The sequence below is a fragment of the Halomonas cerina genome (assembly GCF_014192215.1).
In the GTDB taxonomy this organism is placed as follows: Bacteria; Pseudomonadota; Gammaproteobacteria; order Pseudomonadales; family Halomonadaceae; genus Halomonas; species Halomonas cerina.
Genome location: NZ_JACHXP010000014.1, coordinates 1 through 55948, shown reverse-complemented (window position 1 = coordinate 55948; position 55948 = coordinate 1). Strand labels below are relative to the sequence as shown.

Sequence of the window (55948 nt, the reverse complement as noted above, 5' to 3'; positions counted from 1 at the left end):
ATCCTGCTCTCCTGCGGCCTGTACGGCAACACCATCCGCTTCTTGATGCCGGTCACCATCGAGGACGAGGTGCTCGAGGAAGGCCTCGCCATCGTCGAGGAGTCCCTCAAGGAACTGGTGGGCAGCAAGAGCGCCGCCACCGCCTGAGCCGCGGTGCCACGCTAGCGTGACCCTCACCGCCCGGCTGGCGACAGCCGGGCGGTCTGCGCTCAGAGCAAGCCCTCGCCACGCCTCGTCCGTCAGGCCTCACGCGCCTCGTCGGCCAGATGGCTGACCAGTTCCTCGGCCGTGAGGCGCTGGGCGGCGATGTAGAACACCTCGTCGTCGGCATCCAGCAGGATAGTGTCATCGGGATTGAGGCGCGGATGCAGGTCCCCCGCCTGTTTGATGGCAATCAGCGAGGCCCGACAACGCCGTCGCAAACGGTCGGCCACCCGATCGACCGACAGCGGGGAGGACAGCCTCGCCAGGCGGGTCATGTACTGTGTCTGCTCCTGGTCGGCATCGACAAGCTTGCGCATGACCTCCTCGCTGCCGGGGTCGAGGGCCGCCTTGACCAGCATCTTCTGATGCAGGGAGGGAATCACGTTCACCTTGGGGCAGTGCACCTCGAGCAGGCGGCCGACCATCTGATTCTTGACGTAGGCGGTGATGATGCAGCGCTCAGCCACGATGGTGGCCAGGTGCATGCAGACCAGGTTGGTCTCGCTGTCGTCCTCGACGTCGACCACCACCAGCGCGGCATCCTTCACCGCGGCCCGCGCGTAGAGGGTCTCATCGGTCAGGGAGGCGGCCCGGCAGTACTCCACCCCCAGTTCCAGGAAGGGATTGCGGTCCGGCGCCGTGGCATCCACACACAGCGCCACCAGCTGTCCCGCCCGGGCCTCTTCCCGGACCTGTCTGACGAGCGACTCGGTGTAGGCATTGAAGCCGACGATGACGATATGGTCCTGCTGCATGATCGATTGCTCCCCGTGAAGGCGCCTGGTGAACTGCGAGATGACCAGGGCCGAGGCCTTGCCCAGCAGGGTGGCGAACAGCCCGATCCCTACCGGAATGATGAAGAAGACGACCATCAGCTGCCCGCCCGTCGATACCGGCGAGGCGTCGCCGTAGCCCACGGTGGAGACGGTGACGATCATGTAATAGAGGAAGGTCGCCAGGGAGGCGACCAGCGCCTGCTCGCCGGTCAGGGCCAGCCCGAGCCAGGCGAGGAGCAGGTAGGCGAGGAGCAGCAGTCCGAGCAGCCGCCAGCCCATGTCGGCGATGCCGCGTACCAGCGCCGCGCTGAGTCGTTGCAATAGGTACATGGCATTCCCTTGTTGATGCCCTTTCTAGCGGCCCAGGGCCGGCAGAAGCACGCCCCGCCCCGCCGTATCGGCGGCGGGACGGGGCGTAACTGGCCTCCTTGCCGGTCGTCGTCAGGCCTTCTTGACCTTGGCGATCACCCACAGCAGCACCACGGCGCCGACGATGGCGGTCACCAGGGAGCCGATGAAGCCCCCGGCCTGCAGGCCCAGCAGGCTGAACAGGCCACCGCCAAGCACCGCGCCGACGATCCCCACCCCGATGTTGCCGAGCAGGCCGAAGCCGCCGCCGCGCATGATGTGACCGGCGATCCAGCCGGCCAGTCCCCCGATGATCAGCCAGGCGATGATGCCCATGATGTCCTCCTTAGTGGTCGTGGGTGGGTGTGCTCGATGGTGTCTGGCAGGCTGATGGTGGCGTAGCCGCGGATCAGAAGGAAGCCCCCGGGCCGGCAAGAAAGGCATGCTCCTCCGGCGTCGAAGGACGCCCGAGCGCCGCATTACGGTGCGGATAGCGGCCGAAACGGGCGATCACCTGACGATGGCGCTGTTCGTGGCGCAGGTTCTCCTCCAGCCCCGGCTGGTCGAACAGGCGCAGGGCCTCGTCGTGGATCACCAGCGACTCGCTGTGCATGTAGGGCATGAACAGGAAGGCGCGCCAGGGCACATCCAGGTAGCGATCCGCTCCCTGCGCCACCGCCTCCTGGGCCAGCACCAGGGCCTGGGCATCGCAGGCATAGGCCTGTGACGAGCCACGGTGCAGGTGGCGGGAAAACTGGTCGAGCACGATCACTTCCGCCAGTCGCCCCCGGGCCGAGTCGCGCCAGTGCCACAGCTCACCCCGCGCGGCCGCCGCGTGACAGGCCCCGAAACGCCGGCGGATCTCGTCATCCAGCGTCGGTGCCTTGTGGAACCACTGAGCCGGGGCCAGCTCCCCGAACCAGAAGTCGATCACCGCACCGGGATGCCTGCGGGCCATGGACGCTTCCTCCCTCGCCTCAGCTGATATCCTGTCAGGCTAGCCGTCACTCGCTTCGATCACCATGCCACGGGAGTCCCATGACCGCCTACCAACTCCTTCAGATGCTCGGTTACGCCTTCAACCTGGTCGGCTTGCTGGTCTGCATCGGCGGACTGACGCTCGCCCGTCGGCAACGTCATCGCCTGCTCGGGTACGGCCTGGCCGTGCTCGGCTTCTTGATTGCCACCGCCCCCTTGCTGGCCCAGCTGTTCGGCCTGGTGGAGCCCGTCCCGGTCGGCGCCGTACCGCCCCCGTAGACAGCGACAGCGCCGGTGCTGACCCGCCGATGCCCTTCGCCATCGTGCTCACCGGCGTGGCGCTGCCCCTATCCGCCCGCTCCGGCGACACCGCCTTTGCCACCGGGTCTCGTGTTTGCGCCTTCCGCGACGCGGTGGGAAGATCGGCATGACGTCATCTCCGGGGGCCAGTAGCGCTTGGCCGCCCCTGTCATGGAGGCACCATGCCCCTCGCCGTGTCCCTGCTGTCGCTGTGCCAGGCCCTGTTGATCAGCGGCAACATCCTGCTGATCGCCGTCTCGCCGCTGATCGGCGCCGTCTTGGCGCCTGCCCCGGCCTGGTCTACCGCGCCGGTGGCCACCCAATGGCTGGGCCTGATGTGCGCCACCATCCCGGCCTCGCTGCTCATGGCCCGCCTGGGATGGCGTCGCGGCTTCATGCTCGGCAACCTGCTGGGCCTGGCCGGGGCGGCCCTGGCGGTGCAGGCGCTGGCCGGCGAGCACTTCGGGCTGTTTCTGGTGGCTACCTGGCTGATCGGCATCGGCATCGGCTTCGGCCAGCTGTACCGCTTCGCGGCCGTGGAGGCCGCCCCGGCCCCCCTGCGTGACCGCGCCATCGGCCTGGTGATGGGCGGCGGGGTGCTGGCCGCCTTCTTCGGTCCCTGGCTGGCCCGGCATAGCCGGGCGCTGGCCGAGACCCCCTTCCTGGGCAGCTTTCTGGGGCTCGGCGCCCTCTACCTGCTGGCCCTGGTCGTGCTGGCGCTGATCCGGTTGCCGCCACCGCAACGCACCCACGGCGAGGGAGAGGCCCGCCCCCTCGGCGAGATCCTCCGCCAGCCGACCTTCATCGTTGCCGTGACGGCGGCACTGATCGGCTACGGGGTAATGAACCTGGCGATGACGGCCACGCCTCTGGCCATGACCGCAGAGGGCCTGCCCTTCGACCAGGTGGCCACCACCATCCAGTGGCACGTGGTGGCCATGTTCCTGCCTTCCTTCGTGACCGGCCGGCTCACCGCCCGCTTCGGTGCGCCCCGCCTGATCCTGGCCGGCTGCACCCTGCTCCTCGCCAGCAGCCTGGTGGCCCACCTCGAGGCCGGGCTTGCCGGTTTCCATGCCGGCCTGATCCTGCTCGGCCTAGGCTGGAACTTCACCTTCCTGCCGGCCACCGGGCTGCTCACCGAGGCCTACCGACCCGCCGAGAAGGCCCGCACCCAGGCCGCCAACGAATTCCTGGTCTTCACGACCGTGGCCCTGACCGCCCTGCTCGCCGGTCCGCTGGTCACGGCGCTGGGCTGGAGCCGCCTCAATGCCGTGCTGTTGCCGCTGTGCCTGCTGCCGGTCCTGGCCCTGGGCTGGCGACATCTTGTGATACGACACCAGGGCCCCCAAGTCACGCCTCCGTCAACTACCCCGCCGTGAACGGCGGAGCTTGTGAAAGCAGGCTCGGTTGACCAGGGAAAGCGGACACCCACCGGCTACGTTCGTGACAGGTCGTCAAGACCCACCCCACCGTGCTTCCACAGCGGTGGGCGCTGGAAGATCAGGATCATGCTGGCGAAAGGTAAAGCGCCGAAGGTTCTGATCGCTGCTGACGGCAACGGTGTCGGCAGGAGCCGGTCATGGACATTCCCGAGGGGAGATGGGCCGACAGGCCCACGGCACAAGGCCCGTAAGGGCAACGACAAGGAGGAAATCGCCATGGCGGTTTTCGTATTGGATAGACAGAAGCGGCCCTTGATGCCGTGCTCGGAAAAGCGGGCTCGGCTGATGCTGGCGCGAGGCCGGGCCGTGGTGCACAAGCGCTATCCATTCACCATTCGCCTCAAGGATCGAGTGGACGGCGAGACGCAGCCGCTGAGGCTGGGCATCGACCCCGGCAGCCGTATCACCGGGCTGGCGCTGATGCGCGAAAACAGCGAAGAGAGAGAGGTCGGGAAGCATCATGTGCTGTGTCTGTTCGAGCTGGTGCATCGCGGCTTTCAGATCCGTGAGGCGCTGGATCAGCGCCGTGCCTTCCGCCGCCGCCGTCGCACCAAGAACCTGCGTCATCGTGCGCCACGTTTCGACAATCGCACCCGCCGAGACGGCTGGCTGGCGCCCAGCCTGCAGCACCGTGTCGATACCCTTTCTGCCTGGGTGGATCGGCTCTGCCGCCTGGCACCGATCACCTCTCTCAGCCAGGAGCTGGTGCGCTTCGACACCCAGAAGCTCGACAATCCCGAGATTTCCGGCGTCGAGTACCAGCAGGGCACCCTGCTGGGCTACGAGGTCCGCGAGTACCTGCTGGTGAAGTGGGGTCACGAGTGCGCCTACTGCGGCGCCACCAACACCCCACTGGAGATCGAGCATATCGAGTCACGAAGCCATGGCGGCTCCGACCGCATCGGCAATCTGACCCTGGCCTGCCACGACTGCAATCAGGAGAAGGGCGCCGACACGCTGGATGCCTTCTTTGCCACCGCCAGAGGACTGAAAAAGCGGCTGACACAGCATCGCCAGTCGGCAGACGCCCGCTACCGGCGGGTTATCCAGCAGCACGACAGGCCGCTGCGCGATGCCAGTGCCGTCAATGCCACCCGCTGGGCGCTGAACCGAAACCTCAAACGCAAGGGGCTGCCTGTCGCGGTAGGGACAGGCGGCCTGACCAAGTACAACCGTCAGCGCCTCGGCATCCCCAAGACGCACGCGCTGGATGCCGCCTGTGTCGGTCAGGTCGAGGCCCTGCACGGCTGGCAGGTGCCGACGCTGACTCTCAGGGCCATGGGCCGGGGCAGCTACCAGCGCACTCGCCTGGACAAGTTTGGCTTTCCACGCGGCATCCTGATGCGCCGGAAGCAGGTGCACGGCTTCCAGACCGGCGATATGGTCAAGGCGGTAGTGCCCAGCGGCAAAAAGGCCGGCACCCATGTGGGTCGTGTGGCGATCCGCCAGACCGGCAGCTTCAACATCCAGACCGAGCACGGCGTCGTGCAGGGCATTTCCTGGCGCCACTGCACGCTCCTGCAACGCGGTGATGGCTATTGCTACCACCTGACACCCACCCGCAACGACAAAGGAGAAGCGGGACGAGCGGTAGCGTAATCCAGGTCGCCCTTCGGGCGACACGCTATCCCTCCCGGCACTAGAAGTACCGGGTATCCCGCGAAAAATCTGATGATCGCCGACACGGACGCCATGCCATGCGCCATCCCCTGACCCGGGAACTGCACGACCTGCTGGAACGCGGCCGGGACCGCCAGCTACGGCTGGCGGTGACCGGCCTGTCGCGCTCGGGCAAGACCGCCTTTCTTACGTCGCTGGTCAACCAGCTCCGCCACGCCGGCCTCGAGGCCCGCCTGGACTTGCTGCCTGCCGCCCGGGAGGGGCGACTGCTTGGCGCGCGCCGGGTCGCCCAGCAGGATCTCGGCGTGCCGCGCTTTCCCTACGACCAGGCGATGAGCGCCTTGGACGCGACCCCGCCCCGCTGGCCCGAGCCTACCCGCGGTATCAGCGAACTGCGCCTGGTGATCCGCTACCGGCCGAGCCGACGCCGCCTGCTGGGCGGTGAGACCCGTGAGCTGACGCTGGATCTGTTCGACTACCCCGGAGAATGGCTGCTCGACCTGCCGCTGCTGGGCCACGACTACCTGAGCTGGAGTCAGGCCCAACAGCCGACCATCGGCTGCGAGCGTGCCGGCCTCTTCGCCGTCTGGCACGACGCCGTCTCGACCCTGGACCCGGCCAGCGAGGTCGACGAGGCACGGCTCGCGGAGATCGCCGAGCACTATGCCGCGGGTCTGCGAGCGGCCCGGGAAGCCGGCTTTTCGGACCTGCAGCCCGGCCGCTTCCTGCTCCCCGGCGAGCTCGCCGGTGCCCCGGTCCTGCAATTCTTTCCCTTGCCCGGCATCGCCGAGGCCGACCGTGACACCCTGGCAGCGCTGCCGGCACAGAGCCTCTACGCCACCCTGGCCCGGCGCTTCGACCATTACCTGCAGCACATCGTGAAGCCTTTCTACCGTGAGCACTTCCGGCGCTTCGATCGCCAGATCGTGCTGGTGGACGTGCTGGGGGCACTGAACGCGGGTCCCGAGCGCTTCGAGGACCTGTCCCGGGCCCTGGCCAACCTGATGCAGAGCTTCGACTACGGCCGGCGCAGCCTGCTCTCGCGCCTCTTCGCGCCGCGTATCGACCGCCTGGCCATCGCCGCCACCAAGGCCGACCATGTGACACCGGAACAGCACGCTCGGCTGGTCGGCCTGCTCGAAGCCCTGCTGGCCGAGCCGCTCAAGGACCTGCGTTTCGCCGACGTGCCGGTGCGCGCCCTGTCGCTGGCCTCGATCCGCGCCACCGAGGCACGGGAAGTCGAGCAGCGCGGCGAGACCTTGCCGGCCCTGCGCGGCACCACCCTGGCGGGCGAGGAGGTGCTGATGTTCCCCGGCGAGGTGCCCAACCGCCTGCCCGATGCCGCCTTCTGGGCACGCCAAGGCTTCACCTTCACCGCCTTTCGTCCCCTGCCAAGGGAGGGCGGAGCGCTGCCGCATATCCGCCTGGACAGCGCCCTGGACTGGCTGATCGGAGACAAGCTGACATGACCCCGACCCGCGATCCCCGACCGAGCCGGCGCTTCGACCTGGACGAGCCGCCCCCGTCGCCGGCTGACCCCGATCCGCGACGCCATTTCGCGCCCGACCTGCCGAGCCGCGCCCTCGCCCCTTCGCCCGCGCCGGAGACACCGGCCGACCAGGCGCTCTCCGCCGGCCTCGCCCCGCCACGGCGCCGCCACCGTGGCCTGCTGGCCCTGCTGCTTGGCGCCCTGGGCCTGGGCGCGGCCGAGCTGGTCCTCACCCTGCCCTCGGCCCTGGCCGGCAACGACTGGCTGGCCCTGGGCTGGCAACTGCTGGGGCTCGGCGCCATCGGCGCCGGCATCACGGCTCTGCTGCGGGAGCTATGGCGCTTGCGTCGTCTTCGACGTCACGAGCACCTGCGCCAGGCGCTGTCCCGACTGCCCGAGCGCCGACCCAAGCAGGCCCTAAGCCTCGCCGAGCGCCTCAAGCGCCAGCTCGACCTGGACGATGACCATCCTCACTGGGTCGCCTTCCAGGCGGCCCGCCAGCCCCATCACGACGGCCACGACCTGCAGACACTGCTCGCCCATCATCTGCTGGCCCCGCGTGACCGGGAGGCCCGCCGGCTGATCTCCCGCATGTGCGGCGAGACGGCGGTGATGGTCGCGGTGAGCCCCTTGACGCTGGTCGACATGGGCCTGGTCGCCTGGCGCCACCTGGCGCTGATCGACCGACTGTGCCGCCTCTATGGTCTGGAGCTCGGCTATGCAGCACGCCTGCGGCTACTGCGCCAGGTGCTGCGCGACATGGCCTTCGCCGGGGCCAGCGAGATGGCCGCCCAGGCCGGCATGGAGCTGCTTTCGCTCAACCTGGCCGGCAAGCTATCCGCCCGGGCCGGCCAGGGGCTCGGCATCGGGCTGCTGGGCGCCCGGCTGGGCCTGCGTGCCCAGCGCCTGACGCGCCCGCTGGCCTTCGCGGCCGATGAACAGCCCCGGGTGGCCGACATCCGCCGCGAGCTCTGGCAGCAGCTGCGCCGGCTCGAGCGCGACGAGTCGCCGGAGGCTTGATCCATGTCATGACATGGGCCGAGCCAGCGACTAGGCTGGAAATACTCTCACCTTGGCCCGGCAAGGAGATCCCCCATGTTCCAGTCCATTCTCGTACCCATCGACGGTTCGGAACACTCGCGCCTGGCGCTCAGTGTGGCCTGCAGGCTGGCCCGCCAGGAAGACAGCCGACTCGTCTTGCTGCACATTCCCGAGGCCCTGGAACACGAGCCCCTGCTGGTGTGGGGACTCGGCGCGGTGCCCATGGAGGCCACCCTCGAGAAGCGCGAAAAGATCGGCCGGGAGCTGCTCGACAAGGCCGCGGAAGAAGCCCGGACCCTCGGCATCGAGAATGTCGAGACGGTGATCGGTCAGGGCAGTCCCGCCCAGCGTATTCTCGAGGAGGCCAAGCAGCGCGGGGTCGATGCCATCGTCATGGGCAGTCGCGGGCTCGGCGACCTCAAGGGGCTGGTGGTGGGCAGCGTCTCCCACAAGATCAGCCACGCCGCCCCCTGCAGCGTGATCACCGTCCACTAGGGGCGATCCCTCGATCGGGTGTTCCGGCCCTCCGTGACGGCCTATCGCGACACGGCTGGGGTCACTTTCCACCTAGCGCTATCCGGAGACGGCTTGCCGGCATTGCCACGATTGGCGCGGGCGGACGGAATCCGTATAGTGGCTCCCTTACCCCCGCCAACCGATCGTGACCATGCTGCAGAACAACTCGGTGCTTGCCCAGCTCAAGCAACAGATCCGCGAGACCACACCCCGCGTCGAGGGGGTGATCAAGGCCACCGACCGCGGCTTCGGCTTCCTCGAGACCGACGACGGCGAGTCGTACTTTGTGCCGCCTCCCGCCATGAAGCAGGTGCTGCATGGCGACCGTGTCGAGGCCATCCTCCACGAGGAGGGCGAGAAGACGTCCGTAGAGCCCGATACCCTTCTCGAGACCGGCATGGCACGCTTCATCGCCCGGGTGCAGAAGCGCGATGGGCGCCTGGCGGTAATCCCTGACCACCCGTCGGTGAACAACGTGCTCAAGGCGCGCATCAAGCGCAGCCTCGACGAAGCGAGCATCGGTGACACCGACTGGGTGGTGGCCCGCCTGGTGCGCCATCCCCTCAAGCCCGACGACCGCGGCTTCTTCACCCAGATCGACGAGCTGGTGGCCAAGGCCGACGATCCCGCCGTGCCCTGGCGCGTCACCCTGGCCCGCCACGCCCTGGAGCAGGAGTGCCCGGAGGCCGGCAATGACTGGCCGCTGCGCGACGAGGGGCTCACGCGTGAGGACCTCACCGCCGAGCCCTTCTTCACCATCGACAGCGAGAAGACCCGCGACATGGACGATGCCCTGCGCATCGTGCCCCGCGACGACGGCGGCTGGTCGCTGACCGTGGCCATCGCCGATCCCACCGCCTACGTGGAAGAAGGCCACGCCGCCGACCTGGAGGCTCGCACCCGTGCCTTCACCGTCTACCTGCCGGGTCAGAACGTCACCATGCTCCCCGAGCAGCTGGCCGATGATCTCTGCTCATTGTGGGAGGGCCGGGACCGACCGGTGCTGGCCTGCACCCTGGAGATCGAAGCCGACGGCCGCCTCGGCGATTACCGCTTCTTCGCCGCCACCGCCCGCTCCCACGCCAAGCTGGCCTATGATCGCGTCTCCGACTGGCTCGAGGGCCAGGGCGACTGGGCACCGGACGAGGCGATCGGCGAGCAGCTCAAGGCCCTGCGCGACCTGACCGAGGCACGCAGCGCCTGGCGCGCCGAGCATGCCCTGGTGTTCAAAGACCGCCCGGATTATATCTTCGACCTCGACGAGGCCGGCAATGTGCTGGATATCCGCACGGAGGCACGGCGCATCGCCAACCGCATGATCGAGGAGTCGATGATCGCGGCCAACGCCTGCTGCGCCCATCTGCTCGCCGAGCATGTCGGCCACGGGATCTTCAACGTGCACCGCGCCTTCGAGCCGGAGAAGGCCGAGGCCGCCCAGGCGTTCCTTGCCGACCAGCAGATCGAGGTGGAGCGCGAACAGCTCACCGAGCTGCCTCGCTACCGGGAACTCAAGCGCCACCTGGAGGGCCGCGACGACGCCTGGCTCGACGCCCGCCTGCGCCGCTTCCAGGGCTTTACCAGCATGTCGGCCCAGCCCGGCCCCCACTTCGGCCTGGGCCTGACCGCCTACGCCACCTGGACCTCGCCGATCCGCAAGTACGGGGACATGGTCAACCACCGGCTGATCAAGCGGGTGCTCAGGGGCGAGCAGGCACCGGCCGAGGCGAGCCAGGCGCTTACCGAACAGCTCACCGAACGCCGCCGCCTGAACCGCATGGCCGAGCGCGACGTCAAGGATTGGCTCTACGTGCGTTATCTGGGCCCGGCCGCCGAGGCCCAGGAGACCTTCGAGGCCGAGATCATCGCCATCAATCGGGGGGGCATGCGCGTACGTTTGACCGCCAACGGCGCTACCGCCTTCATCCCGGCACCGCTGATGCACAGTGACCGTGACAAGGTGGCCATCGACGACAAGGAAGGGCGCATCCAGATCGAGGGCGAGGAGCGCTTCAAGCTCGGGGATATCATCCGCGTGGCGCTGACCGAGGCCCGTGAGGAGACACGCTCGCTGGTCGGGCGCCCGGCGGACTGACCCCAGTCGTGACCCTGCGACAGGACGGCGCCCCGAGGGTCGCCGTCTTGCGTTGCGGTTGTCGCCCCACTGTCGCCTACAGGTCTTCAGGCTGGCGGTGAGCCCGTTGGCTGCCTCGACCGCGTGCTGGCCCCAGCACCGCCTGGCAAGGCTATCGCAGTTGGATCTGACGGGGGCGCCGAGGACAGGTCGTAGAGGGGTTCACAGCGCCCCCTCGCAGACCTGTCGACGGATCAGCCCCGAGCGATACCGCTATCTGCGATAGCCCTGCACCGCCTGGGCCGTGGATCGTAGTTTCCCGTCGGCTGTGGCATGGTAGTAATTATCTAGTACCGAAGGAGCTCGGCCATGACACGCCACGCGTGTCGACGCCGGACCCACGCAAGGGAACCTGCCCATGGCCAACCGCTGGGGACTGCGCGGCCAGTCGACCCTGACCCTGTTGATGGCCTGCCTGCTTGCCTTGATTCCGGCCTTGTTGATCGGCTGGCAGGCCATGGATGACGTGCGGCGCCACTTCGCCACCCGCTATGCCGGGCAGTACACCCTGCTGCACATGCAGCGGATCCTCGCGCCGGTGTCGCGGGAACTCGCCCTGTCGCGGCGCTTCGCCGGTTCGGTGGTGACCCGCGAGTGGCTGGCATCACCGGACGATCCCGACAAGCGCGACCGTTTCTTCCGGGAGGCCGAGGGCTTCCGCCACCAGTTCAGCGGCAATGCCTACTTCGCCATCGACCATACCAGCGGCGACTACTACTACAATGACGCTGATTCATCCCATAGCCGTCGCCCCCGCTACCGACTGTCGCCGGAGGACCCGGAGGACACCTGGTACTTCGCGACCATGGACAGCACTTCCTCTTACAACATCAACGTCAATGTCGATGCCAAGCTCGACCAGGCCAGGGTGTGGTTCAACGTCAAGGTCATGGAGGCCGGCCGACCGCTGGGTCTGGCCGGCGGTGGGCTCGACCTGAGTCGCTTCCTCGATGACTTCCTGCGCAACACCGCTCCCGGCCTGACACCGATGATCGTCGACGCCCGAGGCGCCATCCAGGCCCATCCCGATCGCCGACGTCTCGCCCTGAGCTCCGGTGCCCAGGCAGGCCTGGACGGCGACACCCGCCGCCTGCAGGCCTTGCTGGGCAACGCCGACCAGCAGACGCGACTGGAAGCCGCCATGCTCGAGGCCCGCCGGCATCCCGGCGAGTTGCATACCCTGGAAGTCAGCCTCGAGGGCGAACCGCGACTGCTCACCGTCGGCTACATCCCCGAGCTCCAGTGGCTGCTGGTCTCGGCCTTGGACCTGAAGAGCGCCCCCGTCCTCGAGAGTCGCTGGTTCTGGCCGCTGGTGGCCACCCTGGCCCTGATCCTGACCATCCTGATGGCCGGCTTCGCCTATGGCACCGATCGCCTGATCCTGGCCCCCCTGCGCCGGCTGCAGCACTCGGCCCGAGCCATCGCCGACGGCGACTACACCAGCCGCCTGCCCACCGAGCGGGGTGACGAGATCGGCGAGCTGTCCCGGGCCTTCGCGCACATGGCCCGGCGGGTCGAGCACCATACCCAGGAACTGGAGGAGAGGGTGCGCCAGCGCACCCGGGACCTGGAAGCGACCAACGCCGAGATGACCGCCGCCCGGCGACAGATCGACGCCTCCCTGGAGTATGCCAGCATCATCCAGCGTGCCATCCTGCCGAGCCGTCAACTGGCCACCCACCTGGCCGACCACCATGCCGTGCTATGGCGCCCCCGGGACCAGGTGGGCGGCGACTTCTATGTCTTCCGCGCCACCGAGCGGGGCTACCTGATGGGCGTCATCGACTGCGCCGGGCACGGAGTCCCAGGCTCACTGATGACCATGCTGGCCCGGGCGATCATCGACAATGCCATCCTCAAGGTCGGCGCCCACGACCCGGCCGCCATCCTCAACGAAACCGACCGCCAGAATCGAGCCACCTTGCACAAGGAGTCGCTGCCCGCCTCCATCGCCACGAACATGGATGTGGGGCTGGTATGGATCGAGCACGGTGCCGGCCGCCTGACCTTCGCCGGCGCCAAGATGCCCCTCTATGCCAGCGACGGCGAGCGGATGGAGGTACACCCCGGCGGTAAGCGTGCCCTGGGACAGAAGCGCGCCATGACCTACGAGAACCGGGTCATGCCCCTGCATCGGGACTGGACTTACACGCTGTGCTCCGACGGTTTCCTCGACCAGGCCGGTGGAGAGCACGGTTTCGGCTACGGCCATACCCGCTTCAAGGCCATGCTGCGCCGCCACGCGACGGCACCGCTGGCCACCCAGATCGCTGCCTACGCGGCCGAGCTGGATGCCTACCGCGGTGAGCATGCCCAGCGAGATGACATCACCCTGCTGTGCTTCCGCTTCGACGTGGCCCCCGAGGAGGGAGGCCAGCGCCTCGTCACCTTTCAACCCTCTGGCCCGGAGACGCCATGGACCTGTTGACCCTGCGCGACACCTACCTGCAACAGCGCATCATGCTGTGCTTCAACGGCCCGATCTCGCGCAGCCTGATCGAGGAGATCGGTCATGCCCTGCGCAACTACCTGAACCGCCAGTCGGCCGCCCTCTCGGCGTCGATGGACGTCTTCGCCGTCTACATCGAGATGACCCAGAACATCCGCCATTACGCCAACCAGCAAGGCTATGACGAGGAGCAGGCTACCGCCACCATTGCCGTGGCCCGGGACGAAGCCGGACACTACCTGGTCTCGGCGGGCAACCTGGTGGAGGACGCCGACGGCCGACACCTGGTCGAGGCCGTGGCGGGCCTGGCGGGACTCGACGCCATCGAACTCAAGAAAGCTTACAAACAGCAGCTGCGCCGGCCGCGGGACGAGGCCGCTCCCAGCGGCGCTGGCCTAGGCCTGATCGACATGGCCCGCAAGTCATCCCGACCGCTGCAGACCTCACTGCAGCCGTTGTCTTCTGGCCAAAGTTTTTTTAGCCTGACAGCCACCATCTGAACGGTCATCCTCCCATGCGCCAAGATCTGAACCTTCCCGGCAGCGCCTCGACTCCCGCCATTCAGAGCGATTGGCAGGCAGGCCGCCTCAGCCTGCAAGGCGATTCCTACCCGGAGAATTCCTATGAGCTGTTCAGCCGGGTCATCGACTGGGTCGAGGCCTTCCTGGAACGCGAGTCCCGGCCCCTGGAGCTCTCGCTGGAGCTCGTCTATCTCAATACCAGCTCGGTGAAGGCGATGATGGACATCTTCGACCTGCTCGAGGATGCCCATCGGGAAGACCGCAAGGTCGGCGTCGTCTGGCACTACGATCCCCGCAACGAGCGCATCGCGGAGCTGGCCGAGGAGTTCAGGGAGGATTGCACCTTCTCCTTCGTCATCCGCCCCCTCGAGGTCTCCGCGTGAACTCACGAGACCAGGCGCTGCTCGATGAGGTAGAAGCCTTGCTCGCCATGACGTCCCACCAAGGCCATCCCCTGCGCTCGGCCCTCGAGCGGCTCTACCACCACCACCTGGAGCAGCGGGAGCGACTCGAGCGGTTGGTCAGCATCGCCGATGGCTTCCAGCAGACCGCCCAGCAGGACCTCCACGCGACCCGCCACCAGCTCCAGCGGCAGCTGAAGCGACAGCGCAAGCTGTCACGCATCGCCGACCGCTACCAGGACCTGCTGCACGAGCGCAACCAGACCCTCGAGGACGTCTCGACCCGCGACCCGCTGACGGGACTGGCCAATCGCCGCCACCTGACCAAGCATCTGGACTGCATGGCGGCCGATAAGCGTCAGGCCGGCCCCCTGAGCCTGGCCATGGTCGACATCGACCACTTCAAGCGCATCAACGACCGCCATGGCCATGCCGCCGGTGACCGGGCACTGGTCGCCCTGGCTCAGACCCTGAAAAGCGCACTGCGCGCCAACGACCTGTGCGGCCGCTGGGGCGGTGAGGAGTTCCTGCTGGTACTGCCGGATACCGGCCTGGACCAGGCCGAGGCCCTGGTGAGGCGACTCGGCGAGCGCCTGCGGGGCCTGGACCTGAGGCTCGGGGCAGAGCGCCTGGTGCTCACCGCCAGTATCGGCATCGCCGAGCATCATCCGGGCGAGGACTATCGGGACACTATTTACCGCGCCGACCAGGCCCTGCTGGACGCCAAGCGTGAGGGTCGTGATCGCTGGTGCCTGGCCGAGTGAGCGGGACGCTTCGCCCCCTTGACACACGAAAGGGCACCCAAGGTGCCCTTTCGCTGCTGCGCCTAGCAGGACGCGATCGGCTTACCAGCCGGCGGCTTCCTTCAGGGCGTCGCCGATCTCTGCCAGGGAGCGCACGGTCTTAACGCCCGCCGCTTCCAGGGCACCAAACTTCTCGTCCGCGGTGCCCTTGCCACCGGCGATGATCGCACCGGCATGGCCCATGCGCTTGCCGGGAGGCGCGGTGACCCCGGCGATGTAGGACACCACCGGCTTGCTGACATGTTCCTTGATGTAGGCGGCGGCCTCTTCCTCGGCGGTGCCGCCGATCTCGCCGATCATCACGATCGCCTCGGTCGCCGGATCCTTCTCGAACTCTGCCAGGATATCGATGAAGGTGGAACCCGGGATGGGGTCACCGCCGATACCCACGCAGCTGGACTGGCCGAAGCCGTGATCGGTGGTCTGCTTGACGGCCTCATAGGTCAGGGTGCCGGAACGCGACACGATGCCGACCTTGCCGGGCTGGTGGATATGGCCCGGCATGATGCCGATCTTGCACTCACCGGGGGTGATCACGCCAGGGCAGTTCGGGCCGATCAGGCGCACGCCCAGTTCGTCACACTTCACCTTGACGTCGAGCATGTCCAGCGTCGGAATGCCCTCGGTGATGCACACGATCAGCTTGATGCCGGCGTTGGCGGCCTCGAGGATGGAGTCCTTGCAGAACGGGGCCGGCACGTAGATGACGCTGGCCTCGGCGCCGGTCTGCTCCACGGCTTCCTTGACGGTGTTGAATACCGGTAGGCCCAGGTGCTCCTGGCCGCCCTTGCCCGGGGTCACGCCGCCGACCATCTGGGTGCCATAGGCGATCGCCTGTTCGGAGTGGAAGGTCCCCTGGCCGCCGGTGAAGCCCTGGCAGATGACCTTGGTGCTCTTGTCGATCAGGATGCTCATTACTTGCCCTCCGCTGCCTTGACGACCTGCTGAGCCGCATCGGTGAGGCTCGTGGCAGCGATGATGTTCAGACCGCTGGAGGCCAGCTTCTCGGCCCCCAGCTCGGCGTTGTTCCCCTCGAGACGCACCACCACCGGCACGTTGACCCCGACCTGCTCGACGGCGCCGATGATGCCCTCGGCGATCATGTCGCAGCGCACGATGCCGCCGAAGATGTTGACCAGCACGGCCTTCACGGAATCATCGGAGAGGATGAGCTTGAAGGCCTCGGCCACGCGCTCCTTGGTGGCACCGCCGCCCACGTCGAGGAAGTTGGCCGGCTGACCGCCGTTGAGCTTGATGATGTCCATGGTGCCCATGGCCAGGCCGGCGCCGTTGACCATGCAGCCGATGTTGCCTTCCAGGGCCACGTAGTTGAGTTCCCAGGCCGCGGCCTCGGCCTCGCGCGGATCCTCCTGGGAGGGGTCACGCATCGCCTGCAGGTCCGGGTGGCGATAGAGGGCATTGCCGTCCAGGTTGATCTTGGCATCGAGGCAGTGGAGGTTGCCTTCCTCGGTGATCACCAGCGGGTTGATCTCCAGCAGCGCCAGGTCCTTGTCATGGAACAGCTTGGACAGGCCCAGGAAGATCTTGGTGAACTGCTTGACCTGGTTGCCGGAGAGGCCCAGGGCGAAGGCCAGCTCACGCGCCTGATAGGGCTGGGCACCCACCAGCGGGTCGATCTCGGCCTTGAGGATCTTCTCGGGGGTCTCTTCCGCGACCTTCTCGATCTCCACGCCCCCCTCGGTGGACGCCATGAACACCACGCGGCGCGTGCCCCGGTCGACTACCGCACCCAGATAGAGCTCATTGGCGATGTCGGTACAGGTCTCGACCAGGATCTTGGTGACCGGCTGCCCCTTCTCGTCGGTCTGGAAGGTCACCAGGTTCTTCCCCAGCCAGGACTCGGCGAAGGCCTTGGCCTCCTCCGGGCTCTTGACCAGCTTGACACCGCCGGCCTTGCCGCGGCCCCCGGCGTGCACCTGGGCCTTGACGACCCACTTGTCGCCGCCGATCTTCTTGCAGGATTCCGCGGCTTCCTCGGGCGTGTCCACGGCGAAGCCCTTGGACACCGGCAGACCATAGTCGGCAAACAGTTGTTTGCTCTGATACTCGTGAAGGTTCATCGATTCATGCCATTGGTTGCATGTGACTCGAACGATGACCGGAAGGGGCCGACAGCGCTTGCCGCTCCCGGGTCATCACCGTCCGCTCCCGGTACGTCGCCGGAAGCGACGCGCCACCCGGCGGGTGGCGCTTGTTGTCCTTACTTCTTCTTGCGGTTGGCCATGTGGATGGCATGGCCTTCCACGGCCAGCGCGGCTTCGTGCACGGCCTCCGACATGGTCGGGTGCGCATAGCAGGTCAGGGCCAGATCCTCGGCGCTGGAGCCGAATTCCAGCGCGATCACGCCCTGGGCGATCATCTCGCCGGCATGCTGGCCGACGATGTGCATGCCCAGGACCCGGTCGGTCTCGGCATCGGCGATGACCTTGGCCTGCCCCTCGGTGGCGTTGTTGGCCATGGCACGACCACTGGCCGCGAACGGGAAGGCGCCCGTCTTGACCTTGATGCCGGCGGCCTTGGCATCCTGCTCGTTCATGCCGACCCAGGCCACTTCCGGGAAGGTATAGATGACGCAGGGAATGGCGTCGTAGTTCATCTCTGCCTTGTGGCCGGCGATGATATCCGCCACCATGATGCCTTCCTCGGACGCCTTGTGGGCCAGCATCTGGCCGCGCACGCAGTCGCCGATGGCGTAGACACCCGGCAGGCTGGTGCGACACTGATCGTCGACCTGAATGAAGCCGCGTTCATCCAGGTTGACCTCCACACCATCGGCGATCACACCCTGGGTGTAGGGCCGGCGACCGACGCAGACGATCAGCTTGTCGAAGGTCATCTCCTGATCGCCCTTGCTGTCGGAGTACTTGACCACGACTTCGCTGCCCTTGACCTCGGAGCCGGTGACGCGGGCCCCCAGCTTGATGTCCAGGCCCTGCTTCTTGAGCAGCTTCTGGGTCTCCTTGGCGATGGCGGTGTCGACCATGGGCAGGAAATCGTCCATGGCCTCGAGCATGGTCACCTCCGAGCCCAGACGATTCCACACGCTACCCAGTTCCAGGCCGATGACGCCGGCGCCGATCACGCCCAGGCGCTTCGGGGTCTCCTGGAACTCCAGGGCACCGGTGGAATCGACGATCAGGTCGTCCTTGAGCGGAGTCGGCGGGATCTCCACCGGCACAGAGCCGGCGGCGACGACGATGTTGTCGGCCTCATAGGTGGTGGCCTTGCCGTCCTGGTCGGTGACCTCGACCTGGCTCTTGGACAGCACCTTGCCGGTGCCATCGATGGCGGTGACGCCGTTGGCCTTGAACAGACCGGAGATGCCGCCGGTCAGGTTCTTCACGATCTTGTCCTTGCGCGCCATCATCTTCTTGACGTCCATGCTGACGTCACCGGCCTGTATCCCTATGTCATCGAAGTCGTGCTTGGCCTCGACGAACTTGTGGGACGCCTCGAGCAGCGCCTTGGACGGAATGCATCCCACGTTCAGGCAAGTGCCACCATGCGCCACCTTGCCTTCCTTGCCGATCCACTTCTCGACACAGGCGGTCTTCAGGCCCAGCTGGGCGGCACGGATGGCGGCCACGTAGCCACCGGGGCCCGCGCCAATGACGATCACATCAAACTTGTCGGCCATGTTGGCTCCTGTTCGTTGCAGTTCGCAGGTTTTGTCTGCGGTCAGTCGCGAGATCAGATGTCCAGCAGCAGTCGGGCCGGATCCTCAAGCAGTTCCTTGATGGTCACCAGGAACTGCACCGCGTCCTTGCCGTCGATCATGCGGTGATCGTAGGAAACCGCCAGGTACATCATGGGGCGGATCTCGACCTTGCCATTCACCGCCATCGGCCGCTCCTGGATCTTGTGCATGCCCAGGATGGCGGTCTGGGGCGGGTTGAGGATCGGCGTCGACATCAGTGAGCCGAAGATACCGCCGTTGGTGATGGTAAAGGTGCCGCCCTGCATCTCGTCGATGCCGAGCTTGCCGTCACGGGCGCGCTTGCCGAAGTCGACGATGGACTTCTCGACATCGGCGATCTTCATGCTGTCGGTGTCACGCAATACCGGCACCACCAGGCCGCGGTCGGTGGACACGGCGACCCCGATGTCTTGGTAACCGTGGTAGACGATGTCGGTGCCGTCGATGGAAGCGTTGACGTCGGGGAAGCGCTTGAGCGCCTCGGAGGCCGCCTTGACGAAGAAGCCCATGAAGCCGAGCTTGGTATCGTGGGCCTTGAGGAAGGTGTCCTTGTACTGGGCCCGCAGATCCATCACCGCGCCCATGTCCACCTCATTGTAGGTGGTGAGCATGGCGGCGGTCTGCTGAGCCTGGACCAGGCGCTTGGCGATGGTCTGGCGCAGGCGGCTCATCGGCACCCGCTTCTCGGGGCGCTCACCTTCCACGGCCGGAGCCGGTGCCGCGGCCGCCTGAGCGCCCCCCGCGGGCTTGGCCGCCTTCTTGGCGGTCCCCTCCTTGAGGGCCTTCTGCACGTCCTCCTTGAGGATGCGCCCGCCCTTGCCGGTGCCCTCGATCCTGCTCACGTCGAGGTCATGCTCGGCCACCATCTTGCGGGCCGCCGGGGCCAGGATCTTGTCACCGACTCGCTGGTCGCTGGCGCCATCGTCGGCCGATCCCGGGGCCTTCTCCCCGCCGGCATCCCCCGTCGGTTCGGTTTCGCCACCGGCCCCCTCGGTGAAGGTTGCCAGCACCTGCTCGGAGGTGACCTGGCTGCCCTCCTCGGCCTTGATCTCGGCGAGCGCACCGTCGGCCGGCGCCACCACCTCGAGCACCACCTTGTCGGTCTCGATCTCGGCCAGCAACTCGTCACGCTTGACCGCCTCGCCGACCTGCTTGTTCCAGCTGGCCACGGTGCCTTCCTGGATGGACTCAGGAAAGCTCGGTGCCTTCACCTCGTGGGTCTTGCCACCGGCGGCCGGCTTGGCCTCGTCCTGTGTCTTTTCCTTGGCCTCATCCTTCGACTCCGCCTTGGCCTCGGCCGGCGCCTCGTCAGCCTGCTGGTCATCGGCCTTCTTGTCGCCGCCGCCCTTGGCAGCGGCTTCACCGAGGCGACCGAGCACCTGCTCGGACTCCACGGTATCACCCTCTTCCACCAGCACCTCGCTGAGGGTGCCGGCCTCGGGCGCCACCACCTCCAGCACTACCTTGTCGGTCTCGATCTCGACGATCAGCTCGTCACGCTCGACGCTGTCACCCGGCTGCTTGTGCCAGGCGGCGACGCTGCCCTCGGCGACGGATTCCGGAAAGGTAGGTGCCTTGATGTCGGTAGCCATGTCGTTTCCCTTGTGTGTTCTCTCTCGCGGTGAGACGCCTCAGAGGTTGAAGGCGTCTTCCACCAGCTGGCGCTGCTGTTCGGTATGCACGGACATGTAGCCCGCGGCGGGTGCGGCCGAGGCCGGGCGGCCGGCAAACTTGAGGTCACGTCCCAGACCGTCACGCAGCCGCTCGGCCACCGCCCGCATGTGGTGCTGGCTCGGGTACCAGGCGCCCTGGTTGAGGGGCTCCTCCTGACACCACACCACGCAGGAGGCGTTGGTATAGGCCTTGATGGCCTCGAAAAGCTCCTCCTCGGGGAAGGGATAGAGCTGCTCGAGACGCAGGATGGCCACGTCATCTCGGGCATTCTCCTCCCGCCAGTTGGCCAGATCGTAGTAGACCTTGCCGGCACACAGGATGATGCGCTCGACCTGCTCGGCCTCGCGCTCCCCCTGATCGGGCAGCACCATCTGGAAGCGGCCGTCGGCCAGTTCGTCGAGACTCGAGGTGGCGTCCTTGTGGCGCAGCAGGCTCTTCGGCGACATCACCACCAGTGGCTTGCGCAACTTGCGGATCACCTGGCGACGCAACAGATGGAAGATCTGCGCCGGCGTGGTGGGCACACAGACCTGCATGTTGTGCTCGGCACACAGCTGCAGGAAACGCTCCAGGCGGGCCGAGGAGTGCTCGGGGCCCTGGCCCTCGTAGCCATGGGGCAGCAGCATGGTCAGGCCGCACAGGCGTTCCCACTTGGTCTCACCGGAGGAGATGAACTGGTCGACCACCACCTGGGCGCCGTTGAAGAAATCGCCGAACTGCGCTTCCCAGATCACCAGGTCGTTGGGCGCCGTGGTGGCATAGCCGTATTCGAATGCCAGCACGGCCTCTTCCGACAGGAAGGAGTCGTGGATGGTGAAACGCGGCTGGCCATCGACCATGTGCTGCAGCGGCACGTAGGCACTGCCGTCCTTCTGGTTGTGAATCACCGCATGGCGATGGGAGAAGGTGCCACGCCCCACGTCCTGACCGGTCAGGCGTACCGGATGGCCATGGTCGAGCAGGGTGGCGTAGGCCAGGGTCTCGGCGAACCCCCAGTTCAGGGCCAGGCTGCCAGCCTGCATCTTGCGACGATCGTCATAGATCTTGGCCACCTGGCGCTGCACTTCGATCCCGTCGGGGATCTCGCACATCCGGGCTGCCAGGTGCTGCAGGCGCCTCATGTCGAAGCTGGTGTCGGTGTGGCCGGACCATTCGTGGCCGAGATAGGGCTTCCAATTGACGAACAGCGCCGTATTGGGCTTCTGCACTAGGGCATTGGCCACATGGTTGCCGGCCACCAGGTCGTCCCGGTACTTCTCCATCATGGCCTTGGCGTCGTCGTCGGTGAGCAGCCCCGCCTCGACCAGCCGATTCACGTAGCGGGTCCGCGACGACGGATGCTGCTTGATCTTGCTGTACATCATCGGCTGGGTCGTGGACGGCTCGTCGGCCTCGTTGTGGCCGCGACGGCGGTAACAGACCAGATCGATCACTACGTCCTTCTTGAACTGCTGGCGGTAGTCCAGTGCGACCTGGGTGGTATGCAACACGGCGTCCGGGTCGTCGCCGTTGACATGGAAGATCGGCGCCTGAACCATCTTGGCGATGTCGGTGCAGTACTCGGTGGAGCGCGAGTCCTCGGGGTGAGACGTGGTGAAGCCCACCTGGTTGTTGATGACGATATGCACCGTGCCGCCGGTCCGGTAGGCCCGGGTCTGAGACATCTGGAAGGTCTCCATGACCACCCCCTGGCCGGCGAAGGCGGCGTCGCCATGGACGTTGATCGGCAGTACCTTGCCACCGTCGGCATCGTTGCGACGATCCTGACGGGCGCGCACCGAGCCGACGACCACCGGGGCGACGATCTCCAGGTGGGAGGGGTTGAATGACAGCGCCAGATGGACCTCGCCGCCCGGTGTCATGACGTTGGAGCTGAAGCCCTGATGGTACTTGACGTCACCGGAGCCGCGCTCGATGACCTTCTTGCCGTCGAACTCGTCGATCAGCTCGGAGGGATTTTTGCCGAGAATGTTGACCAGCACGTTCAGGCGACCGCGGTGGGCCATGCCGATGACCACTTCCTTGGTGCCATAGCCGCCGGCGCGCTGGATCAACTCGTCCATCATCGGAATGAAGGACTCGCCCCCTTCCAGCCCGAAGCGCTTGGTGCCCGGGTACTTGGAGGCCAGGTAGCTCTCCAGGCCCTCGGCGGCGGTCAGGCGCTCGAGCACGTGCTTGCGCACCTCGTCACTGAACCGGGGCTGGGAACGCACCGACTCGAAGCGCTGCTGCAGCCAGCGCTTCTCCTCGGTGTCGACGATGTGCATGATCTCGCAGCCGATGCTGCGACAATAGGTCTGTTCCAGCGCGTTGACGATCTCCTTGAGCGGCGCCTTGTCCAGCCCCATGAAGAATGAGCCGGTCTGGAACTCGGTGTCCAGGTCGGCCTTGGAGAGCTGGTGGAAGGAGAGGTCGAGGTCGGGAACGGGGATCGGGCTACGCAGGCCAAGCGGGTCGATGTCGGCTTTCTGGTGCCCGCGGAAGCGGTAGGCGTTGATCAGCTGGAGGACCTTGACCTGCTTGCGGTTCTCCCCGCTGTCGACCGCCCGGGCGGCGCGGGCCTGGGGGTGGCGGCCCAGCTCGTAGAACTGATCACGGATGGGGGCAAGCGGAACGTCCTGGCCAGGGCTGCCGTCGGGGCGTAGCTGGTCGAAGTACTGGCGCCACTCGTCGGGAACGGCGGAGGGGTCCTCGAGGTACTGTTCAAAGAGCGCTTCCACATAGTGGGCATTGCCACCACTGACGTGGGAAGAGCGCCACATCAACTCCATTATGCCTTGTTGCATGTCTCGGTCACCCTGCACTGATGGGGTGGTATCGGCATCCCAGGCGGACACCGGGTATTCGATGGTCGAGAGCCGGTGCACAGGGCACCGGCTCTCTTTCACCTGTCGACCGGGTCAGGGCTGCGGCCATTGACCGCAGCCATGGGCCGGCAAACATGATAACAAGCTGGCCGTCCCGATTTAAGTGGCATTGGCCAGCAGCATCTCGCGAATCTTGCCGATTGCACGGGTCGGATTCAGCCCCTTGGGGCAGACCGCCACGCAGTTCATGATGCCGCGGCAACGGAACACGGAGAACGGGTCCTCGAGCTCGGACAGGCGCTCGCGGGTCGCGGTGTCCCGGGAGTCGGCCAGGAAGCGATAGGCCTGCAGCAGACCGGCCGGCCCGACGAACTTGTCCGGGTTCCACCAGAACGACGGACAGGCCGTGGAGCAGCAGGCGCACAGGATGCACTCGTAGAGGCCGTCGAGCTTGTCGCGCTCCTCCGGCGACTGCAGGCGCTCGATGGCCGGCGACGGCGTATCGTTCTGCAGGTACGGATGGATGCGCTCATACTGCTTGTAGAACAACCCCATATCCACGACCAGGTCGCGGATGACCGGCAGCCCCGGCAGCGGGCGCAGCGTGAGCTTGTTGTTCTTCACCACCGCGGAGAGCGGCGTGATGCAGGCCAGGCCGTTCTTGCCGTTCATGTTCATGCCGTCGGAGCCGCACACGCCCTCGCGGCAGCTGCGCCGGTAGGCGATGGTGCTGTCGTCCTCCTTGATCATCTCAAGCAGGTTGAGCACCATCAGGTCTCGGCCCTGGGTGTCGACCTGGAACTCCTGCATATAGGGAGCGGAGTCCGTTTCCGGGTGGTAGCGGTACAGGGATACCTGAAGCTTGGACATCGTGACTCCCCCTTAGTAAGTACGGACTTTCGGCTCGAACATGTCGACGGTCTTGGGCGCGAAGTTGACGTCGCGCTGACCGACCTTCTTCTCGGCCGGGAAGTACATCGAATGCTTGAGCCAGTTGACGTCGTCGCGGTCCGGATAGTCATAGCGCGAGTGGGCACCCCGACTCTCCTTGCGCTCCAGCGCCGCGATGGCAGTCGCCTCGGCCACCTCCATCAGGTTGTCGAGTTCCAGTGCCTCGACCCGGGCGGTGTTGAAGGCACCGGACTTGTCCGGCAGGTGGGCCTTGGCGATACGCTCACGCAGTTCGGCCAGTTGCTGGACCCCCTTCTGCATGTTGTCCTCCTGGCGGAAGACGCCGAAGGCGTTCTGCATGATGTTCTGTAACTCGCGCTTGAGCGCCGGCACACTTTCGCCACCCTCGGACTCGTTCCAGCGCGTGATGCGCTTCATCGCGGTCTCGATGTCGGCCTCGTTGGCATCCAAGTACTCGATACCCTCGTTGAGCGCACTCTCGATGAACATGCCGGCCGCCCGACCGAACACCACCAGGTCGAGCAGCGAGTTGCCGCCCAAACGGTTGGCGCCGTGGACCGACACGCAGGCCGCCTCGCCGCAGGCGTACAGGCCGTTGACGATATGATCGTTGCCCTCGGCGTCCTGGGCGATGGCCTGACCATGCACGTTGGTGGCGATGCCGCCCATCATGTAATGGCAGGTCGGCACCACCGGGATCGGCTCCTGGGCCGGGTCCACGTGGGCGAAGGTCTTGGCCAGTTCGACGATGCCCGGCAGGCGCTTGCTGAGCACTTCCTCGCCCAGGTGGTCGAGCTTGAGGAAGACGTGATCGCCGTGCTCGCCGCAGCCGCGACCCTCGAGGATCTCCATGACCATGGACCGGGCCACCACATCACGACCGGCCAGATCCTTGGCGTTGGGGGCGTAACGCTCCATGAAGCGCTCGCCGTCCTTGTTGACCAGGTAGCCGCCCTCGCCGCGGCAGCCCTCGGTCACCAGCACACCGGCCCCGTGGATGCCGGTGGGGTGGAACTGCCACATCTCCATGTCCTGCATCGGCACGCCGGCGCGCAGCGCCATGCCGATACCGTCGCCGGTGTTGATCAGGGCATTGGTGGTGGAGGCATAGATCCGGCCGGAGCCGCCGGTAGCCAGCACGGTGGCCTTGGATTTGACGTGAACCACCTCACCGGTCTCGATGTCCATGGCGATACAGCCCACCACATCGCCGTTGGCATTCTTGACCAGGTCGACGGCATACCACTCGTTAAGGAAGGTAGTATTGTTCTTCAGGTTGTTCTGGTAGAGGGTGTGCAGCAGGGCATGGCCGGTACGGTCGGCGGCGGCGCAGGTGCGGGCGGCCTGCCCCCCTTCACCGAAGTTCTTGGACTGGCCGCCGAACGGGCGCTGGTAGATACGGCCGTTGTCGAAGCGGGAGAACGGCAGGCCCATGTGCTCGAGTTCGAAGACCGCCTTGGGGCCCTCGGAGCACATGTACTCGGCCGCGTCCTGGTCGGCAATGTAGTCGCCGCCCTTGACGGTGTCGTACATGTGCCAGCGCCAGTCATCCTCGGGGTCGGCGGAGGCGATGGCGCAGGTGATGCCACCCTGGGCGGACACGGTGTGCGAACGGGTCGGGAAGACCTTGGACAGCACGGCGGTCTTCTTGCCGGACTTGGCCAGTTCCAAGGCGGCCCGCATACCGGCCCCCCCGCCACCGATGATGATGGCGTCGAACGTCAGGCTACGCATGTTGGACATGAATCAGGCTCCCCACAGAACTTGGATGCCCCAGACCAGGAACACGAAGATGGCCAGGATGATGACGGTCTGGGTGACGAGACGAATGCCAGTCGACTTCAGATAGTCGGTGGTCACGGTCCACAGGCCGACCCAGGCATGGGCGGCCAGCGAAATGAAGGCCAGCAGCGAGAAGATGCGCATCCAGGTCTGGTCGAACAGCCCACTCCAGGCCATGTAGTCGAGTCCCGGATTGAGCAGCAGGTAGCCGACGAGGAAGAGGGTGTAGAGGGCCAGGACGATGGCCGAGGCGCGCTGGAGCAGCCAGTCCGAGAGGCCGCTGCGCCCGAGATTCGTGATATTGGTTACCATACCCAGACTCCAGCCAGAATGATCAGGACCACGCTTGCCACGACGGTGATCTGCGCCTTCTTGATGCCGCCTTCGAGCGTGACGCCGATATTGATATCCATCAGCAGGTGCTTGATGCCTGCCACGAAGTGGAAGGCCAGCGCGGACAGCAGCCCCCAGGCGATCAGCTTGGCCAGGAAGTTGTGGGCCAGGGCATCACTCACGGCAGCGAAGCCGGCCGGGGAAGACAGTGACGCATCCAACGCCCAGAAGGCGAAGATCAGACCGATGAAGAGGATGACGCCGGTGATGCGGTGGGCGATCGACGTCAAGGCGGGAAGGGGGAAGTGTATCGTGGACAGATCCAGATTTACGGGTCGTTTGCTATTCACGGCTCTCTACACACTCTCTTGGCCCACTCTGCGGCTGTCGGGGAGACCCGAGCGGGCGGTGGTTTCGGGAAGGGACTCGCTCGTGGCGGCGGTGCCACAAGCGCCGTTTCCTGCCAGTCGCGCGACAAGATTATAGGGACATGCCCCACCCATGACAAATGGCCGACATGCGAACTCGACTTTGGTACCAGCTCAAAAATCCCCGACTTGACACGCTCCTGACCGGCCCGACCCAGGGCCTTGTGGCCATCACACCACCATGATGCGAAGCAGCATTTCCTGTACAACAGTGCTATGCTGTATCGCAGCATTCACAAGCAACCGCGGGCCATGGGCTAATTGACAATCGCTGGGACGCTTCTATAGTGGGCGAACCTTTTCGCCGGCGACTTCAGCGAAATCACGACTCATCGCCCCACCTTGAACTCGAGAGGAGGCCAGTTATGGCTGACAGGAAAGCGACACTGACGGTAGATGGTCTGGAGAAGCCGATCGAGCTGCCGATCTACTCGGGCACCCTGGGCCCCGACGTCATCGATGTACGCGGCCTGGGTGGCGAAGGCCTCTTCACCTACGACCCGGGCTTCATGGCCACCTCCTCCTGCCAGTCGGCCATCACCTACATCGACGGCGGCAAGGGGGTGCTGCTGCACCGTGGCTATCCGATCGACCAGCTGGCCAAGGAGTCCAACTTCGTCGAGCTGTGCTATCTGCTGCTGTTCGGCGAGCTGCCGGACGACGCGCAGTACGAGGATTTCTGCTCCCGTGTCACCAACCACACCATGGTCCACGACCAGATCAACAACTTCTTCAAGGGCTTCCGCCGCGACGCCCATCCGATGTCGATCCTCTGCGGCGTGGTCGGCGGCCTCGCTGCCTTCTATCACGACCACATGGACACCTCCAAGCAGGAGGACCGCGAAATCAGCGCGATCCGCCTGATCGCCAAGATGCCGACCATCGCGGCGATGTCCTACAAGTACAACATCGGTCAGCCATTCAACTACCCGCGCAACAACCTGAGCTATGCAGAGAACTTCCTCTACATGATGTTCAGCAACCCTTGCGAGGAGTATCGGGTCAACCCGGTCTACGCCAAGGCCATGGACCGCATCTTCATGCTCCATGCCGACCACGAGCAGAACGCCTCCACCTCCACGGTGCGCCTGGCCGGCTCCACCGGCGCCAATCCCTTCGCCTGTATCAGTGCCGGCATCGCCGCCCTGTGGGGCCCGGCCCACGGCGGAGCCAACGAGGCCGTGCTGAACATGCTCGACGAGATCGGTGACGAGTCCGAGGAGAACATCCAGCGCTTCATCGACAAGGCCAAGGACAAGGATGACCCCTTCAAGCTGATGGGCTTCGGCCACCGGGTCTATCGCAACTTCGACCCGCGCGCCAAGGTGATGAAGGAGACCTGCGACGAGGTGTTGGCCGAGCTGGGCATGGCCGACGACCCGCAGCTCAAGATCGCCAAGCGTCTGGAGGAGATTGCCCTGGAGGACGAGTACTTCATCGAGCGCAAGCTCTACCCGAACGTCGACTTCTACTCAGGTATCATTCTCAAGGCGATGGGTATCCCGAAGAACATGTTCACCGTGATCTTCGCGGTGTCTCGCACCATTGGCTGGATCTCCCACTGGCACGAGATGCTCAGCGATAGCTACAAAATCGGTCGTCCGCGCCAGCTCTATACGGGCCACACCCAGCGCGATTACCCGACTAAGTAAGTCGTCTCCCCGGCGGCACGGCCGCCGCACGATGCGAAGCCGCCTGCGGGCGGCTTCGCGCGTTTTGCCTACCACCTTGCCCTCTCGAGGCCAGCGACCGCGGTACGGCGAGGGCCTGCCCTGGTGGCGCGGCCACTTCTGACAAGATGAAATGTGTCATCGATAAAATTTAGTCATGCCTAGCACTTATTATTGACTTTCTGCTTAACATGAGGATGGAAGCACTCATCTTGCTACCTTTTTCCCAGACCCAGGCGTCGCACCGGCGGTGCCGCCCTGTTTTCCACACATTCTGTGGATAACCCTGTTCAAAACATCTCGAAAAGGCCGTCGAATCGCCATGAACAGCGGCCTCGCCTTAGATTGATCAATTTTTAATCACGCCCAATGCTTTGATTTAAAAGACTTTATTGACAAAGCCCCGTACTAGGGGCCTCGCTGGCGCCCCTGTGCACAGAACACCCCAAAAGAACGGAAAACGTGGACAAGTCAAGCCTGATATGCGTGCATTTGGCGGCATATCGTCTCGACATGACAACAACTGGAGGGAATCCCCGCCTGACGGCCGGGGACAAAAAAAGACGCTCGAAGCGTCTCGCAAGAATAACGGCATGGCGTCCCATAGGGGGTTCGAACCCCTGTTCCCGCCGTGAAAGGGCGGTGTCCTGGACCACTAGACGAATGGGACGCAACGACTTCGAATCGAGAAGGGTGGTGGAGCCTAGCGGGATCGAACCGCTGACCTCGACACTGCCAGTGTCGCGCTCTCCCAGCTGAGCTAAGGCCCCATATCTCGTGAAGACGGAGCGTATGGTACTGATTGCTTTCGGCTTCGTCAACACCTTCTCAGAAGGAGGAAGAAGCGGCGCAGCCGCGTCTTACAGCTCCCGGTATTCCTTCTCGAAGCGCTTGGCCTGCTTCTTGGACACGCCCCCTAGTACCTCGATGGCATGGCGCAGGCGGGCCCGGGTCATGTCGGAGCCGAGGATGGCCATGGCGTCCATCACCGAGGTGCTGGAGGTGGAGCCGGTGATGGCGATGAACACCGGCGCCAGGAAGGCCTTCATCTTCAGCTCGAAATGGCCGGCCAGGGCCTTCACCTCGGCCAACAGGGCCTCCTTGTGCCAGGCCGGGACCGCCTCGAAGCGCCAGACCAGGAACTGCAGCAGCTTGAGCAGGTCCTCGCGACCCAGCTTGACCACATCGAAGTCCCCTTCCTCGATCGCCGGCAGCCCGGAGAAGAAGTGGCCGGCCAGTGGCATGACGTCGGAGAGCGTCTCCACCCGCGGGCGCACCTGCGGCAGGATCCGGCGCACATAGTCCTCGTTGAAGGCCCAGTCGCGCAGCGCCTGCAGGAAGGCGTCGTCATCCAGGTCCTCGCGAATGTAGACACCGTTGAGCCAGGTCAGCTTCTGCAGGTCGAAGACCGGCCCGCCCAACGAGACACGCTGGATGTCGAAGTGGCTCATCATCTCGTCGAGGCTGAACTTCTCCCGCTCGTCGGGCATCGACCAGCCCATGCGCCCCAGGTAGTTGGTCACCGCCTGGGGCAAAAAGCCCATGCGCCGGTAGTAGTTGATGGAGGTCGGGTTCTTGCGCTTGGAGAGCTTGGACTTGTCGGGGTTACGCAGCAGCGGCATGTGGCAGAGCACTGGCATCGGCCAGCCGAAGTACTCGTAGAGCAGCTGGTGCTTGGGGGCGGAGTTGATCCACTCCTCGCCGCGCAGCACATGGGTGATGCCCATCAGGTGGTCGTCGACCACATTGGCCAGGTGGTAGGTGGGCATGCCATCGGACTTGAGCAGGATCTGGGCATCCACCTGGGCCCAGTCCACCTCGATGGCCCCGCGCAGCATGTCCTCGACCACGCAGGTGCCGCTGGCCGGCACCTTCATGCGCACCACATGGGGCCAGCCCTCGCGCTCCCGGCGGGCCTGCTCCTCGGCGGGCAGCGCCAGGTCGGCCGGCTTGAGCGCCAGGTGCATGCCGGCGGCCTTGCGCGCCTCGCGCAGGGCATCGAGTTCTTCGCTGGTGCGGTAGCAGCGAAAGGCATGGCCGGAGGCCATCAACTGGCGCGCATATTCCCCGTAGATGTCGCCACGCTCGCTCTGGCGATAGGGGCCATGGGGACCGCCCACGTCCGGGCCCTCGTCCCACTCCAGCCCCAGCCAGCGCAGCGAGTCGAGGATCATCTGTTCGGACTCGGCGGTGGAGCGGGCACGATCGGTATCCTCGATACGCAGGATGAACTGGCCGCCGTGCTGGCGCGCGAAGCACAGGTTGAACAGGGCGATATAGGCGGTGCCCACATGGGGGTCGCCGGTGGGAGACGGCGCGATACGGGTACGTACGGTCATGTCGTCCTAGGTTCGGTCGGTGGAGTGAGGCCCTGCGACCAGGGCGGATGGGCGCATTATACGCACCTGGCCGAGTCCCGGCAGCCGCGGGACGGAATCATTGCGCCTGCACATGGTCTCTTTCTTGCGCGCCCCTACTGGTCCCGATGGAGACAGCCTGCCCCATGTTGCCTCAGCTTCCTGATGGCTTCACCGCTCTGGTGACCGGTGCCTCTGGTGGCATCGGGAGTGCCCTTATCGATGCCCTGCTGGAAAGCGATCGCCCCGGCCGCGTGTTCGCGGTCAGCCGCCATGCCCGGCAACACGATGACGAGCGGCTGTCGCCACTGTCGGCGGACATCACCACCGACGCCGGGCTGGCTACCCTGGCGGCACATCTCGATGACGCTCCGCTGCATCTGGTGATCAACTCGATCGGCATGCTGCATGACGAGGCGCAGGGAATTGCCCCGGAGAAGAAGCTCGACGACCTGGACGCCACGGCCATGACCCGGCTCTTCCATGTCAACGCGGTCACCCCGGCGCTGCTGCTCAAGGCCCTGCAGGGCCACCTGAAGGGACACCACCCGGTGGTGGTGGCCAGCCTCTCGGCCCGGGTCGGCTCGATCGGCGACAACCGGCTGGGCGGCTGGTATGGCTATCGGGCCAGCAAGGCAGCCCATAACATGCTGATGAAGACCGCGGCCGTGGAGCTGCGCCGCCTCAATCCCCAGGCCATGGTGATCAGTCTGCACCCTGGCACCACCGACACCGACCTCTCACGCCCCTTCCAGGCTCGGGTCCCCGAGGACAAGCTGTTCTCCCCGGCCTTCGTGGCCGGACGGCTGCTGGACGCGCTAAGCAAGTGCACGCCGGAAGAGAGCGGCAACTTTCGCGACTGGAACGACATGCCGATCGCTTGGTGAGCCTGCCGTGAAGCGTTATTTTACCGTTAGCCGACAGGTTGCACGGTGGTAAGCGATCACCGATGATCCGGCGTTACTGCTCTATCCATATTCACATTCATTTTCGACAGGAAGATGCCAATGGACACTCTCGGCCCCCGGATCAAACAGCTCAGGCTGGAGGCCAAGCTCAACAAGGCGGCCCTGGCACGACGGGTCGGGGTATCGGACGTGACCATCTCCTACTGGGAGTCCGGCGCCATCAAGCAGATCGGTCACGAGCGCCTGGTGGCCCTGGCCAAGGCCCTGAACTGCCCGCTCTCGATGATCATCGAGGGCGAGAGCGGCAGCGCCTCCCCGCTCTACCTGCGCAGCCGTACGCCCCTGCCCTGGCAGGCGGGGGCGTCCCGGAACATCGACCTGCCCATCGACATGGTGCCGAATCAGCGCTGGGATGGTGAGTGCTACTTGGTAACGCCGGCGCCTGGCGAGTCCTTCGACTTCCTGGCGATAGGCGATCTGGTCGCCATCGCCCCGACCGAGATCTTCCGGCAGTCGGGGGTCTACCTGATCGAGCAGCAAGGCCAACTGCTCACCCGGCAGATCCAGCAGGGATCGACCGGCGAACTGCTGCTCCAGCGCCAGGACAGCCAGGAGGCGGAGCCCTGCACGCCAGAGTCTCGCCTGCAGGGCAAGCTGGTGGCACGCTGGCGCGCCGAGCCCCTGTAAGCCCTCGCTTCGATATCAATTCAGCTCCCTGACCTCCACCCGGTCGGTGGTATGCCGGGTCTCGCTGCCAACCAGGAAACGCTGTGACGCCCTGACCACCTGCCCCAGGCCATGCGGCGACGATCGCACCAACGGCCCGCTGAGATGCTGGCCCTTATCGCCGAGCCGCGCCCGTACCGCCGCCGGCTGGACGCTGGCCGGCGGCATGTTCACGGTGATGCGATAGCCGCCGTCCGGGAGGCCGCTGCCGGGACCGAAGGGCCCGGCTGCGAAGCGCCCTTCCGTCACCGCGGTGCGCTCCTGCCAGCGCACGCCGCTGACCTCTCGCTCCACCAGCACCTGCAGCCGCGTGGCATCGGGCAGATTGGTCGTGCCATCCACCATCAAACGACGATCGCTGCCCAGGCTCGCCGCGATCTCGATGGCCACCGGTTCCGTGAACGGCTCGACCTGAGGCGGTGCCGGTGCCTGCTCGGTCGGCTGCGGCTGCACCACGCCCCCGAGCCGCTCCTGCGGCGCACCCTCTTCCTCCTCACTGCCCCCACAGCCGACCAGCAGGAGCAGCAGCACCGACGCTGTCCCCCCTCGCCACCATGCCCACATGCCTGGCCTCGCGGTCGAGGAAGGGCCTCCGCCACCCCCCTGGTTTCCCTCGGGATGCGCCACGCTCGCTCGTCCTTCAGGCACTGGCACAGTCACGGCACAGCGTGGTATAGGGCAGGGCGGCGAGCCGTGCCGCATCGATGCGTTCCCCGCAGGCCTCGCAGGTCTCCCCTTCCCCTTCGCGGATCCTGGCCAGCGCATGCATCACCTGGGTAAGCTCCGCCTCGGCCTCGTTCTCCAGCGACTCAATCACCTCATCATTCTCCAACTCGATGGCCTGCTCCTCCATGTCCCGGTCCAGGGGGCCGCCCTTATGGGCCTTATAGCGGTCGATCCGTGCGATCAGCTCATCACGCAGTTTTTCCAGCTCCACCTTCCGATCCGCCATACCCCTACCTCCTGTCGTCGTGACCTGGCCGGCAATGTCGGGAGGATATTGCCCCGCGCCCTTCTTCCTATTTCATAGCATATCAGCCTCTACGCTGAGCCTGATGCGCGTCAAGCGTCGACCCGACCAGCCAACATCGCCTGCCGCCACCGTGCCCAGCAGGTGGCTCACGGCCCGGGATCGAGGAAATCGATCGCGTCATACGACAATTTGCGCTTATCGCCGCCGCTTGAGCAGGCGATCATGCCATCTTGACACCGGGCGGCCAGGACCGCCTAGCCCCAACCGCATGAGGCCCCTGATGATCGAACGACGCCCCTACGCCACCCTGGGCGGTGCCCACCACGGCTGGCTGGACAGCCGCCATCACTTCTCCTTCGCCGACTACTTCGACCCCCAGCGCCTGCACTGGGGGCAATTGCGGGTCTGGAACGACGACACCATCGCCCCGCACTCCGGCTTTCCCCGCCACCCACACCGCGACATGGAGATCATTACCTATGTGCGTGAAGGGGCCATCACCCATCAGGATACCCTGGGCCATCAGGGGCGCACCGAGGCCGGCGACGTCCAGGTGATGAGTGCCGGCACCGGCATCGCCCATAGCGAGATGAACCAGGAAGACACGGTGGCCCGGATCTTCCAGATCTGGATCATGCCCAACGAAACCGGTCTGCCCCCCGCCTGGGACACCCGTCCTTTCCCCCGCGGCGAGCGCAGCGGTCACTTCATCACTCTGGCCAGCGGCCTGGGCGATGGCGATGCCCTTCCGATCCGCGCCGAGGCGCGCCTGGTGGCCGCCACGCTCGAGGCCGGCCAGAGTGTCCGCTATCCCCTAGCCCCTGGGCACAAGGCGTATCTGGTGCCGGCCCGGGGATGCATCGAGGTCAATGGCGTGACGGCCGAAGCCGGCGACGGTCTGGCCATCGCCGACGAGTCACAGCTCCACGTCAGCGCCATCCAGGAAAGCGAGGTGGTCCTGGTCGAGGTCAGTGCCTAGTACTAGGCCATGCCCAAGGCATCATAGCCTGTCTCGGTCAGCTCGATGCGTTCCGGCTCATCGCTGCCCCGCACCCGGTCGACCGTGAGCAGGCCCATGGCCTCCAAGGCATCGATCTCCTCTAGCACCTCCTCCAGCAGGCTGTCCTCGCCGACATGGCCGAAGGGGGCGGCCAGCACGCCGCCATGCTGCAGCACGCGGGCCAGCAGCTCCTGTTGTTGCTCGTTGAGTGGCTCACTCATGGCTCGCTCCTTGACGGATGGATGTCGGCGCGCGATGCACCCCTGACAGTATGGAGGCTCAGCGCAGGTTTTCACCTCCGGGCTTTCGGCAGCCATGACATGGTGTTCGTGACTGTTCGGTCGGCTGGATAACGCGCGGAAGGAGGATCCTGTCGCCGATCAAGCCCCGGGCGCGACCGGCTCGACGAGGGAGGCCTCGTCATGGGTGGGCGTGTTCACCCGCGTGCTCACCGGCCAATAGGTGAGTGCATCGGCGGGCAGGTGGTGCACCACCTGGCGAAGGGTCGCGCGGTCGGTCAGATGAGGGTCGAGCCAGGGCTCGAGGCTCTCGGCCTCCAAGGCCAGCGGCATGCGCGGGTGGATCTCGCTGGCCACGCCCCGGGCCGGCTCGGTGAGGATCACGCCGCCGGGCCTGCCGTCGGGCCGTTCACTCCATATGGCCGCCAGCCAGATCGGCTCGCGGTCCTGACGGCACAGGAAGTACGGCTGCTTCTTCCCCGCCACCGACAGCCACTCGTACCAGCCATCCACCGGCACGAGGCAGCGATGATGGGCGAACGCCCCGCGGAAGTAGGGGGAGGTGGCGACCTTCTCGACGGTGGCGTTGATGGGCTCGGGGGCCTTCTCCTTCGCCCAATGCGGCCGGTAGCCCCACCACACCTCATCCACCACCAGCGGTGCGTCATCGCGGGGATGACGCACCACGGTGATCCAGGTGCCCGGCGCCACATTGTAGCGCGGCCTCAGCGCTCGGGACGCTAGCGGCAAGCCCAGCCTCTCGGTAAGGCGGGGAAGGTCACTGTAGAGGGCGAAGCGGCCGCACATGAGTCCCCCCTGTTAGGTCCAATCCACACAGGTAGCATACGAGATGCTCAGGCGCTACGCCGAGCCCCCTGGCCTGACATGGGCAGGCAGGGACCAGGGCTGGTAGACTAGGCGCCTTCCCGCACAACCCCGTGATGCCGATGCAAAAGCTCGACCGCACCTTCTCCGTCGCCCCGATGATGGATTGGACGACCCGCGACTACCGCGTTTTCGCCCGGACCCTGAGTCGTCGTGCCCTGCTCTACACCGAGATGGTAACCACCGGCGCCATCCTGCACGGCAGTCCGCGCAGCCGCTTTCTCGGCTTCGATGAGGTCGAGCATCCGCTGGCGCTGCAGCTCGGCGGCAGCGACGCCGGCGAGTTGGCCGAATGCGCGGCCATCGCCGAGGCATGGGGCTATGACGAGGTGAACCTCAACGTCGGCTGCCCCAGCGACCGGGTGCAGAACAACCTGATCGGCGCCTGCCTGATGGGCCACCCCGAGAAGGTCGCCGCCGCGGTGCGGGCCATGACGGAAGCGGTGTCGATCCCGGTCACCGTCAAGTGCCGCATCGGCATCGACGACCAGGACGAGGACGCCGACCTCGAGCGCTTCATCGCCACGGTGGCCGATGCCGGCTGCGACACCTTCATCGTGCATGCCCGCAAGGCGTGGCTCGAGGGGCTCTCCCCCAAGGAGAACCGCGATGTGCCACCGCTCAACTACCCGCGGGTGCATCGCCTCAAGGCCAGCCGACCCGAGCTGCATATCGGCATCAACGGCGGGATCAAGACCCTGGACGATTGCCGCGCCCAGCTCCAGCATGTGGACAGTGTGATGGTCGGCCGCGAGGCCTACCAGAACCCCTGGCGGCTCGCCGAGATGGACAAGGCACTCTACGGCACGCCAGGCCCGGCGACGAGCCGCCACGCCGCGGCCCGCGCCCTGCGCCCCTACATCACTCGCCGCCTCGAAGAAGGCGCAAAGCTCAACCACCTCACCCGCCACCTGCTCGGCCTCTTCCAGGGCCAGCCGGGCGGGCGCAAGTTCCGTCGCCACCTCGCCGAGCATGCCCACCGCGAGGGCGCGGGCCTGGCGGTCCTCGACGACGCCCTGGGGCTGGTCCCCGAGCGCGACGTCGCCGCCGTGGCGTGACGGCCCACCCGCTTCGCGAAACGGGGCCGAGCGATTGGCGCGGCTTGCGCAGGCTCGAGTCTCAGTAGAGCGAATCCGGCGGCGCCAGGCTCGAGTGGAAGTCCTCGATGGCGCTCTCCGCCTCCTCGATGGCATCGAAGCGGGCGATATGAAACAGCGCCTCGCCCTCGTTGGCCAGCGGCAGTCGGCTCATGCCGATGACGATGCCATCGGCCATCGCCCGGACCCCCTCCTCGGCATTGCCGAAAGGATCCGCTACCAGCCCCAGACGCTCGCCTTTGGCCACGCGCGCGCCCAGCCGCACCCGTGGCCGCAGGATGCCGTCGATGGTCGCCCGGGCCCAGCTCGAGCCGTTGGCAACCTCCGCCGCCGGGGGCGTGCGCCGGCGATGCTCGCCGGTCAGCATCCCCAGCCGACGCATCACCCGCAGCACGCCGCGCACCCCCGGGGCAATCGCCCACTCGTCGAAGCGCAGCGCCTCGCCGGCCTCGTAGGTAAGCACCGGGATACCGCGATTCTGGGCGTAGTGGCGCAGGCTGCCCTCGCGCAGGTCGGCGTTGAGGATCACCGGCGCGCCGAAGGCATTGGCCATGCGCTCGGTCTCCTCGTTTGACGTCAGCTGGGCACGGACCTGCGGCAGGTTGGTGCGATGGATCGCCCCGGTGTGCAGATCGATGATGTGGGTGGCCTGATCGACGATCTGTTCCCGGAACAGGGCCGCCACCCGACCGCCCAGGGAACCCGACTCGCTGCCCGGGAAGCAACGGTTGAGGTCACGCCGGTCCGGCAAATAGCGGCTGTGCTGCACGAAGCCGAAGACATTGACGATGGGCACGCCGATCAGGGTCCCGCGCAGTCGCTGGATCTGGCGCGAGCGCAGCAGGCGGCGCACGATCTCCACGCCGTTGATCTCGTCGCCGTGGATGCCGCCACACACCAGCATCACCGGTCCCGGCTGGCGGCCATGCACCACTTCCACCGGGATATACAGCGGCGCATGGGTGTAGAGGCGTGCCACGGGCACATCGATCTGGCTGCGCGAGCCGGAAGCCACCCGGGTGCCGGCGAGTTCGAAGGGGGCACGTGACATGCAGGGCTCCTTGTGCGGCATGCAGGATTTTCGTGCTGCCCTTATACCGCGTCCCCGAAGACGAGGAAAACCATACAACCATGAATGTAAAAGCGAGGTGGACTTCGGTAGAATGGGGGAACATGAACGTTGGAGGTTCCACTCCCATGGCCAGACGTACCAAGGCCGAGGCCGCCGCCACCCGTGAAGCCCTGCTCGATGCCGCCGAGGAGATGTTCTTCGATCAGGGGGTGGCACGCACCTCGCTGGAGCAGATCGCCCGCCATGCCGGCATGACCCGGGGCGCAGTCTACTGGCACTTCAAGAACAAGGCCGACATCCTGCATGCGCTGCTCGACCGGGTGCACATGCCCTTCGAGGAGCTGATCGACGAGATCGACGACCCCCAACTGGCGGCCTCATCACCCTTGGAGACGATCCGCCTGGCCAGCCACCATGCCCTGGCACGCCTGGAGCAGCCCCGCCATCAGCGAGTCCTGTCGATCATCATCCACCGCTGCGAGTTCTTTGGTGACATCAACCCGCTGCAGATGCAGGAAGATCTTGCCCGGGACTGTTACCAGTCACTGCACAAGCACTTCACTCGCGCCGCGGAGCAGGGCCTGCTGGTCGACAACCTCTCGCCGGCGATGGCCGCTCACCTGCTGCAGTCGACCCTGGCCGGGCTGGTGCACGACTGGCTGCACAACCCCGAGGCGTTCTCCATCCACCGGCGTGGCTGCGCGATGGTGGATACCCTGCTCGGGCTGCTGCAGGCGTCGCCGTCAGCCTGACGCCGCCGTGCCACCATTGCGCGACCGGCCGCATGCCTCTGGCGCATGGCGATGACAAGGGGCGCCCCGCTGGTGGCCCCCTTGTCGATCGGCAGGGACCGAGTCCGATCCATCAAGCTCCGTCAGGCCTGCCCATCGGCTGTCGAACCCTGCGGCTCGCTCTGCTTGCCGAGCACCTTGCGACGCAGCCAGTTGGAGACCGCCGCGATCACGGCGTAGAAGCTGGGCACGAAGACACTGCCCAGCACCGCCACCGAGGCCATGCCCACCGCCACCGTGGTGCCGATATGATGGCTACTGACGTCGCTGGCCCCACTGGCCAGCGCCAGCGGCAGGGTACCGAAGATAAACGCCAGCGAGGTCATCACGATGGGCCGGAAGCGCAGCTCCGCGGCCGTGATGGCCGCCTCGCGGATCGACTTGCCCTGCTCCTTGCGCTGCAGCTCGGCGAACTCGACGATCAGGATGGCGTTCTTGGCCGCCAGGCCCACCACCACCAGCATGCCGATCTCCACGTAGACGCTGGTGTCCAGGCCGCGCAGCACGATGCCACCGATCCCCCCCAGGAAGGCGAAGGGCGTGGCGGTGAGGACCGCCAGCGGCAGCGACCAGCTCTCGTACTGCGCCGCCAGGATCAAGAACACCATCAGCAGGCCGAAGACGATGGCCAGGGTCGCGGCATTGCCCGCCTCGCTCTCCTGGTAGGCGGTGCCGGTCCAGCCCATGCCCCAGCCGCTGCCTAGGGTATCCTGCACGATCTCCTCCATGGCGGTGATCGCCTGGCCGGAGCTGTAGCCCGGCGCCGGGCCGCCCTGGAACTGGGCCCCCAGATAGACGCCGAAGCGCGACACCACCGCGGGCTTGGCCTGGCGCTCCAGGGTGACAAACTCGGAAAGCGGGATGCGCTCGCCGTCGCCGCCGCGCACATAGACATTGCTGAGGTCGTCCGGGGTCTTGCGGTACTCGTCCTCATTCTGCAGGTAGACCTGGAAGTTGCGGTTCTGGTAGCTGAAATAGTTGACGAAGCCGTTGCCGAAGGTGTTCGACAGGGTGGCGTTGAGATCCGCCAGCGCCACGCCGTAACTGAGCGCCTTCTGCTGGTCGATCTCGGCGCGATAGCCCGGCACATTGACGTTGAAGGTGGTGAACACCTGCTGCAGCGCCGGGTGTTTGCCCGCCGCTTGCATCACCTGCACCGAGGCCTGGAACAGCTCCTGGGGTGTGGCCCCCTCGAAGGACTGCAGATAGCCGGTGAAGCCGCCGGTGGTCGAGAGCCCCATGATCGGCGGCACGTTGAAGGCCATCGCCGAGCCGCCCGGGACCTCGGCTCCCAGTTGCGTGATCCGCCCCACTAGCGCCTCGGCGGTCAATTCGCGTTCCTCCCAAGGCACCATGTTGATGAACATGACGCCACGGGCGGTGTTCACCGCGCTGGAGAGGATATCGTAGCCCGCCACCGCCGAGGAGTACTCTACCCCGGGGATCGCCTCGATGTGCTCGCTCAACTCGGCCATGTAGGCCTGGGTACGCGCCAGAGAGGCGGAGTCCGGCAACTGCACGCTGGCCAGCACGACCCCCTGATCGGTCTCGGGTACCAGGGTCGAGGGCGTGATGGCATACAGCCACCAGGCGCCGCCGATCACCAGGCCGGTGAGCAGCAGCGCCAGGCCCCAGAAGCGCACCAGCTTTTTGACCACCCACATGTAGACCGCGGTAATGGCGGCGAACAGCCGGTCGAACAGGCGCAGCGGCGCATGGATGGCACGCATCAGCTTTGACTCGCCCAGCGTCGGCTTGTGCTTGATGAAGATCGCCGACAGCGCCGGGGTGAAGGTCAGCGCCATCAGCGCCGAGAAGGCCACCGAGACCGCGACGGTGAGGGCGAACTGCTGGTAGATCTGCCCGGTAAAGCCCCCCAGGAAGGCCACCGGCACAAACACCGCCGCAAGAATCAGCGAGGTGGCGATGACCGGGCCACCCACCTCCTTCATGGCACGGATGGTGGCGTCACGCACCGAGATCTCATCATCCTCGGCGAGCACCCGCTCGACGTTCTCCACCACCAGGATGGCGTCATCGACCACGATACCGATGGAGAGCACCAGCGCGAACAGGGTCAGCAGATTGATCGAGAAACCGAACAGGTAGAAGCCAGCGAAGGTGGCCAGCACCGAGACTGGCACCACCGACATGGCGATCACCGTGAAGCGCCAGTTCTGCAGGAAGATGAACAGAATCACACAGACGATCAAAAACGCCTCGATGAACACCGTGGTCACGGTGTCGATGGAGGCATCGATGAACAAGGTGGTGTCATAGGGCACCACGTACTCGAGCCCCGGCGGGAAGCGACTCTCCAGCTCGGCCATGGTCTCGTGCACCGCCTGGGCGGTGGCCAGGGCGTTGGCGCCGGGCTGCTGGTTGATGATGATCGGCGTCATCGTGGCGCCGTTGAGCTTGGCGTCGATCCCGTAGAAGGAAGCGCCCAGTTCAAGGCGCGCCACGTCCTTCAGGCGCAGTGCCGAGCCATCCGGGTTGGTACGCAGGAAGATCTCGCGGAAGTCGTCGACGTCGCTGAGCCGCCCACCCGCGGTAATGGTGTAGGTGAAGGCCCGCGGATCGGCCTGCGGGGTGGCCGCCAGGCTGCCCGCCGGCACCTCGGTGTTCTGAGCACGGATGGCGGCGGCCACCTCGGTGGGCGTCAGGTCATACTGGGCCAGCTTGTCCGGGTCCATCCACACGCGCATGGCGAACTCGCCGCCGCCCAGCACCTCGGCCTCCCCCACGCCGGGCACCTGGCGCAGTTCATCAAGGATATTGAGGGTGGCATAGTTCTGCATGTAGACGTTGTCATAGTCGCCTCCGGGGGAGATCAGCGCCACCAGCATCAGGATCGAGCTGGAGCGCAGCTCCACGGTGACGCCCTGGGCCTGCACCGCCTCGGGCAGCTGGGAGAGTGCCCCCTGCACCCGATTGTTGACGTTGATGGTATTGATATCACCATCGGTGCCGATGTTGAAGGCCACGGAGAGGCTCATGGTGCCGTTGTCGCTGCTGGTCGAGGTCATGTAGAGCATGTCCTCGACGCCATTGATCGCCTCCGCCAGAGGCGCGGCCACGGTCTGGGCCACGGTTTCGGCATCGGCCCCGGGGAACTGGGCATTCACCGACACCGTGGGCGGCACCACGCTGGGATATTGCTCGATGGGCAGCACCCGCATGCTCATCACCCCGATCACGGTCAGGATGATCGCCAGGACGGTGGCAAAGATCGGCCGCTGGATAAAAAAGTTGGAGAAAGGCATCAGGCATTGCCTCCATCGCCATCAGCCTGATCAGGCGCCATGTCGGTAGCCACTTCGCCCTGCGCTGTGCCGCCCGGCGGCCAGGCATTGGCCTGCTCCACCGCCTCGACGATCACGCCGGTGTCACCGTCGAAAGACAGCGGCTCGATGGAAGTGCCGGGTTCGATGGCGGCGAGGTCGCCGACCACCACCCGCTCGCCCGGCTCCACCCCCCCGCTCAGGACCTGCCAGGCGCCGGCCACCTCGGCCAGGTCTACCGGGCGAGCGCGAGCTACATTGTCCTCATCGAGCACGAACACCTGCGGTCCCATCAGCCCCTGGCCGATGGCGATCTCGGGCACCGCCAGCACGTCGAAGCGCTTGAGGCCCTTGAGGCTGACGCGCACGAACTGCCCGGGCAGCACTCGGGCATCAGGGTTAGCGAAGGTGGCATTGGCCTGCACCGTGCTGGTGGCCTCGTCGACCCGGGAGCCCAGGAAGTCGAGGCGCCCTTCGAGGCGATCGTCCTCGTCACCGGGCACCTGCAACTGCGCAGTGATCGAGCCAACCGGCTGATCGCCCAGCTGCCGACGCAGTTCGAAGGCGTCGCGCTGGGGCAGCTGGAAGCGTACCTCGAGCGGGTCCAGCGGCGTGATGGTGGCCAGTTCGGTGCCGTTGCTCACCAGATTGCCGATGTTCACCTGGCTTAGGCTGATCATCCCCGACACCGGCGCGGTGACCTCGGCGTAGTTAAGATCGATGCGCGCGCTGGCCAGGGCGGCCTCGGCCTGAGCGACCAAGGCCTGCGCGACGCGAGCATCGGCCAGGGCCTGGTCATACTGCTGACGGCTCACCGAGTTCTGGCTCAGCAGGCGCTCGAAACGCTGGGCGTCGCGCTGGGCGCGGGCCAGCTCGGCGTGGGCGCTCTGCAAGTCCGCCTCGCGCTGACTGACCGTCGCCTGGTAGACATCCGGCTCGATGGAATAGAGCACCTGGCCCTTCTCGACCATCTCGCCGGGCTCGAAGTGACGCTTTTCCAGGGTGCCGGTCACACGTGCCACCAGAGTCACCTCGTCGTCGCTGCGCAGCAGCGATGGGTAGGATCTCTCGAGAGGGATATCCTGGCGCGACAGCGCCGCCACCTCCACCGGATGGGAGGGACGCTCCTGGGTGCTGCCCTGCTGAGCCTGCTGGGCGGCCTCATCCTGGCCGCAAGCGGCCAGCAAAAGGCCCGCGGCCAGGGCGAGAAGGCCCACCCGGCCGTTACGCAATGTCATTTTCATGGTCTGTCGTTTCCGTCGGATTGGCTGCATCCCCGCACGGGATGCAGCTTACATTCATACTTGTATGGATGTAAATATCGAAGGCCAGGCATCAGCCTTCGGGGCTGGGCGGTGCACCGATCTCCATGGCCCCATCGTAACGATCCTCCTCTTCCGGCAGCGTGAAGGTCACGCTCTGGCCATCGAGGAAGGCATTGACCTCTTCCAGTGCCTCGGCATCCAGGGTGCCGGCCTGCTGGCGCAGACTGAGAAGGTTGATCACGTAGTCGTAGCGGGCACTGGCGAGATTGGCGACGGCGTCGTAGAGACTCTGCTCGGCGTTGAGCACATCGACGATGTTACGGGTTCCCACTTCGTAGCCTGCGCGGGTGGCATCCAGGGCGCTCTGGTTGGAGATGACCGCCTGGGCCCGCGCCTCCACCGTAGCCACGTCGTTGCTCACCTGAGTATAGAGCGAACGCACTTGCTGGATGGTCTCGCGGCGCTGGGCCTCGAAGTCATACTGGCTGGACGCCAGCAAGTAGGTGTTCTGGCGGATGCTGGCGCTGGTCCGTCCCCCGGTATAGAGCGGCAGGTTGATCCCCACTCCGACCTGACTGGAGGCGTCGTGGTCTTCCAGCCCATCCCGGTCGCTGTCGGCATACCGGTAATTGGCGAAGGCATCGACCGTCGGCAGGCGCTCGGCCCGTGCGATGTCGACACTGCTGCGCGAGACCTCGACCCCGGCCTGGCTGGCCAGCACCCGCGGGTTCTTCTCCAGGGCCAGTGTCACCCAGTGGTCACGGTCGGATGGCATCGGCGGGCGAATCGGCAGTTCCTGGCCCAGGGCCTCGATGCTGGCGTAGCGCTGGCCCGTGAGGCGCTCCAGGGCCTCGAAGGCCACCTGCAAGTCGCTCTCGGCGGCGATGCGCTCGGCCCGCGCCTGGTCGAAGGCCGCCTTGGCCTCCTCCACCTCGGTGATGGCGATCAGTCCCACCTCGAACTGCTCGCGAGCCTGCTCCAGCTGGCGGCCGATGGCCCGCTCCTCGGCCCGCCGGGCTTCGAGCACCTCATAGGCCCGCAGGATCTCGAAATAGGCCCGGGAGACATCGATCAATACCTGTTGCTCGGTGGCGGCCAGCTGATAGAGCTGCTGGTCGATTTGGCGCTCGGCCTGCTCGACCTCCGCTGCATTGCGGGCATCGAACAGCGCCTGGGTGGCCTCAAGGACCAGGCTGGCCGTGTTGTAGGCATCGTCGTCCACGCCCACGCCGTCTGCGAAGCCAAAGCCGGTGCTGTCCTGGCTCTGGCTCTCATACTGGCGGTTATGGGCCAGATTGCCCGACGCATTGACCTGGGGCCGCAGATCGCCCTGCTGCACGTCCCGGGCCGCCTCGGTGCTACGAGTAACGGCACGCTCCGATGACAGCTCGGCGTTGTTGCCGAGCGCATCACGGGCGATGGTCAACAGGTCGGCCGCCGGCACCTGAACCGGCGCCGCCAGAGCCGAGGCGAGCAGGGCCGGCCGCAGAGCACGACGCAAGGCAGACCCACCAGCATGGCGAGCAGGACGGGGGGGGCGGAGACGCATCATCGACTCATCCTCGATCAGTGGGCTCGTGATCTTGCAAACCGGAAAAGTGACCTACCGGGATATTTACATACATTGTCGCATGTTCCGGAATGGAATCCATCCAGGGGCAGCGGACGAAATATGGATTATTGCCGCAACCTCGCCCGGATCCGCTATGCTGCAAAGCAGCACAACACGGCCGAGGAGACCCCTGACATGGACGCACTGGAAATGGTGTCGCTGGGTGAACAGGAGATCGCCGTACGAATCTGGCATCCGCAGGCCTCCCGCACGCTCATCGCCTGGCACGGCCTGGCCCGGCATGGCGGCGATTTCGACGACTTCGCCCGCCTGCTGGGCCCCGAGTGGCGGGTACTCGCCCCCGATACGCCGGGCCGGGGGTTATCCAGCTGGTCGTTCTATCCCTCACGCGAATACCTTTATGCGCACTACCTGAAGGTAGCAGTCGCGGTGCTCGACCACTTCGCCCTGGCGCGTGTGCCCTGGGTGGGCACCTCCATGGGGGGCCTGGTGGGGATGCTGCTGGCCGCCCAGGCACCTACCGCACACCGCATCGAGCGACTGGTGCTCAACGACGTGGGTCCAGAGCTTGACCTGCAAGGACTCGCCGACATCGGCCGCTATTTCGGCATGGCCCATCGGTTTACCTGCCTCGCCGACCTGGAGGCGGAGCTGCGCCGGCACTACACAGGCTTCGGTATCGACAGCGATGTGGCCTGGCGACGCCTGGCCCTGGGCAGTGCCCGGCGCCTGCCGGACGGTAGCTGGACCTATCACTACGATCCCCGCATCGCCGAGCAATTTCTCCACGATACCCCGCGGGATACCTGGACCGACTGGCGGGCCCTGCGCTGCCCGCTGATGGTCGTGCGGGGCGAGCACTCCCCGCTGCTGCGCCCCGACAGCCTCACCCGCATGGGCCAGGCCCAGCCCGGGCTAGTGACCCTGGAGGCCGCAGGCTGTGGCCACGCGCCGCTGCTCGACCGTGAGAGCCAGGTGCGGCCCATCATCGACTTCCTCCATCGGCCCAGAGAGAACTTCGGCGACAGGCCTCGCGAGCGTGCGACGCCTCCCTGGTGGCAACGCACCCTGCGCTGGCTGGGCAGCTGACGCCCTGTTCCGGCTGGAACGTGGATCCCCTGTGCCGGGGTGAGGCCAGGACCTCGGTCTGTCCACGCGCTTTTTTTGGTTCTTCGCCGATCATCCGGCCTCGAGATGGGTCACCGCCCGCGTCACGGCGTCACGATAGCCCCCGCCGAACAACAGCAGGTGGTTGAGCAGCGGATAGAGTTGGAACAGCGTCTCGCGTCGTGGCCAGTCGGCTGGGGCATCGCCGTCCCAGTAGGCGTCGAAGAAGGCCTCGCCCGGGGCGCCGAACAGGGTCAGCATCGCCAGGTCTACCTCCGGGTAGTGGCGATAGACCGCCGGGTCGATGATCGCCGGCCCATGCGGGGTGAACAGCACGTTGCCCGACCACAGATCCCCGTGCACCAGGCACGCCGGGACATCCGGCAGCCAGGCTTCGAGTCCCTCGGCAATGGCTTCGACGCGTCTGCGCAGCCGGGTATCCAGCAGCCCCCGCGCCTGGCAGGCGTCGGCGAGCGGCCGCAGGCGCCGCTCGCGCTGGAAGATACGACCGTCAGCAAGCGTGGCATTGGGCTGGGGCGTGCGTCCGCAGGCGTTGTCCCGGGACCAACCATGGGCGTCGCCGGTCACCGCGTGGAGCCGACGCAGCCCTTCACCCAGTGCCGCCTCGTCTGCCTGCTGTCGGGGTTTCGTCTCGAGGGCCTCCATGACCAGGAAGCCGTCACCCTCGCCCAGCACTTCGGGCACCATCAGCCCACTGCCGGCCGCGCGCAGCGCCCTCAGCCCATCGGCTTCGCCGGCCAGCCGCTCGGGGGCGTCGTGCTTGACCACGACATCACCCTGATCGGTGGTCACACGAAAGACCGCGGCAATATCTCCGCCGCCCAAGGGCACCGGCTTGCCTCTGGGTACCAAGCCGGCCTGTGCCAGCAGCATCGCGAGTCGTGGCTCCATGGCCGTGTGTCTCCTTTGCTGTCAACGCGCCTCAGCCTTGCCCTCTCCTCCCGGCTTGTCAAACGTCGGCGTCCGGTCACAAAAAGGCCGCCCAAGACGGGCGGCAAGGAGCACGCGATACCGGAGCGGGACAGGACCACTCCGGCAGGCGGGTCACTCGGGCATGAGCACGCCGTCGATCACATGGATCACGCCGTTGCTGGCCTCGACGTCGGCCTGGATGACGGTGGCATCGTTGACCATCACGCTGCCGTCCATGGTGGTGATAGTCAGATCCTGCCCCTGCACCGTGGTAGCGCTGTCGGCGGCCATGGCGTCCTCGGCCATGATCTTGCCCGGCACCACGTGATAGGTCAGCACGGCGCGCAGGGTATCTTGATTCTCGGGCTTGAGCAGGTCCTCGACCGTGCCCTCGGGCAAGGCGGCGAAGGCCTCGTCGGTGGGGGCGAAGACGGTGAAGGGCCCCTCGCCCTTGAGGGTCTCGACCAGGTCGGCGGCCTGCACGGCGGCCACCAGGGTCTCGAACTGACCGGCCTCCACGGCGGTATCGACGATGTCGGCTTTCATGCCGTGATGATCGGCCTGGGCGGCGCCGGCGAGCATCAGGCCCACCAGGCCAGTGCCGATCCACTTGGGTGCTGCGGTGACGAAGGCATTCATAGTGATTCGCTCCTCTGGGGAATCGCGAGCGGATGCTGCTCGACCTAGCGGAGAGGCGCCGTCGCCTCTACCTGTACACACAATAGACTCTGTACAGTTACTGGACAAGTATTTTTTTGCCATCCTGCCCGCGGGGTGGCTGACGCCTGCCGAGTTCCTGTGGCACAACGAGATAGCGACATCAACGGAGAGGAGACCCTATGTACAAGCTTGCCTTCTTCGTCCCCGTGGAGGACGCCGAGGCCGTCAAGGAAGCCGTCTTCGCCACCGGGGCCGGGCGCCTCGGCGACTACGAGGCCTGCTGCTTCCAGACCCCGGGCACAGGCCAGTTTCGCCCCTTGGCGGGCGCCGACCCGCACATCGGCCGGGTCGGCGACCTGGAGCGGGTGGAGGAGCTGAAGGTGGAGCTGGTCTGCGAGGACGGCCTGATCCACGACGCCCTGACGGCGCTGAAGCGCGCCCATCCCTACGAGGAGCCGGCGTACGACATCTGGCGGCTGGCGGACCTCTAAGGGCACCATCCGCCCGCAGCAGAAGGCCACGGGCACAAGCAGGGACGTCGATCCTCATCAAGCTGGCCAGGATGAGACGAGGCCACCCGGCACCACTCATGTGCCGGGTGGTCGCCCTTCCCTGGCATTATCCCGGCCGTTCGGCCTCGGCCACATAGCGCCTAATGGCAACACGAACGCCCTGGTCATCGATGATGTCGAGCCATCTGACAAAGGCCCCCCGGAGCTTCTGTGACTCAGCCAGATCGTTGAAAACCTCACGGATCTTCAGAAAGGCTTGCGGGTCGCGCACGGACTCTCGCGCCCCCACCTTCAGCCGTGCCGACAAAGGATCGGAGAGCGCCGGCCCCCGTGACACCTCGCCGGCCACCCGGCAGTAGCGACACCAGAGCGCCAGCTCGAGCGCCAGGCCCTCGACGGATACCCCATGGCCTAGGGCATCTCTGATCGCGGGCAGGATGAACTTCGGTTGTCGCGTCGAACCGTTGGCGCACAGCCGTGACACGGTATCGCCGATCTCGGCGTTGCCGAAGCGCTCGACGATCCACGCCAGGTACGCCGGGTACGCCACGCCCTCGATCTTCTCCAGGGCGGGCATGATCTCCCGCTTCTGCAGCGCGAGCAGCCAGTCGCGGATGTCTGCGTCGGCCATGGCGCGATGCACGTGGCGGTATCCCAGCAGGGCCGCGACATAAGCGATGCTGGCATGGCCGGCGTTGAGGATCCGCAGCTTCATCGTCTCGTAGGCCGACACGTCGTCGACGAACTCGACGCCGACCTTCTCCAGCGCCGGGCGACCGGCGCAGAATCGATCCTCGATCACCCACTGCCGGAAGGGCTCACACACCACGGGAGCGGCATCCTCGATGCCGAAACGACGGCTCACCAGCTCACGCTCGTGGGCGGTAGTGGAGGGCGTAATGCAGTCGACCATCGAGTTGGGGAAGGTCACCTCCTGTTGAATCCACTCGGCCAGGTCACGGTCGATAAGCTCGGCCAGGCCGACGACCGACCGGCGCGTCACGTCGCCATTGCCCGGGAGGTTGTCGCAAGAGAGCACGGTAAAGGGAGGCTGGCCCTTCGCCCGGCGCTCGGCCAGCGCCTTGACCATCATACCGAAGACGGTCCTGGGGCGCGCCGGGTCGGCCGCGTCGGCACGGATCCAGGGATGGTGCGAATCGAACCGGCCGATGGACGCATCGAGAAAGTAGCCCCCTTCGGTGATGGTCAGGGAGACGATACGAACACGCGGGTCAGTCAACGCCTCGACGATGGCCGCCGACACGACGGGAACGAAGTCGATCATGGCGCCCACCACCCGGGCCGATATCGCCCCCGGCTCAAGATCGACCACGGTGGAGAGCCAGTCCTGCTGGCGCAGACGCCTGCGCATCCGGACATCCGCCGGCATCACCCCGGAACCGATGATCGCCCAGTCATGAGCTTCGCCCTGCTCGAAAAGGCGATCCAGGTAGGTGGCCATGTGCGAACGGTGAAAGTTGCCCAGCCCGATATGGAGGATTCCCGGACGCAGCCCGCGGCGATCATAGGCCGGCACCCCGACCTCGTGCCGAACAGTGGCAAGCGACTTCTGCGTAAGTGAAACACCCATTGCCTTCTCCCAGCCCCTTCCGGCTGACGCCTGCAGCAAGGCCCTGTCGGCCGATACAATTTAGCGCCGCCTTGCCCTCCTGCGATGGTGTCCCCGACGCCAGGCGCCGGGGACACCGGTTGCCCAGGGCGGGTCTGCGATCAGTCCAGCCGCTCGGCGAGGCGCGCCTCGAGGGTGCGCTGGTCCTCGTCGAAGCGGCGGATGCCCTCGGCCAGCTTGTCGTTGGCCATGGCATCCTGGTTGTGGCGCCAACGGAAGGCGGGCTCGGTGAGCGGCGCCGGCCGCTCACCGGCGGCGGGGATCTCCACCGCCCGGGCCACCTCGCCCTCTTTCGCCGCCAGTTCCTCGAGCAGCGCCGGCGAGATGGTCAGCCGCGGGCAGCCCGCCAGCGCCAGCACCTGGCCGACGGTGCGGAAGCTTGCGCCCATCACCACGGTGTCGTAGCCGCCGCGCCCGGCTCGCTCACACACGCCGTGCACGAAGCGCACGCCCGGGTCTTCCTCGGGGGCATAGTCGCGGCCGGTTTCCTTCTTGTACCAGTCGGTGACCCGGCCGACGAAGGGCGAGACCAGGAAGACGCCGGCGTCGAAACAGGCCTGGGCCTGGGCCTCGCTGAACAGCAGGGTCAGGTTGCACTGAATGCCCTCGCGCTCCAGTCGCTCGGCGGCACGGATGCCCTCCCAGGTGGAGGCGAGTTTGATCAGCACACGGTCCTTGGCCACGCCGCGCCGGTCGTAGAGCGCGATCAGCTCATGGGCCTTGCGAACGCTGGCCTCCTCGTCGAAGGAGAGCCGCGCGGCCACCTCGGTGGAGATCCGCCCGGGGATGTGCCGGGCGATCTCGGCCCCCTTGGCCACGGCGAGGCGATCCACGGCATGCTCCACCCGAGCCTGGCGGTCTTGGAACTCGGCCTGGAGGGCAGCGAGCTCCTCGTCGATCAGTGCCTGATAGCCCGGCAGGTCGAAGGCCTTGAGCAGCAGCGAGGGATTGGTGGTGGCGTCATGGGGCCGGTAGCGCTTGATGGCGTCCAGGTCGCCGGTATCGGCGACCACCAGGGAGAGCGACTTGAGGGCATCGAGTTGGGATGGCATGACAGACTCCAGAAAACATGAATTCAGACCGAGACGACGTACTGCTCAGCCAGCGCCCGGCGATAACGACCATAGGCCTCATAATAGGCGGCGACGCACTCGGCGACGGACGCACGCCCCACGTAGGACAGCCAGGCTGCCCGAGCCGTCTGATCCAGCTTGCGTTCGAACTTTTCCACTGTGCCTATCCTTATTCATCGGGTACGACGCTTTTCATCGTACCGGCGGGATCGCCCGGCACAACGTCGGGTGCCACGCACCGGCCAGGCACTGCACGGCACCACCGCCTGTCCGACCCCGGCCTGCGGCGCTTGGAGGCTTGATCATCGAGCACCTATGATAAAGAGTTCGAGACGCCATTTCTGCTCAGGAGGAGTCCCCCATGCCCATCGCCATGATCACCGGTGCCACCTCGGGCTTCGGTCGCGCCGCCGCTCGCCGATTCGCCGCCGACGGCTGGTCGCTGATCCTCACCGGCCGTCGCACCGAGCGCCTGGAGGCCCTGAAGAAGGAACTGGGAAGCAAGATGGAGGTACTGATCCTGCCCCTGGATGTGCGGGATGCCGAGGCGGTGGCCCGCGCCGTGGAGGAACTGCCTGACGCCTTCCGCGAGGTGACCTGCCTGGTCAACAACGCCGGCCTGGCGCTGGCCCCGGAGCCGTCCCAGGAGGTGGACCTCAAGGACTGGCACACCATGATCGACACCAACGTTACCGGCCTGGTCAACGTCACCCATGCCATGTTGCCGCTGATGATCGCGACCGGCCGCGGGGCGAGCATCATCAACATCGGCTCGGTGGCCGGTCGCTGGCCCTACCCCGGGGGCCACGTCTATGGCGCCACCAAGGCCTTCGTCGAACAGTTCGGCTACAACCTGCGCTGCGATCTCAAGGGCACGGGCGTGAGGGTCACCGACATCTCGCCGGGGATGGCCGAGACCGAGTTCACCCTGGTGCGCACCAAGGGCGACCAGGCCGCCTCGGATGCCTTCTATCGCGGCACCACACCGCTGCAGGCCGAGGATATCGCCGAGCAGATCGTCTACGTGGCCACCCTGCCCGTCCATATCAACATCAATCGCCTGGAGATCATGCCGGTATGCCAGACTTGGTCACCTCCCCACTTCGAACGGGAGTGAGTCGTTCAGGCGCCGTCACGGCCGTCAGGCACTGCCGAAGTAGCGCTCGCGGTCCTCGGGGGTGATGTCACTGATGTGCAGCGGATAGTCGCCGCCGATGCGATCATGGAAGAAGTGGTGCAGGGTGCGCTCGATGGTGGGGAAGGCAAGCGCGTCCCAGGGGATCTCGTGCTCCTCGAAGAGCGCTACCTCGAGGCTCTCGGGGCCGGCATCGAAGTCGCCGCTAAGGTCGGCGCGGAAGATCATGTAGACCTGGTTGATGTGCGGCAGGTTGATCAGGGTGTAGAGGCCGTGGATATCGACCTCGGCACAGGCCTCTTCACGGGTCTCCCGGGCGGCGGCCTCCACGGTGGTCTCGGCATTCTCCATGAAGCCCGCCGGCAGGGTCCAGTAACCCTTGCGCGGCGCGATGGCCCGCCGGCACAGCAGCACCCGGCTGCCGCTCACCGGCAGGGTGCCGGCCACGATACGCGGATTCTGGTAGTGGATGGTGCCGCATTCGTCACACAGGTAGCGCGGTCGATCATCCCCGGCGGGGATCGCGAAGCGTACGGGTTGGCCGCAGTGGCTGCAGAAGTTCATGGCGCTCCCTGGCAGGCTAGCAGACGGGCTTGACGCCGCTCGTGGCGGCCGGGTAGAAGGAATCAAACCCGATGGAATCCCCATGTTAGAGAACCTTTGCGAACGCCTGCAAGCACACCGACCTCGCCGGGTGGCCCTCCGCCTGCCCGAGGCCGCCGTGCTGCTGCCTATCGTCGAGCGCCCCGAGCCGACCCTGCTGTTCACCCGCCGCGCCGATCACCTCAGCACCCACAGCGGCCAGGTGGCCTTTCCCGGCGGCAAACGCGAGTCCCAGGACGCTGACCTGCTGGATACCGCCCTGCGTGAGGCCTTCGAGGAGATCGGCCTGGCCCCCCAGCGGGTAGCGCTGCTCGGTCGACTCTCGGACGTGATCTCGCTGCACGGTCTCCGCGTCACCCCGTACGTGGGGCTGATCCCGCCGGATCTGCCGCTGACACCGGACCCTGCCGAGCTCGATGCCATCTTCGAGGTGCCGCTCGCCCACTTCCTCGAGGACCGGCGCACCCACACCGACGTGATCCGCGTCGACGGCCAGGATTTCTACGTGCCCAGCTACCGGGTGGGTGGCCAGGTGATCTGGGGACTCTCGGCGATGATGCTGGTGGAACTTCTCGCCGAGGGGTTTGCCATGCCGATCAGCCTCTTCGAGCGCCCCGAGGGCCGCCTCGAGTATCATCCCGAACGCCGGGTCCTCACCCCATGAGCGCCCTACTCGACCCCGCCGCCCTGCCCCGGGAACGCCTCGCCGAGCTGGTCGACGCCCTGGTAGACCAGGGCTGGTACGTGGGCGAAGGCTTCCTGCCCGCGGTGCTGTGCGCCACGCTGCACCGCGAACTCGAGGCACTGGCCGAGCATCGGGCCCTCGAGAACGCCGGTATCGGTCGCGGCCGCGAACACGCTCTCCGTCGGGACATCCGTGGCGATGCCATCCACTGGCTGGATCGCGAGAGCCTGGCCCAGCGCCGCTACCTGGATGCCATGGGCGAGCTGCAGCAGGCCCTCAACCAGGCGCTTTTCCTGGGACTCTTCGAGTACGAGGCGCACTTCGCCCACTACCCGCCGGGCGCCTTCTACCGCAAGCATCTGGACAGCTTCCGAGGCCGCGCCAACCGGGTGATCTCCACCGTCGGTTACCTCAATCCCGGCTGGCCCGAAGATGGCGGTGGCGAGATGGTGCTCTTTGCCGCCGACGCCCCCGAGCGCGAGATGGCCCGGGTACGCCCCGAGGCCGGCACCTTCGCCTGCTTCCTCGCCGAGCACGTGCCCCACGAGGTCCTGCCCACCCGCCTGCCGCGGGCCAGCATCGCCGGCTGGTTCCGTCGCAATGCCTCCTTGGGCAGGGTGGTGGACCCGGCACGCTGATGGCGGAGCCAAGGACGCGCGCCCGGCTCGTGGCGCGGATCGCGGCCCTGGAGGCCGAGAATGCCCGCCTGGCCGAGCAGAAGCGCCACTATCAATGGCTTGCCGAGAGCACCACGGATCTGATTTCCCGCCACGCTCGGGATGGTACCTTCCTCTACGCCTCCCGTGCGGCCCGTGACCTGCTCGGCTATGAGCCCGAGGAGCTGATCGGGGTCTCCGCCTATGACCTCTTCCATCCGGCGGACCTGAAGGATCTGCTCAACAAGTCACCGCGGATCTATCATCACGATGGCTTCTACCAGCAGACCTATCGCTTCCGCGCGAAGGACGGCCACTATGTCTGGTTCGAGACCACCAGCCGCACCCGCCGCGATCCGGCCAGTGGCGAACTGGTCGACATCCTCTGCGTCTCCCGGGACGTGACCCGGCGCATCCGCGCCGAGGCCAATCGCGAGCGACTAGCCCGGGTGGTGGAGTCCACCACCGACTACGTGCTGTTCGTCGACGGCGAGGAGCGGATCTTCTCCTCCAACGAGGCAGCCCGCCGGCTACTCACCCGCCCCTCGAGCGCGCCTCGGGACAGCATCGACATGCATCTCGACCAGGTCTACACACCGGAGTCACTCGCCGTGCTGCGCGAGATCGTGCTGCCTGCCGTGGCCCGCTACGGCTCCTGGAGCGGCGAACTGGCGATACGCGGGCCCCGCGGCCCGGTGCCGGTACTCAGCGTGGTGCTGGCCCATCGCGGCCCGGGCGCCGAACCCGACCACCTCTCACTGCTCAACCGCGACATCAGCCTGCGCAAAGCTGCCGAGGCCCAGGCACGACGCCATCAGGAACAGATCGCCCACGCCAACCGCCTGGCCACCACCGGCGAAATGGCCTCCAACATCGCCCACGAGCTCAACCAGCCGCTGGCGGCCATCGCCAACTACACCAGCGGCGCCCTGATGGGACTCGAGGCGGCTCCGGATCGCCCTGCCGATGACCTCCGGCTTCCGCTCACGCGCATCCGCGAGCAGGTCGAGCGCTTGGCCGAGCGGCTGCGCCATATCCGCACCTTCGTGCGCAAGGGCCAGACCCGGCCGCGGCCGGTGGCCTTGCTCACAGTGGTGGACGCCGCCTGTCGGCTCTGCGCGTGGCAGTACCAGCAGGCCGGGGTAACACTAGAGCACGCGCTGCCCGAGACACTGCCGCGGGTGATCGCCGACCCCATCGGCCTGGAGCAGGTACTGGTCAACCTGCTGCTCAATGCCCTGGAGGCGAGCCGCGGTCACCCCGGCGCCGACCAAGTGCTGATCCATGCCCGGCGCTCGGGCCCGCGAGAAGTCATCGTCACAGTCAGCGATCGCGGCCCCGGCGTGCCCGAGGCGCAGCGCGAACGGATCTTCACCCCCTTCCACTCCGGACGCCCGGAGGGGCTGGGCATGGGGCTTGCCATCAGCCACTCGCTGATGGAAGCTATGGGCGGCCGCCTGGCGCTGGCCCAGGCCGACGGTTCCGGCGGCGCCACCTTTGCCGGTACACTGCAAGCCGAACCCTCTCCGACCGCTTCTGTGAGGCCTGCGTGACCGAGACGTCTCCGCCGACAGCCTGCATCGCCATCGTCGACGACGATGAGGCCCTGCGCGAGTCGCTGGCCTGGCTGCTGGACTCGGTGGGCCTGGTCACCCGTACCTATGCCGATGGCGAGGCCTTCCTGGCCACCGACCCGATGGTCTTCGGCGCCGTGCTGCTCGACGTGCGCATGCCGGGGCTCTCCGGCCTGCAGGTACAGCAGCGGCTGATCGAGCGTGGCCTGGACCTGCCGGTGATCTTCATGACCGGCCACGGCGATGTGGCCATGGCGGTCCAGGCCTTGAAGGCCGGGGCCTTCGACTTCATCGAGAAACCCTTCAACCCGCAACAGCTGATCGATACGATCCAGAAGGCCCTGGCCGAGCAGCACCACCGTCGCCAGGCACAGGAACGGCGCAAGGTGCTGCGCGAGCGCTACGATGCGCTGCGTCCCAAGGAGCGCCGGATTCTGGTGCACGTGGCACAGGGCATGACCAGCCGCGAGATCGCCGAGCACCTCGGCATCAGCGCTAAGACAGTGGAGGTCTATCGGCTGCGCGCCATGAAGGCGTTAGGCGCGGCCAACCTGGCCGAGCTGGTGCGGCTGTGCGTGGCGCTGGGGCTGGTGGAGGCGCTGCTGCCGGGCGAGATAGGTACCCGACGATGATCGGGCGGCACTCCGCGACTCTCCATGGGGAGGCCCTGACCGACCAACATTGCCCGGCCATGAAAAAACCCCGACCATCGGGGATGATCGGGGTTTTCTCGGGATAAGTGCCTGACGATGACCTACTCTCGCATGGGGAAGCCCCACACTACCATCGGCGCTGAGCGGTTTCACTGCTGAGTGCGGCATGGGATCAGGTGGTTCCCGCTCGCTATGGTCGTCAGGCGAAAAAGGC

Annotated in this window: 52 protein-coding genes, 2 tRNA genes and 1 rRNA gene (1 of these 55 cut by a window edge); 25 read left to right on the top strand and 30 right to left on the bottom strand. The window is 66.3% G+C overall.

Going from position 1 to position 55948, the window contains the following annotated elements:
* A protein-coding gene (gene gabT, locus FHR94_RS13765) for a 4-aminobutyrate--2-oxoglutarate transaminase (protein ID WP_183326302.1) crosses the window boundary here: on the top strand, positions 1-147 show its final stretch. The gene continues 1152 nt to the left of window position 1, outside the view; the window shows 147 of its 1299 coding nt (coding positions 1153-1299); its start codon lies beyond the left edge, outside the window; its stop codon occupies positions 145-147.
* 92 nt (positions 148-239) lie between these two features.
* Here the strand turns inward: gabT and FHR94_RS13760 are convergent, their stop codons facing one another.
* The 3 genes from FHR94_RS13760 to FHR94_RS13750 all read right to left on the bottom strand — a co-directional run bounded on the left by FHR94_RS13760 (position 240) and on the right by FHR94_RS13750 (position 2286).
* On the bottom strand, positions 240-1310 hold the full coding sequence (locus tag FHR94_RS13760; RefSeq protein ID WP_183326301.1) for an ion channel: 1071 nt from the start codon (positions 1308-1310) through the stop codon (positions 240-242).
* 111 nt (positions 1311-1421) lie between these two features.
* Complete coding sequence (locus FHR94_RS13755) at positions 1422-1664, bottom strand: GlsB/YeaQ/YmgE family stress response membrane protein (RefSeq protein ID WP_183326300.1); 243 nt, start codon at positions 1662-1664, stop codon at positions 1422-1424.
* 73 nt (positions 1665-1737) lie between these two features.
* Positions 1738-2286, bottom strand: coding sequence for a DUF924 family protein (locus FHR94_RS13750; RefSeq protein ID WP_183326299.1), 549 nt, complete (start codon positions 2284-2286; stop codon positions 1738-1740).
* A gap of 80 nt (positions 2287-2366) precedes the next feature.
* On the opposite strand from FHR94_RS13750, the gene FHR94_RS13745 reads away from it, so the two are divergent.
* From FHR94_RS13745 to siaD, 11 genes are all read left to right on the top strand, one after another.
* A complete protein-coding gene (locus tag FHR94_RS13745; RefSeq protein ID WP_183326298.1) occupies positions 2367-2585 on the top strand; it encodes a hypothetical protein in 219 nt (72 codons plus the stop codon).
* Between the two features lie 203 nt (positions 2586-2788).
* Positions 2789-3985 (top strand): MFS transporter, encoded by a 1197-nt coding sequence (locus FHR94_RS13740; protein ID WP_183326297.1) that lies wholly within the window; start codon positions 2789-2791, stop codon positions 3983-3985.
* Positions 3986-4264: 279 nt separating this feature from the next.
* Positions 4265-5647 carry an RNA-guided endonuclease IscB gene (gene iscB / locus FHR94_RS13735; protein ID WP_183326296.1) on the top strand — a complete coding sequence of 461 codons (1383 nt, stop codon included), beginning with the start codon at positions 4265-4267 and terminating at the stop codon, positions 5645-5647.
* A 98-nt stretch (positions 5648-5745) separates the two neighbouring features.
* Positions 5746-7137, top strand: coding sequence for a YcjX family GTP-binding protein (locus tag FHR94_RS13730; RefSeq protein WP_183326295.1), 1392 nt, complete (start codon positions 5746-5748; stop codon positions 7135-7137).
* Positions 7134-8177 (top strand): TIGR01620 family protein, encoded by a 1044-nt coding sequence (locus FHR94_RS13725; protein ID WP_183326294.1) that lies wholly within the window; start codon positions 7134-7136, stop codon positions 8175-8177. The genes FHR94_RS13730 and FHR94_RS13725 overlap by 4 nt, the downstream gene beginning before the upstream one ends.
* Before the next feature lie 75 nt (positions 8178-8252).
* Positions 8253-8693 (top strand): universal stress protein, encoded by a 441-nt coding sequence (locus FHR94_RS13720; protein ID WP_183326293.1) that lies wholly within the window; start codon positions 8253-8255, stop codon positions 8691-8693.
* A 172-nt stretch (positions 8694-8865) separates the two neighbouring features.
* Entirely contained in the window at positions 8866-10806 is a 1941-nt protein-coding gene (locus FHR94_RS13715) for an exoribonuclease II (RefSeq protein ID WP_183326292.1), read from the top strand.
* A 397-nt stretch (positions 10807-11203) separates the two neighbouring features.
* Positions 11204-13273: a biofilm regulation protein phosphatase SiaA gene (gene siaA, locus FHR94_RS13710; protein ID WP_183326291.1), complete on the top strand. Its 2070-nt coding sequence runs from the start codon at positions 11204-11206 to the stop codon at positions 13271-13273.
* A complete protein-coding gene (gene siaB / locus FHR94_RS13705; RefSeq protein ID WP_183326290.1) occupies positions 13261-13794 on the top strand; it encodes a biofilm regulation protein kinase SiaB in 534 nt (177 codons plus the stop codon). Before siaA ends, siaB begins: the two co-directional genes overlap by 13 nt.
* A gap of 14 nt (positions 13795-13808) precedes the next feature.
* Entirely contained in the window at positions 13809-14198 is a 390-nt protein-coding gene (gene siaC, locus FHR94_RS13700; protein ID WP_183326289.1) for a biofilm regulation phosphoprotein SiaC, read from the top strand.
* Positions 14195-14980 (top strand): biofilm regulation diguanylate cyclase SiaD, encoded by a 786-nt coding sequence (siaD, locus tag FHR94_RS13695; RefSeq protein ID WP_343064671.1) that lies wholly within the window; start codon positions 14195-14197, stop codon positions 14978-14980. Before siaC ends, siaD begins: the two co-directional genes overlap by 4 nt.
* A gap of 81 nt (positions 14981-15061) precedes the next feature.
* On the opposite strand, the gene sucD is transcribed toward siaD, so the two are convergent.
* The 9 genes from sucD to sdhC all read right to left on the bottom strand — a co-directional run bounded on the left by sucD (position 15062) and on the right by sdhC (position 26595).
* The gene (gene sucD, locus FHR94_RS13690; RefSeq protein ID WP_183326288.1) at positions 15062-15934 is read right to left on the bottom strand and encodes a succinate--CoA ligase subunit alpha; all 873 of its coding nucleotides are present in this window, start codon (positions 15932-15934) and stop codon (positions 15062-15064) included.
* The gene (gene sucC, locus FHR94_RS13685; protein ID WP_183326287.1) at positions 15934-17100 is read right to left on the bottom strand and encodes an ADP-forming succinate--CoA ligase subunit beta; all 1167 of its coding nucleotides are present in this window, start codon (positions 17098-17100) and stop codon (positions 15934-15936) included. Before sucC ends, sucD begins: the two co-directional genes overlap by 1 nt.
* 140 nt (positions 17101-17240) lie before the next feature.
* A complete protein-coding gene (gene lpdA, locus FHR94_RS13680) occupies positions 17241-18677 on the bottom strand; it encodes a dihydrolipoyl dehydrogenase (RefSeq protein ID WP_183326286.1) in 1437 nt (478 codons plus the stop codon).
* 53 nt (positions 18678-18730) lie between these two features.
* Positions 18731-20329 carry a 2-oxoglutarate dehydrogenase complex dihydrolipoyllysine-residue succinyltransferase gene (gene odhB, locus FHR94_RS13675; protein WP_183326285.1) on the bottom strand — a complete coding sequence of 533 codons (1599 nt, stop codon included), beginning with the start codon at positions 20327-20329 and terminating at the stop codon, positions 18731-18733.
* A gap of 39 nt (positions 20330-20368) precedes the next feature.
* Positions 20369-23197 (bottom strand): 2-oxoglutarate dehydrogenase E1 component, encoded by a 2829-nt coding sequence (locus FHR94_RS13670; RefSeq protein ID WP_183326284.1) that lies wholly within the window; start codon positions 23195-23197, stop codon positions 20369-20371.
* Between the two features lie 180 nt (positions 23198-23377).
* Positions 23378-24088 carry a succinate dehydrogenase iron-sulfur subunit gene (locus FHR94_RS13665; protein WP_183326283.1) on the bottom strand — a complete coding sequence of 237 codons (711 nt, stop codon included), beginning with the start codon at positions 24086-24088 and terminating at the stop codon, positions 23378-23380.
* A 12-nt stretch (positions 24089-24100) separates the two neighbouring features.
* Positions 24101-25873, bottom strand: a complete 1773-nt coding sequence (sdhA, locus tag FHR94_RS13660) for a succinate dehydrogenase flavoprotein subunit (protein ID WP_183326282.1) — start codon at positions 25871-25873, stop codon at positions 24101-24103.
* Between the two features lie 3 nt (positions 25874-25876).
* Positions 25877-26224 carry a succinate dehydrogenase, hydrophobic membrane anchor protein gene (gene sdhD, locus FHR94_RS13655; protein ID WP_183326281.1) on the bottom strand — a complete coding sequence of 116 codons (348 nt, stop codon included), beginning with the start codon at positions 26222-26224 and terminating at the stop codon, positions 25877-25879.
* Entirely contained in the window at positions 26218-26595 is a 378-nt protein-coding gene (sdhC, locus tag FHR94_RS13650) for a succinate dehydrogenase, cytochrome b556 subunit (RefSeq protein WP_183326280.1), read from the bottom strand. Before sdhC ends, sdhD begins: the two co-directional genes overlap by 7 nt.
* 443 nt (positions 26596-27038) lie before the next feature.
* Between sdhC and gltA the strand changes: the two genes are divergently transcribed.
* Positions 27039-28325, top strand: a complete 1287-nt coding sequence (gene gltA, locus FHR94_RS13645) for a citrate synthase (RefSeq protein WP_183326279.1) — start codon at positions 27039-27041, stop codon at positions 28323-28325.
* Positions 28326-28937: 612 nt separating this feature from the next.
* Here gltA and FHR94_RS13640 read toward each other — a convergent pair.
* From FHR94_RS13640 to gltX, 3 genes are all read right to left on the bottom strand, one after another.
* Positions 28938-29013, bottom strand: a tRNA-Glu gene (locus FHR94_RS13640).
* 24 nt (positions 29014-29037) lie between these two features.
* A tRNA-Ala gene (locus FHR94_RS13635) sits at positions 29038-29113 on the bottom strand.
* 90 nt (positions 29114-29203) lie between these two features.
* Positions 29204-30682 carry a glutamate--tRNA ligase gene (gene gltX / locus FHR94_RS13630; protein ID WP_183326278.1) on the bottom strand — a complete coding sequence of 493 codons (1479 nt, stop codon included), beginning with the start codon at positions 30680-30682 and terminating at the stop codon, positions 29204-29206.
* Between the two features lie 164 nt (positions 30683-30846).
* Between gltX and FHR94_RS13625 the strand changes: the two genes are divergently transcribed.
* Both FHR94_RS13625 and FHR94_RS13620 read left to right on the top strand, forming a co-directional pair.
* Positions 30847-31587: an SDR family NAD(P)-dependent oxidoreductase gene (locus FHR94_RS13625; RefSeq protein WP_183326277.1), complete on the top strand. Its 741-nt coding sequence runs from the start codon at positions 30847-30849 to the stop codon at positions 31585-31587.
* Between the two features lie 120 nt (positions 31588-31707).
* On the top strand, positions 31708-32295 hold the full coding sequence (locus tag FHR94_RS13620; RefSeq protein WP_183326276.1) for a helix-turn-helix domain-containing protein: 588 nt from the start codon (positions 31708-31710) through the stop codon (positions 32293-32295).
* A 15-nt stretch (positions 32296-32310) separates the two neighbouring features.
* Here FHR94_RS13620 and FHR94_RS13615 read toward each other — a convergent pair whose 3' ends face one another.
* On the bottom strand, positions 32311-32865 hold the full coding sequence (locus tag FHR94_RS13615; protein WP_343064670.1) for a hypothetical protein: 555 nt from the start codon (positions 32863-32865) through the stop codon (positions 32311-32313).
* Positions 32866-32974: 109 nt separating this feature from the next.
* Positions 32975-33286, bottom strand: coding sequence for a TraR/DksA family transcriptional regulator (locus tag FHR94_RS13610; protein WP_183326274.1), 312 nt, complete (start codon positions 33284-33286; stop codon positions 32975-32977).
* A 301-nt stretch (positions 33287-33587) separates the two neighbouring features.
* On the opposite strand from FHR94_RS13610, the gene FHR94_RS13605 reads away from it, so the two are divergent.
* Positions 33588-34286 (top strand): pirin family protein, encoded by a 699-nt coding sequence (locus tag FHR94_RS13605; protein WP_183326273.1) that lies wholly within the window; start codon positions 33588-33590, stop codon positions 34284-34286.
* A gap of 2 nt (positions 34287-34288) precedes the next feature.
* On the opposite strand, the gene FHR94_RS13600 is transcribed toward FHR94_RS13605, so the two are convergent.
* Positions 34289-34528, bottom strand: a complete 240-nt coding sequence (locus FHR94_RS13600; RefSeq protein ID WP_183326272.1) for a hypothetical protein — start codon at positions 34526-34528, stop codon at positions 34289-34291.
* A gap of 159 nt (positions 34529-34687) precedes the next feature.
* Positions 34688-35353 (bottom strand): SOS response-associated peptidase, encoded by a 666-nt coding sequence (locus FHR94_RS13595; RefSeq protein ID WP_183326271.1) that lies wholly within the window; start codon positions 35351-35353, stop codon positions 34688-34690.
* Positions 35354-35493: 140 nt separating this feature from the next.
* On the opposite strand from FHR94_RS13595, the gene dusA reads away from it, so the two are divergent.
* A complete protein-coding gene (gene dusA / locus FHR94_RS13590; protein WP_183326270.1) occupies positions 35494-36489 on the top strand; it encodes a tRNA dihydrouridine(20/20a) synthase DusA in 996 nt (331 codons plus the stop codon).
* Between the two features lie 61 nt (positions 36490-36550).
* Here dusA and FHR94_RS13585 read toward each other — a convergent pair whose 3' ends face one another.
* Positions 36551-37579, bottom strand: coding sequence for a succinylglutamate desuccinylase/aspartoacylase family protein (locus FHR94_RS13585; RefSeq protein ID WP_183326269.1), 1029 nt, complete (start codon positions 37577-37579; stop codon positions 36551-36553).
* A 146-nt stretch (positions 37580-37725) separates the two neighbouring features.
* Here FHR94_RS13585 and FHR94_RS13580 point away from each other — a divergent pair, with 146 nt between their 5' ends.
* Positions 37726-38352, top strand: a complete 627-nt coding sequence (locus FHR94_RS13580; RefSeq protein WP_183326268.1) for a TetR family transcriptional regulator — start codon at positions 37726-37728, stop codon at positions 38350-38352.
* A gap of 122 nt (positions 38353-38474) precedes the next feature.
* Here the strand turns inward: FHR94_RS13580 and FHR94_RS13575 are convergent, their stop codons facing one another.
* The 3 genes from FHR94_RS13575 to FHR94_RS13565 all read right to left on the bottom strand — a co-directional run bounded on the left by FHR94_RS13575 (position 38475) and on the right by FHR94_RS13565 (position 44492).
* Entirely contained in the window at positions 38475-41657 is a 3183-nt protein-coding gene (locus FHR94_RS13575) for an efflux RND transporter permease subunit (RefSeq protein WP_183326267.1), read from the bottom strand.
* The gene (locus FHR94_RS13570) at positions 41657-42919 is read right to left on the bottom strand and encodes an efflux RND transporter periplasmic adaptor subunit (RefSeq protein ID WP_183326266.1); all 1263 of its coding nucleotides are present in this window, start codon (positions 42917-42919) and stop codon (positions 41657-41659) included. Before FHR94_RS13570 ends, FHR94_RS13575 begins: the two co-directional genes overlap by 1 nt.
* A gap of 91 nt (positions 42920-43010) precedes the next feature.
* Positions 43011-44492: a TolC family outer membrane protein gene (locus FHR94_RS13565; protein ID WP_183326265.1), complete on the bottom strand. Its 1482-nt coding sequence runs from the start codon at positions 44490-44492 to the stop codon at positions 43011-43013.
* A gap of 195 nt (positions 44493-44687) precedes the next feature.
* Here FHR94_RS13565 and FHR94_RS13560 point away from each other — a divergent pair, with 195 nt between their 5' ends.
* Positions 44688-45602, top strand: coding sequence for an alpha/beta fold hydrolase (locus tag FHR94_RS13560; protein WP_183326264.1), 915 nt, complete (start codon positions 44688-44690; stop codon positions 45600-45602).
* 90 nt (positions 45603-45692) lie between these two features.
* Here FHR94_RS13560 and FHR94_RS13555 read toward each other — a convergent pair whose 3' ends face one another.
* Both FHR94_RS13555 and FHR94_RS13550 read right to left on the bottom strand, forming a co-directional pair.
* Positions 45693-46532: a fructosamine kinase family protein gene (locus FHR94_RS13555; RefSeq protein ID WP_183326263.1), complete on the bottom strand. Its 840-nt coding sequence runs from the start codon at positions 46530-46532 to the stop codon at positions 45693-45695.
* Positions 46533-46685: 153 nt separating this feature from the next.
* Positions 46686-47192: a fasciclin domain-containing protein gene (locus FHR94_RS13550; RefSeq protein WP_183326262.1), complete on the bottom strand. Its 507-nt coding sequence runs from the start codon at positions 47190-47192 to the stop codon at positions 46686-46688.
* Between the two features lie 200 nt (positions 47193-47392).
* Here FHR94_RS13550 and FHR94_RS13545 point away from each other — a divergent pair, with 200 nt between their 5' ends.
* Positions 47393-47704 (top strand): YqfO family protein, encoded by a 312-nt coding sequence (locus FHR94_RS13545; protein ID WP_183326261.1) that lies wholly within the window; start codon positions 47393-47395, stop codon positions 47702-47704.
* Positions 47705-47831: 127 nt separating this feature from the next.
* On the opposite strand, the gene FHR94_RS13540 is transcribed toward FHR94_RS13545, so the two are convergent.
* The 3 genes from FHR94_RS13540 to FHR94_RS13530 form a co-directional block, all read right to left on the bottom strand.
* Positions 47832-49316: a mannitol dehydrogenase family protein gene (locus FHR94_RS13540; protein ID WP_183326260.1), complete on the bottom strand. Its 1485-nt coding sequence runs from the start codon at positions 49314-49316 to the stop codon at positions 47832-47834.
* Positions 49317-49456: 140 nt separating this feature from the next.
* Positions 49457-50407, bottom strand: coding sequence for a transaldolase (tal, locus tag FHR94_RS13535; RefSeq protein WP_183326259.1), 951 nt, complete (start codon positions 50405-50407; stop codon positions 49457-49459).
* A 23-nt stretch (positions 50408-50430) separates the two neighbouring features.
* A complete protein-coding gene (locus tag FHR94_RS13530; RefSeq protein ID WP_183326258.1) occupies positions 50431-50586 on the bottom strand; it encodes a hypothetical protein in 156 nt (51 codons plus the stop codon).
* A 203-nt stretch (positions 50587-50789) separates the two neighbouring features.
* Between FHR94_RS13530 and FHR94_RS13525 the strand changes: the two genes are divergently transcribed.
* A complete protein-coding gene (locus tag FHR94_RS13525) occupies positions 50790-51545 on the top strand; it encodes an SDR family NAD(P)-dependent oxidoreductase (RefSeq protein ID WP_183326257.1) in 756 nt (251 codons plus the stop codon).
* Positions 51546-51569: 24 nt separating this feature from the next.
* On the opposite strand, the gene FHR94_RS13520 is transcribed toward FHR94_RS13525, so the two are convergent.
* Positions 51570-52127, bottom strand: a complete 558-nt coding sequence (locus FHR94_RS13520; protein WP_183326256.1) for an NUDIX hydrolase — start codon at positions 52125-52127, stop codon at positions 51570-51572.
* An 82-nt stretch (positions 52128-52209) separates the two neighbouring features.
* Between FHR94_RS13520 and FHR94_RS13515 the strand changes: the two genes are divergently transcribed.
* From FHR94_RS13515 to FHR94_RS19985, 4 genes are read left to right on the top strand one after another with little or no spacing between them, the layout of a single operon-like run.
* Positions 52210-52830: a CoA pyrophosphatase gene (locus tag FHR94_RS13515; RefSeq protein WP_183326255.1), complete on the top strand. Its 621-nt coding sequence runs from the start codon at positions 52210-52212 to the stop codon at positions 52828-52830.
* A complete protein-coding gene (locus FHR94_RS13510) occupies positions 52827-53489 on the top strand; it encodes a 2OG-Fe(II) oxygenase (RefSeq protein ID WP_183326254.1) in 663 nt (220 codons plus the stop codon). Before FHR94_RS13515 ends, FHR94_RS13510 begins: the two co-directional genes overlap by 4 nt.
* Positions 53489-55060 carry a PAS domain-containing sensor histidine kinase gene (locus FHR94_RS13505; protein ID WP_183326253.1) on the top strand — a complete coding sequence of 524 codons (1572 nt, stop codon included), beginning with the start codon at positions 53489-53491 and terminating at the stop codon, positions 55058-55060. Before FHR94_RS13510 ends, FHR94_RS13505 begins: the two co-directional genes overlap by 1 nt.
* Positions 55057-55713 carry a sigma-70 family RNA polymerase sigma factor gene (locus FHR94_RS19985; protein ID WP_183326252.1) on the top strand — a complete coding sequence of 219 codons (657 nt, stop codon included), beginning with the start codon at positions 55057-55059 and terminating at the stop codon, positions 55711-55713. Before FHR94_RS13505 ends, FHR94_RS19985 begins: the two co-directional genes overlap by 4 nt.
* Positions 55714-55822: 109 nt before the next feature.
* Here FHR94_RS19985 and rrf read toward each other — a convergent pair.
* Positions 55823-55938 (bottom strand): 5S ribosomal RNA (gene rrf, locus FHR94_RS13495).
* Positions 55939-55948 lie beyond the last annotated feature (10 nt).

Bases quoted from the DNA above. Each gene is read 5' to 3' on its own strand.
- FHR94_RS13760 (WP_183326301.1), bottom strand. From the start codon at position 1,310: ATGTACCTATTGCAACGACTCAGCGCGGCGCTGGTACGCGGCATCGCC.
- FHR94_RS13755 (WP_183326300.1), bottom strand. From the start codon at position 1,664: ATGGGCATCATCGCCTGGCTGATCATCGGGGGACTGGCCGGCTGGATC.
- FHR94_RS13750 (WP_183326299.1), bottom strand. From the start codon at position 2,286: ATGGCCCGCAGGCATCCCGGTGCGGTGATCGACTTCTGGTTCGGGGAG.
- FHR94_RS13745 (WP_183326298.1), top strand. From the start codon at position 2,367: ATGACCGCCTACCAACTCCTTCAGATGCTCGGTTACGCCTTCAACCTG.
- FHR94_RS13740 (WP_183326297.1), top strand. From the start codon at position 2,789: ATGCCCCTCGCCGTGTCCCTGCTGTCGCTGTGCCAGGCCCTGTTGATC.
- iscB (WP_183326296.1), top strand. From the start codon at position 4,265: ATGGCGGTTTTCGTATTGGATAGACAGAAGCGGCCCTTGATGCCGTGC.
- FHR94_RS13730 (WP_183326295.1), top strand. From the start codon at position 5,746: ATGCGCCATCCCCTGACCCGGGAACTGCACGACCTGCTGGAACGCGGC.
- FHR94_RS13725 (WP_183326294.1), top strand. From the start codon at position 7,134: ATGACCCCGACCCGCGATCCCCGACCGAGCCGGCGCTTCGACCTGGAC.
- FHR94_RS13720 (WP_183326293.1), top strand. From the start codon at position 8,253: ATGTTCCAGTCCATTCTCGTACCCATCGACGGTTCGGAACACTCGCGC.
- FHR94_RS13715 (WP_183326292.1), top strand. From the start codon at position 8,866: ATGCTGCAGAACAACTCGGTGCTTGCCCAGCTCAAGCAACAGATCCGC.
- siaA (WP_183326291.1), top strand. From the start codon at position 11,204: ATGGCCAACCGCTGGGGACTGCGCGGCCAGTCGACCCTGACCCTGTTG.
- siaB (WP_183326290.1), top strand. From the start codon at position 13,261: ATGGACCTGTTGACCCTGCGCGACACCTACCTGCAACAGCGCATCATG.
- siaC (WP_183326289.1), top strand. From the start codon at position 13,809: ATGCGCCAAGATCTGAACCTTCCCGGCAGCGCCTCGACTCCCGCCATT.
- sucD (WP_183326288.1), bottom strand. From the start codon at position 15,934: ATGAGCATCCTGATCGACAAGAGCACCAAGGTCATCTGCCAGGGCTTC.
- sucC (WP_183326287.1), bottom strand. From the start codon at position 17,100: ATGAACCTTCACGAGTATCAGAGCAAACAACTGTTTGCCGACTATGGT.
- lpdA (WP_183326286.1), bottom strand. From the start codon at position 18,677: ATGGCCGACAAGTTTGATGTGATCGTCATTGGCGCGGGCCCCGGTGGC.
- odhB (WP_183326285.1), bottom strand. From the start codon at position 20,329: ATGGCTACCGACATCAAGGCACCTACCTTTCCGGAATCCGTCGCCGAG.
- FHR94_RS13670 (WP_183326284.1), bottom strand. From the start codon at position 23,197: ATGCAACAAGGCATAATGGAGTTGATGTGGCGCTCTTCCCACGTCAGT.
- FHR94_RS13665 (WP_183326283.1), bottom strand. From the start codon at position 24,088: ATGTCCAAGCTTCAGGTATCCCTGTACCGCTACCACCCGGAAACGGAC.
- sdhA (WP_183326282.1), bottom strand. From the start codon at position 25,873: ATGTCCAACATGCGTAGCCTGACGTTCGACGCCATCATCATCGGTGGC.
- sdhD (WP_183326281.1), bottom strand. From the start codon at position 26,224: ATGGTAACCAATATCACGAATCTCGGGCGCAGCGGCCTCTCGGACTGG.
- gltA (WP_183326279.1), top strand. From the start codon at position 27,039: ATGGCTGACAGGAAAGCGACACTGACGGTAGATGGTCTGGAGAAGCCG.
- gltX (WP_183326278.1), bottom strand. From the start codon at position 30,682: ATGACCGTACGTACCCGTATCGCGCCGTCTCCCACCGGCGACCCCCAT.
- FHR94_RS13625 (WP_183326277.1), top strand. From the start codon at position 30,847: ATGTTGCCTCAGCTTCCTGATGGCTTCACCGCTCTGGTGACCGGTGCC.
- FHR94_RS13620 (WP_183326276.1), top strand. From the start codon at position 31,708: ATGGACACTCTCGGCCCCCGGATCAAACAGCTCAGGCTGGAGGCCAAG.
- FHR94_RS13610 (WP_183326274.1), bottom strand. From the start codon at position 33,286: ATGGCGGATCGGAAGGTGGAGCTGGAAAAACTGCGTGATGAGCTGATC.
- FHR94_RS13605 (WP_183326273.1), top strand. From the start codon at position 33,588: ATGATCGAACGACGCCCCTACGCCACCCTGGGCGGTGCCCACCACGGC.
- FHR94_RS13600 (WP_183326272.1), bottom strand. From the start codon at position 34,528: ATGAGTGAGCCACTCAACGAGCAACAACAGGAGCTGCTGGCCCGCGTG.
- FHR94_RS13595 (WP_183326271.1), bottom strand. From the start codon at position 35,353: ATGTGCGGCCGCTTCGCCCTCTACAGTGACCTTCCCCGCCTTACCGAG.
- dusA (WP_183326270.1), top strand. From the start codon at position 35,494: ATGCAAAAGCTCGACCGCACCTTCTCCGTCGCCCCGATGATGGATTGG.
- FHR94_RS13585 (WP_183326269.1), bottom strand. From the start codon at position 37,579: ATGTCACGTGCCCCCTTCGAACTCGCCGGCACCCGGGTGGCTTCCGGC.
- FHR94_RS13580 (WP_183326268.1), top strand. From the start codon at position 37,726: ATGGCCAGACGTACCAAGGCCGAGGCCGCCGCCACCCGTGAAGCCCTG.
- FHR94_RS13575 (WP_183326267.1), bottom strand. From the start codon at position 41,657: ATGCCTTTCTCCAACTTTTTTATCCAGCGGCCGATCTTTGCCACCGTC.
- FHR94_RS13570 (WP_183326266.1), bottom strand. From the start codon at position 42,919: ATGAAAATGACATTGCGTAACGGCCGGGTGGGCCTTCTCGCCCTGGCC.
- FHR94_RS13565 (WP_183326265.1), bottom strand. From the start codon at position 44,492: ATGATGCGTCTCCGCCCCCCCCGTCCTGCTCGCCATGCTGGTGGGTCT.
- FHR94_RS13560 (WP_183326264.1), top strand. From the start codon at position 44,688: ATGGACGCACTGGAAATGGTGTCGCTGGGTGAACAGGAGATCGCCGTA.
- FHR94_RS13555 (WP_183326263.1), bottom strand. From the start codon at position 46,532: ATGGAGCCACGACTCGCGATGCTGCTGGCACAGGCCGGCTTGGTACCC.
- FHR94_RS13550 (WP_183326262.1), bottom strand. From the start codon at position 47,192: ATGAATGCCTTCGTCACCGCAGCACCCAAGTGGATCGGCACTGGCCTG.
- FHR94_RS13545 (WP_183326261.1), top strand. From the start codon at position 47,393: ATGTACAAGCTTGCCTTCTTCGTCCCCGTGGAGGACGCCGAGGCCGTC.
- FHR94_RS13540 (WP_183326260.1), bottom strand. From the start codon at position 49,316: ATGGGTGTTTCACTTACGCAGAAGTCGCTTGCCACTGTTCGGCACGAG.
- tal (WP_183326259.1), bottom strand. From the start codon at position 50,407: ATGCCATCCCAACTCGATGCCCTCAAGTCGCTCTCCCTGGTGGTCGCC.
- FHR94_RS13525 (WP_183326257.1), top strand. From the start codon at position 50,790: ATGCCCATCGCCATGATCACCGGTGCCACCTCGGGCTTCGGTCGCGCC.
- FHR94_RS13520 (WP_183326256.1), bottom strand. From the start codon at position 52,127: ATGAACTTCTGCAGCCACTGCGGCCAACCCGTACGCTTCGCGATCCCC.
- FHR94_RS13515 (WP_183326255.1), top strand. From the start codon at position 52,210: ATGTTAGAGAACCTTTGCGAACGCCTGCAAGCACACCGACCTCGCCGG.
- FHR94_RS13510 (WP_183326254.1), top strand. From the start codon at position 52,827: ATGAGCGCCCTACTCGACCCCGCCGCCCTGCCCCGGGAACGCCTCGCC.
- FHR94_RS13505 (WP_183326253.1), top strand. From the start codon at position 53,489: ATGGCGGAGCCAAGGACGCGCGCCCGGCTCGTGGCGCGGATCGCGGCC.